Source organism: Psychrobacter sp. CX21 (assembly GCF_057396255.1).
Genome location: NZ_JBXYJG010000003.1, coordinates 57,672 through 115,342, shown reverse-complemented (window position 1 = coordinate 115,342; position 57,671 = coordinate 57,672). Strand labels below are relative to the sequence as shown.

48 protein-coding genes and 2 tRNA genes (1 of these 50 only partly in view) are annotated in these 57,671 nt (G+C 40.1%); 24 read left to right on the top strand and 26 right to left on the bottom strand.

Going from position 1 to position 57,671, the window contains the following annotated elements; all coding sequences use genetic code 11:
- On the top strand, positions 1-306 hold the 3' portion of the coding sequence (locus AC2SLP_RS02965) for a putative RNA methyltransferase (RefSeq protein WP_486535149.1). The gene continues 783 nt to the left of window position 1, outside the view; only the last 306 of its 1,089 coding nucleotides appear in the window; its start codon lies off the left edge, out of view; its stop codon occupies positions 304-306.
- A gap of 230 nt (positions 307-536) precedes the next feature.
- Here the strand turns inward: AC2SLP_RS02965 and AC2SLP_RS02960 are convergent, their stop codons facing one another.
- The 9 genes from AC2SLP_RS02960 to AC2SLP_RS02920 all read right to left on the bottom strand — a co-directional run bounded on the left by AC2SLP_RS02960 (position 537) and on the right by AC2SLP_RS02920 (position 9,186).
- Positions 537-776, bottom strand: a complete 240-nt coding sequence (locus tag AC2SLP_RS02960; RefSeq protein ID WP_486535260.1) for a DUF4844 domain-containing protein — start codon at positions 774-776, stop codon at positions 537-539.
- 309 nt (positions 777-1,085) lie between these two features.
- On the bottom strand, positions 1,086-3,011 hold the full coding sequence (locus tag AC2SLP_RS02955) for a WG repeat-containing protein (RefSeq protein ID WP_486535148.1): 1,926 nt from the start codon (positions 3,009-3,011) through the stop codon (positions 1,086-1,088).
- A 125-nt stretch (positions 3,012-3,136) separates the two neighbouring features.
- Positions 3,137-4,075, bottom strand: a complete 939-nt coding sequence (gene xerD, locus AC2SLP_RS02950) for a site-specific tyrosine recombinase XerD (RefSeq protein ID WP_486535147.1) — start codon at positions 4,073-4,075, stop codon at positions 3,137-3,139.
- A gap of 156 nt (positions 4,076-4,231) precedes the next feature.
- A complete protein-coding gene (locus AC2SLP_RS02945) occupies positions 4,232-4,684 on the bottom strand; it encodes a hypothetical protein (protein ID WP_486535146.1) in 453 nt (150 codons plus the stop codon).
- A 173-nt stretch (positions 4,685-4,857) separates the two neighbouring features.
- A complete protein-coding gene (gene tusA / locus AC2SLP_RS02940) occupies positions 4,858-5,142 on the bottom strand; it encodes a sulfurtransferase TusA (protein ID WP_486535145.1) in 285 nt (94 codons plus the stop codon).
- Between the two features lie 67 nt (positions 5,143-5,209).
- Positions 5,210-5,701, bottom strand: a complete 492-nt coding sequence (locus tag AC2SLP_RS02935) for a hypothetical protein (RefSeq protein ID WP_486535144.1) — start codon at positions 5,699-5,701, stop codon at positions 5,210-5,212.
- Between the two features lie 108 nt (positions 5,702-5,809).
- Complete coding sequence (gene ruvX, locus AC2SLP_RS02930; RefSeq protein ID WP_486535143.1) at positions 5,810-6,301, bottom strand: Holliday junction resolvase RuvX; 492 nt, start codon at positions 6,299-6,301, stop codon at positions 5,810-5,812.
- 82 nt (positions 6,302-6,383) lie between these two features.
- Complete coding sequence (locus tag AC2SLP_RS02925; protein WP_486535142.1) at positions 6,384-6,947, bottom strand: YqgE/AlgH family protein; 564 nt, start codon at positions 6,945-6,947, stop codon at positions 6,384-6,386.
- Between the two features lie 337 nt (positions 6,948-7,284).
- On the bottom strand, positions 7,285-9,186 hold the full coding sequence (locus AC2SLP_RS02920) for a DNA repair protein RecN (RefSeq protein ID WP_486535141.1): 1,902 nt from the start codon (positions 9,184-9,186) through the stop codon (positions 7,285-7,287).
- A gap of 917 nt (positions 9,187-10,103) precedes the next feature.
- Here AC2SLP_RS02920 and AC2SLP_RS02915 point away from each other — a divergent pair.
- Positions 10,104-10,436, top strand: a complete 333-nt coding sequence (locus tag AC2SLP_RS02915) for a pyrimidine/purine nucleoside phosphorylase (RefSeq protein WP_486535140.1) — start codon at positions 10,104-10,106, stop codon at positions 10,434-10,436.
- 275 nt (positions 10,437-10,711) lie between these two features.
- The gene (gene rlmB / locus AC2SLP_RS02910; protein ID WP_486535139.1) at positions 10,712-11,506 is read left to right on the top strand and encodes a 23S rRNA (guanosine(2251)-2'-O)-methyltransferase RlmB; all 795 of its coding nucleotides are present in this window, start codon (positions 10,712-10,714) and stop codon (positions 11,504-11,506) included.
- A gap of 125 nt (positions 11,507-11,631) precedes the next feature.
- Here the strand turns inward: rlmB and coaE are convergent, their stop codons facing one another.
- The 4 genes from coaE to pilB form a co-directional block, all read right to left on the bottom strand.
- A complete protein-coding gene (gene coaE / locus AC2SLP_RS02905; protein WP_486535259.1) occupies positions 11,632-12,282 on the bottom strand; it encodes a dephospho-CoA kinase in 651 nt (216 codons plus the stop codon).
- Between the two features lie 210 nt (positions 12,283-12,492).
- The gene (locus AC2SLP_RS02900) at positions 12,493-13,389 is read right to left on the bottom strand and encodes a prepilin peptidase (protein ID WP_486535138.1); all 897 of its coding nucleotides are present in this window, start codon (positions 13,387-13,389) and stop codon (positions 12,493-12,495) included.
- 127 nt (positions 13,390-13,516) lie between these two features.
- The gene (locus AC2SLP_RS02895) at positions 13,517-14,740 is read right to left on the bottom strand and encodes a type II secretion system F family protein (protein WP_486535137.1); all 1,224 of its coding nucleotides are present in this window, start codon (positions 14,738-14,740) and stop codon (positions 13,517-13,519) included.
- A gap of 63 nt (positions 14,741-14,803) precedes the next feature.
- Positions 14,804-16,516 (bottom strand): type IV-A pilus assembly ATPase PilB, encoded by a 1,713-nt coding sequence (gene pilB, locus AC2SLP_RS02890; RefSeq protein ID WP_486535136.1) that lies wholly within the window; start codon positions 16,514-16,516, stop codon positions 14,804-14,806.
- 623 nt (positions 16,517-17,139) lie between these two features.
- Here pilB and tpiA point away from each other — a divergent pair.
- The 14 genes from tpiA to pnp all read left to right on the top strand — a co-directional run bounded on the left by tpiA (position 17,140) and on the right by pnp (position 30,964).
- Complete coding sequence (tpiA, locus tag AC2SLP_RS02885; protein ID WP_486535135.1) at positions 17,140-18,000, top strand: triose-phosphate isomerase; 861 nt, start codon at positions 17,140-17,142, stop codon at positions 17,998-18,000.
- 62 nt (positions 18,001-18,062) lie between these two features.
- Positions 18,063-18,410: a preprotein translocase subunit SecG gene (gene secG / locus AC2SLP_RS02880; protein ID WP_486535134.1), complete on the top strand. Its 348-nt coding sequence runs from the start codon at positions 18,063-18,065 to the stop codon at positions 18,408-18,410.
- Positions 18,411-18,742: 332 nt separating this feature from the next.
- A tRNA-Leu gene (locus AC2SLP_RS02875) sits at positions 18,743-18,827 on the top strand.
- Between the two features lie 188 nt (positions 18,828-19,015).
- Positions 19,016-19,092, top strand: a tRNA-Met gene (locus AC2SLP_RS02870).
- Between the two features lie 141 nt (positions 19,093-19,233).
- On the top strand, positions 19,234-19,734 hold the full coding sequence (gene rimP, locus AC2SLP_RS02865) for a ribosome maturation factor RimP (RefSeq protein WP_486535133.1): 501 nt from the start codon (positions 19,234-19,236) through the stop codon (positions 19,732-19,734).
- 144 nt (positions 19,735-19,878) lie between these two features.
- Entirely contained in the window at positions 19,879-21,366 is a 1,488-nt protein-coding gene (gene nusA, locus AC2SLP_RS02860; RefSeq protein ID WP_486535132.1) for a transcription termination factor NusA, read from the top strand.
- A 17-nt stretch (positions 21,367-21,383) separates the two neighbouring features.
- Entirely contained in the window at positions 21,384-24,107 is a 2,724-nt protein-coding gene (gene infB / locus AC2SLP_RS02855) for a translation initiation factor IF-2 (protein ID WP_486535131.1), read from the top strand.
- A gap of 494 nt (positions 24,108-24,601) precedes the next feature.
- A complete protein-coding gene (locus AC2SLP_RS02850) occupies positions 24,602-25,012 on the top strand; it encodes a ribosome-binding factor A (RefSeq protein ID WP_486535130.1) in 411 nt (136 codons plus the stop codon).
- A 151-nt stretch (positions 25,013-25,163) separates the two neighbouring features.
- Complete coding sequence (gene truB, locus AC2SLP_RS02845; protein ID WP_486535129.1) at positions 25,164-26,156, top strand: tRNA pseudouridine(55) synthase TruB; 993 nt, start codon at positions 25,164-25,166, stop codon at positions 26,154-26,156.
- A 621-nt stretch (positions 26,157-26,777) separates the two neighbouring features.
- Complete coding sequence (locus AC2SLP_RS02840; protein WP_486535128.1) at positions 26,778-27,308, top strand: type 1 glutamine amidotransferase domain-containing protein; 531 nt, start codon at positions 26,778-26,780, stop codon at positions 27,306-27,308.
- Between the two features lie 63 nt (positions 27,309-27,371).
- Positions 27,372-27,530, top strand: a complete 159-nt coding sequence (locus AC2SLP_RS02835; protein WP_486535127.1) for a hypothetical protein — start codon at positions 27,372-27,374, stop codon at positions 27,528-27,530.
- A gap of 150 nt (positions 27,531-27,680) precedes the next feature.
- Positions 27,681-27,851 carry a hypothetical protein gene (locus AC2SLP_RS02830; RefSeq protein WP_486535126.1) on the top strand — a complete coding sequence of 57 codons (171 nt, stop codon included), beginning with the start codon at positions 27,681-27,683 and terminating at the stop codon, positions 27,849-27,851.
- A gap of 192 nt (positions 27,852-28,043) precedes the next feature.
- Positions 28,044-28,310, top strand: a complete 267-nt coding sequence (gene rpsO / locus AC2SLP_RS02825) for a 30S ribosomal protein S15 (RefSeq protein WP_486535125.1) — start codon at positions 28,044-28,046, stop codon at positions 28,308-28,310.
- Positions 28,311-28,858: 548 nt separating this feature from the next.
- Positions 28,859-30,964, top strand: a complete 2,106-nt coding sequence (gene pnp / locus AC2SLP_RS02820; protein WP_486535124.1) for a polyribonucleotide nucleotidyltransferase — start codon at positions 28,859-28,861, stop codon at positions 30,962-30,964.
- A gap of 836 nt (positions 30,965-31,800) precedes the next feature.
- Here pnp and AC2SLP_RS02815 read toward each other — a convergent pair.
- From AC2SLP_RS02815 to AC2SLP_RS02800, 4 genes are all read right to left on the bottom strand, one after another.
- Entirely contained in the window at positions 31,801-33,174 is a 1,374-nt protein-coding gene (locus AC2SLP_RS02815) for a hypothetical protein (RefSeq protein ID WP_486535123.1), read from the bottom strand.
- The gene (locus AC2SLP_RS02810; protein ID WP_486535122.1) at positions 33,171-34,607 is read right to left on the bottom strand and encodes an McrB family protein; all 1,437 of its coding nucleotides are present in this window, start codon (positions 34,605-34,607) and stop codon (positions 33,171-33,173) included. The genes AC2SLP_RS02815 and AC2SLP_RS02810 overlap by 4 nt, the downstream gene beginning before the upstream one ends.
- A 481-nt stretch (positions 34,608-35,088) precedes the next feature.
- Positions 35,089-35,334: a YheV family putative metal-binding protein gene (locus AC2SLP_RS02805; protein ID WP_486535121.1), complete on the bottom strand. Its 246-nt coding sequence runs from the start codon at positions 35,332-35,334 to the stop codon at positions 35,089-35,091.
- 1 nt (position 35,335) lies between these two features.
- A complete protein-coding gene (locus AC2SLP_RS02800; protein ID WP_486535120.1) occupies positions 35,336-37,543 on the bottom strand; it encodes a M3 family metallopeptidase in 2,208 nt (735 codons plus the stop codon).
- Positions 37,544-38,181: 638 nt separating this feature from the next.
- Here AC2SLP_RS02800 and AC2SLP_RS02795 point away from each other — a divergent pair.
- The 3 genes from AC2SLP_RS02795 (at position 38,182) to AC2SLP_RS02785 (ending at position 41,197) form a co-directional block, all read left to right on the top strand.
- Complete coding sequence (locus tag AC2SLP_RS02795) at positions 38,182-39,294, top strand: AOC03_06830 family ribosome hibernation factor (RefSeq protein WP_486535119.1); 1,113 nt, start codon at positions 38,182-38,184, stop codon at positions 39,292-39,294.
- A 254-nt stretch (positions 39,295-39,548) separates the two neighbouring features.
- Complete coding sequence (locus AC2SLP_RS02790) at positions 39,549-40,364, top strand: glutathione S-transferase N-terminal domain-containing protein (RefSeq protein WP_486535118.1); 816 nt, start codon at positions 39,549-39,551, stop codon at positions 40,362-40,364.
- Between the two features lie 77 nt (positions 40,365-40,441).
- Positions 40,442-41,197: an endonuclease/exonuclease/phosphatase family protein gene (locus AC2SLP_RS02785; RefSeq protein WP_486535117.1), complete on the top strand. Its 756-nt coding sequence runs from the start codon at positions 40,442-40,444 to the stop codon at positions 41,195-41,197.
- A gap of 126 nt (positions 41,198-41,323) precedes the next feature.
- On the opposite strand, the gene AC2SLP_RS02780 is transcribed toward AC2SLP_RS02785, so the two are convergent.
- From AC2SLP_RS02780 to AC2SLP_RS02770, 3 genes are all read right to left on the bottom strand, one after another.
- Complete coding sequence (locus tag AC2SLP_RS02780) at positions 41,324-41,542, bottom strand: dodecin family protein (protein WP_486535116.1); 219 nt, start codon at positions 41,540-41,542, stop codon at positions 41,324-41,326.
- 329 nt (positions 41,543-41,871) lie between these two features.
- Entirely contained in the window at positions 41,872-44,166 is a 2,295-nt protein-coding gene (gene rnr / locus AC2SLP_RS02775) for a ribonuclease R (protein ID WP_486535115.1), read from the bottom strand.
- Positions 44,167-44,700: 534 nt separating this feature from the next.
- The gene (locus AC2SLP_RS02770) at positions 44,701-44,931 is read right to left on the bottom strand and encodes an HP1242/YdcH family protein (protein WP_486535114.1); all 231 of its coding nucleotides are present in this window, start codon (positions 44,929-44,931) and stop codon (positions 44,701-44,703) included.
- Positions 44,932-45,479: 548 nt separating this feature from the next.
- Here AC2SLP_RS02770 and ahpF point away from each other — a divergent pair.
- Complete coding sequence (ahpF, locus tag AC2SLP_RS02765) at positions 45,480-47,054, top strand: alkyl hydroperoxide reductase subunit F (RefSeq protein ID WP_486535113.1); 1,575 nt, start codon at positions 45,480-45,482, stop codon at positions 47,052-47,054.
- Between the two features lie 411 nt (positions 47,055-47,465).
- Here the strand turns inward: ahpF and AC2SLP_RS02760 are convergent, their stop codons facing one another.
- On the bottom strand, positions 47,466-48,257 hold the full coding sequence (locus AC2SLP_RS02760) for a glutathione S-transferase (RefSeq protein ID WP_486535112.1): 792 nt from the start codon (positions 48,255-48,257) through the stop codon (positions 47,466-47,468).
- Positions 48,258-48,443: 186 nt separating this feature from the next.
- Here AC2SLP_RS02760 and AC2SLP_RS02755 point away from each other — a divergent pair, with 186 nt between their 5' ends.
- Complete coding sequence (locus AC2SLP_RS02755) at positions 48,444-49,322, top strand: LysR family transcriptional regulator (RefSeq protein WP_486535111.1); 879 nt, start codon at positions 48,444-48,446, stop codon at positions 49,320-49,322.
- On the opposite strand, the gene AC2SLP_RS02750 is transcribed toward AC2SLP_RS02755, so the two are convergent.
- The 3 genes from AC2SLP_RS02750 to AC2SLP_RS02740 form a co-directional block, all read right to left on the bottom strand.
- A complete protein-coding gene (locus AC2SLP_RS02750) occupies positions 49,319-49,651 on the bottom strand; it encodes a protein tyrosine phosphatase family protein (RefSeq protein ID WP_486535110.1) in 333 nt (110 codons plus the stop codon). The genes AC2SLP_RS02755 and AC2SLP_RS02750 overlap by 4 nt on opposite strands.
- 183 nt (positions 49,652-49,834) lie before the next feature.
- Positions 49,835-50,161, bottom strand: coding sequence for a beta-lactamase hydrolase domain-containing protein (locus AC2SLP_RS02745; protein WP_486535109.1), 327 nt, complete (start codon positions 50,159-50,161; stop codon positions 49,835-49,837).
- Between the two features lie 204 nt (positions 50,162-50,365).
- Entirely contained in the window at positions 50,366-52,123 is a 1,758-nt protein-coding gene (locus AC2SLP_RS02740) for a SulP family inorganic anion transporter (RefSeq protein ID WP_486535108.1), read from the bottom strand.
- A 476-nt stretch (positions 52,124-52,599) separates the two neighbouring features.
- Here AC2SLP_RS02740 and trxC point away from each other — a divergent pair, with 476 nt between their 5' ends.
- Entirely contained in the window at positions 52,600-53,034 is a 435-nt protein-coding gene (gene trxC / locus AC2SLP_RS02735) for a thioredoxin TrxC (RefSeq protein ID WP_486535107.1), read from the top strand.
- 16 nt (positions 53,035-53,050) lie between these two features.
- Here trxC and AC2SLP_RS02730 read toward each other — a convergent pair whose 3' ends face one another.
- Positions 53,051-54,415: an anhydro-N-acetylmuramic acid kinase gene (locus AC2SLP_RS02730; protein ID WP_486535106.1), complete on the bottom strand. Its 1,365-nt coding sequence runs from the start codon at positions 54,413-54,415 to the stop codon at positions 53,051-53,053.
- Positions 54,416-54,707: 292 nt separating this feature from the next.
- Here AC2SLP_RS02730 and tyrS point away from each other — a divergent pair, with 292 nt between their 5' ends.
- Complete coding sequence (tyrS, locus tag AC2SLP_RS02725; RefSeq protein WP_486535105.1) at positions 54,708-55,943, top strand: tyrosine--tRNA ligase; 1,236 nt, start codon at positions 54,708-54,710, stop codon at positions 55,941-55,943.
- A gap of 163 nt (positions 55,944-56,106) precedes the next feature.
- Here the strand turns inward: tyrS and AC2SLP_RS02720 are convergent, their stop codons facing one another.
- Positions 56,107-57,453 (bottom strand): hypothetical protein, encoded by a 1,347-nt coding sequence (locus tag AC2SLP_RS02720; RefSeq protein ID WP_486535104.1) that lies wholly within the window; start codon positions 57,451-57,453, stop codon positions 56,107-56,109.
- Positions 57,454-57,671 lie beyond the last annotated feature (218 nt).

Genomic DNA, 57,671 nt, shown 5'->3' with positions numbered 1-57,671 from the left:
GCCAAGCCCGACGAGGGGCATTTACAAACGGTTCGAGCCGCACTTTTTGATACGGTCCGCCCACATGACTCCGATAAGTTTTTAGATGAGCTAACACCATACTTTACCCTGGTTGATACGCATAAGGTCGATACCAAATTGACCTTAAACGAGCAGCAGTTGGCAGATCTGCTAACCATGACCCCTTATTCGTATCGTGCGCGCGCTGAAAAACGTGAAGCGTTATTACACTCTGCACAGGATCAAGGCTTTGAAACTCAGGCTAGGTTTGTGGTGTATGAGTTGGTGAAAAACGACTCGCAGTAGCTTTCCCCGCTTTTTGCTACTATCTGCAATCCAGCACGAGGCATGAGTACGCTATGCGATGTCTCTTACTTCGTGAGCCACCGCATAGCTTGCTCATGCAGCTCGTTCTGTCATGCAGGATATCCGCTTCAATCGGGGCTAAACCGCACCGCAAGGCAACTTTGTATAACAAGATATGACTTAACTAATAACAAAACTTAAAGCATAACTTTTAAGCTTAAGGTCTAATATTATTTATTAAAAGAGGTAGGATCGAATCCATATAGCCACATATTCAGCTGACCATCTGAGCTCTCTAAGCCTACAATATCCATAATTTGCTCAATATGTTCACATACTCTTTCTCGGTCTTCAGTATCCAAATCAATATAAACATCATCGAACCTTGCAAGCCCTATTCCAATATTTTGCTGATAGGCATTATCAGTTGTATTATCTGAATGAGCAACTGCTTCAAAATCTTTCGCTATTTGGTTTATTTTTAGTTAAGAGTGGACGCATAGACTCATGCGCTATCCCAGGTTAAAAATCATCTTTAGTAGATTTATTTTTTGCAAAAATTCATCAAATTTATACTATTTTCTTCTGGAGCTTGCATAGCATTTACTCTCAGTGTAAAACCAATTAAAAATAACAACAGACCTAATAAAACGATAAGTTTATTCAAATTAAGAGTTCAATATATTTTAATAGTAGTAAGTGCTCGGTGCTGAGGATAGTTATTATCTTTTATGAGAACTGATGTAAGTGCTGGCTGATTAGTATGAAAATATGCCTACTTACGGTCGATATACTGTATCAAATGTGATGGATGAACCCAGTGTTAACGGACGTATAGGATAAGATTGCGGAGTCAATAGTATGTTTTGCTCATAATCAATGACACCATACTTACTACTAAATGTCTCAAAGATGGCATAGTCTTTATCCAGTGTGAGGTTTTTATACTTTGGCGATAAGACGACTTTACCGTTGCTATCCATGACACCAACTAATTCTGTGATCTCTTCGCTATCGAAATTGTTTTCACTATTGATAGTTTCGCTATCTACTTCATCAGCCCTATTTATAATTTTAAGTGAAATTTTGTTGTAGTCATTGAGCTTATAAAGAGTGTTGTCAAATTGTGGTTGGGTGACAATATCGCCTTGCAAGTTAATGACGCCAAGCTTACCGTCTATTGAGAGATATGGGGCAAATCCTGCCTCATTGAATTCGCTAATCGTACCTGGTAATGCAGGATAAATATCATTACCATCCATATTGATAACCCTAAGCTTTCCTTTAGGTTTCTCTAAATGGCTGTATGCCAGACCATATTTATTAAACGCGTAACTGTTATAATTGTTGGTTTTAAGCTGCGGTATATTTGTTGGAGGTATGACCCATTCACTTTTGGTGTTAATGAAGCCGTAATAATCACTGTCTAAAGTATCGCTAACAGCCATTAATCCATGTGTATCAAACTGGGTAGGGGCGACTTCAAATTGCCAGCTGATTTTATCATGTCGTGGAGCATAGAACTTGTCAAGAACGACGATTTCACCCTGTAAGTTCATGGCGCCTACCGTTTTAGTGGTGGTGTTTTGATAAGTGATTAATCCTTGGGCATCAGGTATGGATATTAACTGAATGTTATCTTGCGATGGGATGACCCATTCGCCTTTATCATCTATCAGTCCGTAGTTGCTACTATGGGGGTCTTCACCGCAGGAACTGGCTAGGCTATAGTAACGATTATCGAAGCTAGACTTGACGTATTGTTCAAAATTATAAAACTTTCCAACCACTTCAAAGTCTGAAGGCTTCGGGGGGTTTGTTGTATTGTTCATGCGTAGAAAACTATTACAATGATAATACTCGGCCGCAGAGTCGTTATTTTTGACAACCATAATGAGATCTTTTGGCATAGTTTTCATGATTGATGTAGGCTCATATTGAGGAGGCACGACCCAATTACCATCTGTATCGATAATACCCGTTAATCTAGTTTCACTACTTACAGCAGGTAACCTATCATATTGTAATAAGGAAGGATTAAAATTATGTATTAATTTATAGAACCCTTTGCCCGCTATTGATACTCTTTTTTGTGTGCGTAGATGTAATAGGTCAGAATACTGTGGAATAAGTTCAAGTTCCATAAAGCGTCGATACACTGAATTGTCTTCTACCTCCCCAAGCCTTTGCTTAGCTATGTCTGCAATATCATATAATGAAATGCCTTCTTGTAATGTTAATATATAAGGACCCGTTGATAGACCACTTAAAGACGGCATAAAAATATCTTTTTCAAGTTGATTACCATCCAAATCATAAATATCAGCTGTATACCATTCCTTATCTTTACCACCCATGCCTATAATCTCATAGACAGCATCGGATCCTAAACTATTAGAATAAGGATTGAGCATGACCTTATCATATTGTGCAGGCACAATGATAATGCCATTTGTCGTCATGACACCTTGATAGATGACACTGTCTTTATATTCCGTGCTCTGTCCAGTATCAAATTTATACATAAGTAAGGAAGCGAGTTTTTGTTGCTGTGAGGATAGGGCTTTTATCGTAGTTTGTCCTTTAAGGGAGTGTGTAGTAGGGTGTTCGGCTACTAAATCTATAGGCTGGGTGGCACAGCCTCCCACTAGTAGCACAGTAAACACTAAGCTACTTAAACATATACTGCGACGATTAACATTCATTGAGTGGTTGCACCTGTTTTGATAGGACTTAATTACTCATAATTTGATAAACAATAGATTGCAAAAACAGGTTGTTCACTTTAAATGTTCTGATAAATAGTTTCTAATGTTATCTTTAATCCCAATTACCCTCTCGGATGATGCGCTTCGTGCAGCTGTTGTAGTCTTGCCGTGGCAACATGAGTGTAAATCTGTGTGGTTGATAAATCGCTATGACCGAGTAATAATTGCACGCTACGCAGGTCTGCCCCGTGATTGAGCAGGTGGGTGGCAAAGGCATGACGTAGGGTATGGGGTGACATGTCACTGTCGATGCCTGCTTGTTTGGCGTATTTTTTTAGCATATACCAAAAGTTTTGCCGGGTCATATAGCCGCCTTGGGTGGTCAAAAATACCGCTTGGCAGTTGCCAGATTTAAGATGAGCCACAAGCTCATTACGGCCATGCTGGAGATAATCATCTAACGCTTCACTCGCATATTCGCCAAGTGGTACCAGCCGAGTTTTATTGCCTTTCCCTGTGATTTGTAGCCAGCCTGCATTGAGGTTCACTTGCTCTAATGACAGATTCATCAGCTCGCTGACCCGCAGTCCGCAAGCATATAATACCTCTAGCATGGCTTTATCTCGAAGCCCCATGGCGGTGCTGGTGTCGGGGGCGGATAATAGGTTTTCGACGTCCGATTCAGACATGTCTTTGGGTAGAGCGCGTCCTATCTTTGGGGTTTTGATGCGCTCGCAAGGGTTGTCCTCTCGCCGCTCATTGCCCACCATCCATAGGAAGAATTGACGTAAGCTTGATAGCATGCGCGCTTGGGTTCGCGGTGTTTTCCCTTGTTTATCAAGCACTGACAAACAGTGCAAGACGTCGGTATCTGTCCATAAGGTTAGGGCTTTGGGATGGGTTGTCTCACAAAGCTTTAGGTCACGCACATACGCATTACGGGTACGGGTTGATAGCCCACGCGAGAGCATGGCCTGACGAAACTCAGTGATATAAGCGGCTTCATCATCTACGGCTAATGCTTTGGGCTGTCTAGGTTGTAAGGCGCGTTCACGACTCATTGTTGATACTTATCACCTATTTAAGTGCTAAAAAATTCAATCTAACTTATGCTGTCATATCTTTTATTGATGTTTATATCAAAGCGCTATTTAAGACCTGTTTCAGCATATATTAGCCATAGCTTAAATACTATTTAGTTTAAGCTATACATAAGCTTAATGTGTAATCTTGGGCAAGTGGTACTCTACTCTGAACACAAATAGACTTTGGCCTTTAAGATAGAATGTATAATAATTCGGTATTTTTCTAGGGACTATCACATTGTAATATTTGTCTTGAGAGAGGGTGAAAGCGGTTGATGCTGCTTCAGAATCTTTAAACTTTATCTCAAATACCCCAAAAGGCCTTAAAGCCTCATCGCCATAATACATAAGCCCACCCATATTACATATAGCCGATTCGTTACTCTGATAGAAGCTATCAGCCAAAAAGTCTCTTATCTCTGTATTGTCATAATGTATTTTTCTAAAAGCTTTTTGACTTAAAGAAGGGGTATGATGATCAATTTTGTCTTCAAAATCTTTGATTAGATTTAACTCACAAGCCATAGCCGCTTGAGCAGAGTTATAAAAGAGTAACGTTAACAACAATCCTATGATAGCTTTCATTTATTTCCTTACTGTATAGCACTTAAAATTTTGCCAACTAACCAACTAACCAACTAACTAACCATCTAACCATCTAACCATCTAACCATCTAACCATCTAACCATCTAACCAACCAATCAGCCAATCAGCCAACCAACTCATGACTAAACCGACCCTCAAGTGTTTTAATCCTCTAACTTTGCTTCTTTTGAATGACATAACGATACAAGGTGTCAGTGTGATTAGTGCTGTCGCCGTCGGCATTATCAGCTTTGGTTTCTTCAATCAATGTATGCCCTAAATGACGACAGAAGTTAGGAATGTCACGAGTGGTGGCAGGGTCAGTGGCTAAGACTTCAATAAGCTCGCCGCCTGAAGCCTTACGAATGGTGCGGTGCAATAACATAACAGGTTCAGGGCAGATAAGACCTTGCGTGTCTAAATGATGTTGTATATTTGATGTGTTTGGCTCAGTCATGGTATGTCTCATTATAGGTAATAGGAATGACTAAATAGAAAAAACTATAAGGTAAATTGCATTTTAATTAGCGAGTGGGGGTATTTACGGCGCTTTGAGCAGATATAAAGTTAAAAAAACGCTTAAAGGTGGCTTGAAACCAATAAGCCACGCCAATCCACGCCGCCATTGCCAGCCACAACCAATCCGATAACGAAAAAAGCAGGCAAATAACTAATAATAAGCTTGCGCCGCCCACACTGGTCAGCAGCATTGAGGGCTGACTAAGACGGTAGCGATACACCAAAAATGCTTGGTACAATGTCATCGGTATGGTCAAAGCCACTAATACATAGGGTAAATAGTGAAACAGTAAATATAAATTGCGACTGCCATGAAACATCTCTAAGCTTGCCAATGTACCAAAAACCACAAACGCAAATATGGCTAACACAATTAACAGTATGGAGAATTTATTAAGCTTTTGGGCACCACGTAAGGCCTTTATCGCCAGTGGGGGAAACCCAGCAATACTATTGCTAGACTCAGAAGGTGTATGCGGATTGTTTTCTATACTCATGTTGAGGCGCTTCATTGATTGATGGGTTGATAGTGAATAGGTGCTAAATAAGCGGCCAATAGTTGCTAAATAGATGCTGAATAGGTTCTGAACATCGGACGCTTTACGCTAAAAATGCTGATAGGTTGAAATATCTTGTGCGTATTTAGGGTTAGTGAAATACGTACGTAGCAACAGACAGGCTGATATGTCATCAATCGGATCACGGTCATCTTTAATGAGACCCAGCTCCCACGCCATTTCACGAGCTTCGATAGACGTTAAACGCTCATCAAACAGTTGTACCGGAACTTGCATATGCTGCTCTACAAGACGATGCGCTAAGCGGCGCGCAAACTTATGAGCACGTTTGGCAAGCATTGAGCTACTGCCATCCATATTCAGTGGCAAACCAACCACGACCTTACCGATCTTCCACGTGTCGATGATGCCAAGTAGGTTGTCCCAGTCTGCTGGCTGTCCATTATTCATGGCCAATATTTCAAACGGGCGCGCATCAAGTGTGACCGTATTGCCTAATGCCATGCCCATTTTTTTCACGCCATAATCAAGCCCGAGAAGTACGGTATTCTGAGTCTGCGCATCGTCTGAAATTGTCATTTGCGTATGTACTTTTGCTATCAATTAATTAAAAGAATAGAAATTTATAACATCGTTATGACATTATAAAGAGCTGCAGCGATTAAGCGTGGCCAATATCATCGCTTAAAAAGGGGAAGTTAACCCCTATTTTCTCAGCAGCAACGTGCCAGCGGTCTTCAAAAGGTGTCTCAAATAATAACTCTAAATCGGCAGGGCATACCAACCAATCGCCTTGATTTATCTCTTTTTCCAATTGGTTTTTGTGCCAACTGGCGTGGCCAAGGCATAAGTGATAATGCTCAATACCTTCGCCACTGGCAATTCGCTCTAAGATGTCCTTACTGGTGGTAATCGAGACGTTCTCAGAAATCCCAAATGATGACGCCCAATAGGGTTGTCCTGTATGCAGTACAAAACCAACCTCAGGAAATACAGGCCCGCCATCAAGCGGAAAGTCTTGCATTACCTCATCATTAGTAACGTTGAGTTTTAACTCTTTGAGAAGTTTGCCCACTTTTGTACTTACAATAGGGCGATTAACCACCAGCCCCAATACGCCATATTTGTCATGACGACATATATAAATAAGCGTATTCGCAAAGCGCTCATCAGGCATCTGCGGCGAGGCAATTAAAAAGTGATGGGTCAAATTTGCAGTAGTCATAGATAGTAACGTCTTAATCAAGGGTTTATGCTAGGGCGTGTCTTCAATTGGATTATATGGCTAAAGGTGAGATAGCTTTTTGTCAAACAAGAATAATTTTGCCGATAATATAGATATATTAGCTAGAAATTAGACACAGTTTGGCGAAAATATAGCCATCTTTTAGCCCATGAATCTTAAAGTTCCAAATGAAGACACGCCCTCGCTAATAAATCTATATCCTAATATATGGGGGTAATAACCAAAAAAATAGTATTTACGAGCGTTTGGAACTTTTGATGAGCGTTTACGAACTTTTAGGAGCATCAAAGCTCTACTTTAGCGCTAGTTTGACACGTCAGTTTGTCACATCGGCAAGTAAACTGCGGGCATGCTCTCGGGTAACGTCAGTGATATTGACACCGCCTGACATTCGAGCCAACTCATCAACTTGGGCATCACCCTCCAAGATCTCTATCTGACTGGTCGTTTGACCCTCTTCGGTATCATGATGCTTTTGTACCAAAATATGCTGATGCGCTTGTGCAGCAACCTGCGCTTGGTGCGTAATGGCTAACAACTGACGGTGTGTGCCAAGCTTACGCAGTAGCTCACCCACAACTTGAGCAGTACCGCCACTAATGCCGACATCTACCTCATCAAACACCAACATAGGCTGCGACGCCGCTTCTACAGTATCTGCCGCTTTATGAGACTTATTATCAGACTTGTTATTCGAGCTGACGTTAGCGTCTTTTACAGTGTCTTTTTCATTACTGCCTGGGCTGTCTTGTCTGTCGGTAGCTAAGAGCACCTGCATAACCAGCGCCATACGTGATAATTCGCCGCCAGAGGCAATCTTATACAAAGGCTGCATGGGCATACCCACATTGGCGCTAAACATAAGCTCTATATCATGTATGCCTTGTGCATTATACTGCTCGGCCTTTTTATCTTTGAACACAAACTCGCATCGAGCGTTTGGCAACGCTAATGGAATAAGCTGAGCCACAAGTTTGCTGCTGATAGCAGAGGCGATTTGTTGACGGGCATCACCTAGCTGCTTAGCGATATCGATATACTCATCCCATGCGTCTTTAATTTGTGCTTCGATGATCTCAGAGGTTGGCTGGTTAACCAGCGTTTCTAATTCATCCTGCCATTCGCGAGCTTCTTGTACCAAACTTGTAGCAGGTAGGCCGTGTTTACGCGACAGACGATGGCCCAAACTAATCAACGTGTTGAGCTCTTCTAGACGTTCAGGGTCAGGAAGCTGCTGCTCAGCATAATCAGTCAATAAAGCAGAAGCTTCGCTAATGTGCTGCTGAGCCAAATGCAGAGACTCGCCAGCTTGACTAAATGTGGCGCTAACCTCCGACTGATTGTCGCACAAGCGAATGGCACGTCCTAATAGGTCTATGGCGGCAGGCTCATCCAGTTCATTATCCAATAGTTGAACGGCTTGACTCGCCTCTAACATCAAGGCTTCAAGGTTAGACAGCTCATCATGCTCAGCTTCAATTTGCTCATAGTCAACGGCAAGTAGCGGCTCTATATCCGCCAATTGGCTTTTTAAAAGCTCAATGCGGTCATTGCGGTGCGCTTCTTTTTCAGCAATTTCATTGGCTTGGCGTTTAAGCTTTTGGTAGCTGCGAAACGCCTGTTCAGTCTGTTTGGCTAACGGCTTTAATACGGCAATACTGTCCAGCCAATCTACAACAAACTGTGGCTTTAATAATGCCTGCTGTGCATGCTGGCTGTGGATATTCACAAGCATAGTGCCCAGCTCTTTAAGCTCATTAATACTAACTGGCGAACCATTTAACCATGCTTTTGAGCGGCCATTACTACTCAATTGACGGCGAATCATCACCTCACCATCAAACTCTCTTTCATGGTCTATAAACCAGCGCTGAATGGCTGTCAGCGTATTGTTAAAATGGCTATCTTTATTGTCATTCGTATTCAATGACGCGTCCTGCACTGAGTCTTGTTCGATAGCAGGCTGCTCTATATTATCAGTATTTGAGCGGATATTAGTATCGATATCAAACTCAAATTGAGCATAGATATCCGCATTGTCTTTACCATGTCTGACCATACTGGTATCTGCACGGCCGCCTAAACAAAGGGACAAGGCGTCTAATAGCAAAGATTTACCAGCACCTGTTTCGCCAGTGATGACATTAAAACCACTGTTTAGAGAAAATTCGTGATGATTAATCAGCGCAAAATTTTGCAGTGTGAGCGAAGTGAGCATTAGCAATCTCAAAATATTTACGTTTAATTTAAGAAGTTTAATTTAAGAGCGGTTCAAAAGATAGGTTAAAATTATAAAGGTATCGTATCGTTATGAAGGGCTAAAAGCAAACGCAGCAACGTATGAGTTTATGACTTATCCACATACCTTATAATGAATAAGAGCGACCTTTTTAGCATACTCAATTATATATAGACGTTTGACTTTGTTGTATGGCATTGTCTGTTTATATATAAATGACTAGGGGTAAAGGATCATATAACATACTAGGCTGTAATATAACTAGGTTGTAGGTTATAGGTTTTGCATAAAGGATGCTGTCGCTAGTTACTTAACTAGGTACTTAACTAGTTACTTCACTATATAACAATGTAACGTTATAATTTTTATAGGGAAAGTATAGTATTAGGGGCTGTATAGAATTGATTCATGGAACTGGCAGTGGCTATTTTTTAGTCAATATGCAGGGAAATTTTCGCAGCTTAGTTGTTCTAAGTTAGATAATTTCACAATTTATTGGCAATAAATAGCCCTGCCCTGTAAGGCTGATGCTAAAATTGCCCCAAACGTTGTTGTAAACCTAGCTAAGGTCTAGACATTATCAGCGGTTTACGTCTAGTTTGGAACAATTTTAGCTATCAGCAGTCCTAATTAATCAATTCTATACAACCCCTAATTAATTGATTCCCTGCCTTTATTTATACTGCCGCTAATATGGTGACAAGTTTTATTATTAGTTAACATTTATACTTAAAAAAACGCTAAAAAATTAGCAGCTGTCACAAACTTATAGGTAATATTGTGGTAGGATTGAATAACAAAATCATAGTACCAATATGATTGGCCTTTAGGCTTATTTTTATCTCATTTAGGCCCACGATAAATATTAAGTATAGATTAAAATTAAGGAAGCCCCCATGCCGTCGACTTATGACCAAGTTTCTGTCGTAAAAAACGCCACCATTTCTTATGATGGGCGTTGTAGTAGCCACACTGTACTATTTGAAGATGGTAGTAAAAAGATGCTAGGCGTTATCCTACCGTGTGACGAAAGTGTTTATGAGTATGAATTTGCGACCCACACCTCTGAAAGAATGGAGATTACCAGTGGGGAATGTGAAGTAAAAATTACTGGTGAAGAAGACTTCACCTATTATCGTGCAGGTCAAGCATTTGTCGTGGCAGGGGACAGTAGCTTTACGCTAAAAACAGATCAAATTGTTCAATATATTTGTCATTTAGAAGGCTAGTAGATAACAGGTTACTAGATAAAAGTCCGATCTAGGGTTTAAAGATCTAATGATAGTACCTAAAAATGAATAACCCTATCTACGACCAAATGTTAACGTTAAACAGAGTAATAGCGACGAGTAAAACGATAACATTTAGTATAATGATAACGCCCAACTTCGATGTGGGCGTTATTTTTTTAAGATAGCCACTAGTAAGATAGCCACAAGCAAGCTATCAAATCAACTTAGCAGCGTATTATAGTGACAAATAAAGTCAAAAAATAAGGTGTTTTATGGCAAAGCCAATATATTTTTATGGTATTCACGCAGTTCATGCATTGTTATCTCACCGTCCTACCGATGCCGTAGCATTGTTTGTACAGCAAGGGCGTCATAGTGACTCTCAAAACGAAACCGAGTCAACTTATAATGAGATATTACAACTTGCTGAACAAATGGGCGTGAGCATTCAAGAAGCCAGCCGTGATAAATTAACCACTTTATGTCATAGCCCGCAGCATCAAGGGGTTGTTTTGCACGCACGCCCACTGACAATGGCAGACGAAGGTAACCTTACGTCTTTGACAAAAGCAGATAACGCTTTGTTTTTAGTTTTAGATCAAATTACGGATGCGCACAATTTAGGCGCTTGCTTGCGAACGGCCGCTGCAATGGGTGTTGACGCTGTTATTTGCCCCAAACACCATTCTGCAAGCTTGACCCCAACCGTGGCTAAAGTCTCCGTCGGTGCTATGGAGATCATGCCGGTCATTGCTGTGACGAATTTGGCCCGCAGTATCGAGAGCTTAAAGCAAGCGGGTGTGTTTGTTTATGGCACGGCATTAGATGACACGGCTAAACCACTAGCAAAAGTGGATTTAACAGGAAAGGTGGCTATTATCATGGGCTCAGAAGGCGAGGGGATGCGCCGACTGACAACGGAGCGCTGCGATGAGCTGGTATATATCCCCATGTCAGGTAACAAACACGGTTCGCTACAAAGCCTTAATGTGAGTGTGGCGACAGGAATGGCACTTTATGAAGTCAGTCGTCAGCGCGATGCTCAAAAAGTCGCACTTAATAAATAGCATCACTTAATTCAAATAGCTCTTATTAAATCTTATCAACTAACGCTTAGTCTCAAAAGATCTAGTTTAATAGCTCTTTGTTATAAAAACTCTCTAATTTAAAAGCTGTCTAGTTGAATAGAGTTTTAGGGTTTTATTTTTTTGATATGTTTATAGCTCTCATGTAGCGGCTTTAACTGTTCATATAGTGCAGCTAAGTCGTTTTCATTGGTGACCACATCATCGGCATGTCTAAGGCGCTCTTGGCGAGGCAATTGATTGGACATAATGGCTTTTATCTTCTCAATACTTTGAGTGTCACGGCGGCTGGCACGTTCAAGTTGTGTCTTTTCTGATACATCGACCACCAGTACCCTATCGCATAAGGCGACAAGCCCTGCTTCATAGCTTTCTAATAATAATGGGGCAGACAAGATGACATAGTCAGAAGTAGAGGCAGATAATTGTCTTTTAATCTCTTTACGAATCGCCGGGTGGGTTATGGACTCTAAGGTTAATAAAGCAGAGTCATTTAAAAATACATGCTCACGGACTGCTGATCGATCCATTTCACCAGTCTCATCAACTACCCAGTCTCCTAAGGCTTCAGACAGCTTTTGCAGGGTAGGGCTGCCTTTTTGCATAATATGATGAGCCACAACATCCGCGTCAACCACATCGATACCTTGAGACGCAAACCAATCTGAAACTGCTGTTTTTCCACTACCAATACCACCCGTTAAGCCAATGATAGGTTTATCGATATAAAAGTTTTGAAACTTCTGCGGAGCATCGATCGTGTCAAGATAGTTATCTTGTCTATCACGGCTAGTAGGGTTATTAAAGCTATCACGGCTATTAGAGCTATTTGGATTATTGGAGTTGTTATTGGAGTTGTTATTGGTCATCGAAGCGGGTTGTGACTGTGCAGTAGGATGTGTCATGTTAATACCTTAAAACGGGCTTACTATGAAATGCAGCAATAGTCTGCCTGAACCGAACAGACCCTAGTATTGTCCCAAATACCACTGCATTATTGGTTGGCCATACAGCAAGGCGATGATACCAGCTATTGCGATAAATGGACCAAACGCAAAGGGCCGGCTCTCACCACGTTGTTTCATTAATATGACTCCAATAATAGACCCGAGTAGCGAAGATAGCAATATGATAAAAGGTAACATTGCCGGCCCAAGCCAAGCGCCAAGCGCTGCTAATAGCTTGAAGTCGCCTTCGCCCATGCCTTGTTTTTTGGTGAATAAGTAAAATACTTTAACCACTACCCATAGGCATAGGTAACCTAAGATTAATCCCCAGATAGACTGGGTAGGTGAGACAAACCAGCCTTGGGAATTTATAGCAAGACCCAGCCCCATTAATAAAAAAGTTAACCTGTCAGGCAAAAATTGGGTGTCAAAGTCTATGCCCGCCAGCGCAATTAATATCCATACCAATACAAGGGCTGCAATAGCACTGAGCGTTACCCCAAATGCGATAATCACAGCGATAGATAACAGGGCAGTGACTATTTCAATAAACGGATAGCGCGGGCTAATGTTGTTGTGGCAGCTTGTGCATTTACCCCGTAACAACACCCAACTAATGACAGGAATATTTTCAAACCATTTGATTTTATGTTGACAATATGGGCAATGAGAGGCAGGAGCTGAGAGGGTAATGAGGGTGTCTTGATTGACAATTTGGGCAATAGGCTCTACAAGTGTTTGGGGGATATCATCTTGGCTACTTAGTAATTCTACCGAACCTGCACGCCACTGCTGCATCATGGTGAGGGGGATACGATATATAACAACGTTCAAGAAACTACCAATACACAGCCCTAAAGCACCAAAGAAACAGATAGCAGCGGCCATATTATCTTGAAGTAATTGCCAAAAATGCATAGCATCGCCTTTGAATTCGATAAAAAGCCCATCAGTACAGCACAAACTGATATATAGCTAACTTTTAAAAAACTAAATCTTTGATAGAACTGACCCGTTATATAACCGCGTAATAAGTTTTAAATAATTAGCCAATAACAGAGCCAAGTTGGAAGAAAGGCATATACATCGCCACCAATAAGCTCCCTATTATTATTCCTAAAACAACGATGATAAAGGGTTCTAACAAACTGGTTAAGCTATCTACCGCATTATCAACTTCATTTTCATAATAAGAAGCAACTTTATCTAACATCTCATCTAAACTGCCTGATTCTTCACCAATGCTGACCATTTGTAGCGCCATCGTTGGGAATAAATTAGTACCGCGCATCGCAAAGTGCAACTGCTGACCTGTAGACACATCGTCTTTGACTTCCTGCGTCGCTTCATAAAAGACATGATTATTAGTGGCATTTGCTGTAGCATCTAGGGCATCAATGAGCGGAACACCAGCAGCAAATGTAGTGGATAGGGTTCGTGAGAAACGGGCGACAATGGCCTGATAGGCAATCTTTCCTAAAATAGGTATTTTTAAGGTGATTTTGTCCAAGGTATGACGGAAGTTTTCATTACGGCGTCTGGCTTGTATGAATGCCACAATAGCAACTAAAATAAAAGCCAATAACCAAAACCACCAGTCTTGCACCCATCTCGATAACGATAACACAGCTTGCGTAAATGCTGGAAGTTCAGTATTAGCAGAATTAAATAATTCCTCAAATTTGGGTATAACCCATATTAACAATATCAGAGTTACTACGAAAGCAACCAATATAACCGCGATGGGATAGGTAACCGCTTTTTTGATTTTAGACTTTAACAGCTCTGTTTTTTCTTTGTAGGTTGCCACACGATCCAGCATGGTCTCAAGTGACCCTGAGCGCTCACCTGCTTCAACTAATGAGCAAAATAAGTTATCAAAATACTTGGGATGTTTACGCAAGGCGCCAGAGAAAGTAGTGCCGGATTCAACTTCTGCTTTGATATCTAATATGACTTCTTTCATACTTGGATTATCAACCGACTCAGCAACAATCTCGAACGACTGAACCAAAGGTATCCCAGCTTTCATCATCGTAGCAAGCTGGCGAACAAAGATAGAAATATCAAGCGACTTAATACGTCTTTTTACTTCAAAAATTGGTTTTGGCTTCTTTTTGATACTGGTAATGTTGATGCCTTGCTTACGCAATTGAGCTTTAGCAAGCTCCATATTTCTACTGGTCAGCTCGCCACTAACTTTGTGCCCACGGCTATTGGTACCATTGTAGATAAAGTCTAGCAGCATCTCTGTCGCGGCTTTTGCCATTTGTCATATCCTTTGTTCAACCGCAATTTAGCGTAAAATTAAACAGTTTATAAATGTGTTCGATTATTCAGAAGTAATGCGGTACATTTCTTGAATACTAATGATACCTTCTAATACTTTCATTATGCCAGCCCGTCTTAAGTCTTTGAAGCCATTTTTTAAAGCAGCCGCTTTAATATCGATGGCATTTCCGCCTTGCATAATGATTTGGGAAATACTGTTATCCACTTTCATCACTTCATAAACCCCAACTCGGCCTTTATAGCCTTCTCGGCATTCACTACATCCTACCGGTTCATAAATAGTATATTTAGGGTTATTAAGCTCTGATTCTTTAAACCCCATCTCTATTAAACTCACTTTTGGAATTTTGGAGGGCTGCTTGCAATGAGGGCATAAGCGGCGCGCCAAACGCTGCGCCATAACTAAAGTAATAGACGTGGCAATATTAAAGTAGGGCACACCCATATGATGCAATCGAGTAAGTGTTTCAGCGGCTGAATTGGTATGTAAAGTAGACAGTACCAAATGCCCAGTTTGCGCAGCTTTAATGGCGATATCAGCAGTTTCTAGATCACGAATCTCGCCGACCATGACAATATCTGGATCCTGACGCAGAAATGACTTTAGGGCAGAGGCAAAGGTTAGGCCCACTTTATTGTTCACATTGACTTGATTTATCCCTGGCAAATTAATCTCAACGGGGTCTTCTACCGTCGATATATTGGATTCCACCGTGTTTAAGATACTCAGCCCTGTATATAAAGATACCGTTTTACCTGAGCCTGTAGGTCCTGTTATCAATATCATACCTTGTGGGCGATTTAGAGCATCCAAGAACATCTCTTTTTGCGTAGGATCAAAACCAAGCGCGTCAATACCTATCATCGAAGAAGAGGGGTCTAAGATACGCAGTACTATCTTTTCACCATATAAAGTAGGTAGCGAATTTACGCGAAAGTCTATGGCGCGATTCTTAGATAGCTTAAGCTTGATTCTACCATCTTGGGGCACACGACGCTCAGAGATATCCATCTTCGACATAACTTTTAGACGGGCCGAAATTTTGGCTGCCAATTGTACAGGAGGCGTAGACATCTCATGCATAATACCATCAATACGAAAACGTACCCGATAAAACTTCTCATAAGGCTCAAAATGTAAGTCAGAGGCGCCCATACGAATAGCATCTACCAGCATCTTGTTGACAAACTTAACCACAGGCGCTTCTTCAACAGCTACCGCTACTCTGGTTTCTTCTATATCATCTTGAGTATTAATATCTTCAATATCAACAGCCAGATCGCTTTCACTAAAGCTGCTAAATACATCCATTGAATCAGAATAGACTGAATCAATAATGCGTTGAAGCTTGGCTTCTTCTACCACGACGGTCTGCACTGTAAGACGAGAACTAAACTGAATGGCATCGATAGCGTCAACACGAGCAGGGTCGCTCATCGCTACGTATAGCCGCTGTCCTCTGACAAATATAGGTAAAGCATTGTGGTTTCGAACCAGTTTTTCACTGATAATGTCTTTGGGAATGGTGTCAATATTGATCTGATCAATATCAAATAAAGGATCACCAAACTCATTAGAAATATGCCAAGCTAATCTGTCAGCGCGAACAAGTTTATTGTCATTGATATAGGACACGAGGCTTTTATCTTGCTTTGCTGCTTGTGTCACCGCTTCACTCATTTTATCGACGCTTAATAGTCGTGCGCTGACAAGTCGCCGAGCAATGGCATTATGTAAAAAGGGTTGTGACATACAAGCTTACCTATATTAATTGTTATTTAAAGATAATAGTTATCTAAAGATAATAGTTATTTAAAACGAATAGTTATTTAAAGCCATCACGTCCAAAAGCTTTATATGCAATTCTGCATTTTTTTACTATGTACATTGTAAGATAAAATGCTTACGGTTAGAACAGGCAGTGACAATATAGTCAGCAGAGATTAAAGTCTGTAGAGATTACGGCCATCAGATGTCATAACCTATTAATAACAGAATCGATAATTAAAATAGCCAGCAAGTATTAAAGATTTTAAGATATTCGCCCCAAATATTTAATTAGTTCGGCTCCCTTTGAAGCCCTTGGATTAAAGCATAACTACGGCTGATAGATACCTCTTAATAAAGTCTAAATCTGTTGTTTAAGACTATGATATAATTCAAAGCTACTTATTATTTAAACGACTATGATTTGAGCGGCTTATGATTTAGGCGACTAGTTATTTAGACGACTAGTTATTTAGGCGACTAGTTATTTAGACGACTAATCTAAGCTGTTTATACCAAGATTCTTATATAGGCTGCTTATTAAAGCTAATTAAGCATCATTGGTTTCAATCAGATTACGATACATTTATTTTATTTGAGAGGGTGGTATGACGCCTTGGATTATTGGAAACTGGAAATTAAATCCTAAGTCGCAAAGCGAAGTTGAGGCTTTAATTAGTGGATTGGCAAGCCGAATGGCGACCTTTTCTCAAAGAGGCAAGGCATTAAAGTGTCATGTGATGGTTGCACCCAGTTTTTTACATATCTCCAAAACCCGTGATGATATTGAGCAGCATAAGGCAGCTATAAAATTAGCTAGCCAAGACGTTGCGACCTTTTGTGAGTCAACAGGTGCCTATACAGGAGATGTGTCTGCCGCTCAATTAAGAGATATGGGCGTACAGTGGGCCATAATCGGTCATTCTGAACGCCGTCAGTATCATAAAGAAGATAATAAGATATTACTACAAAAGCTTCAACACTGCGCCGCTCAAGACTTAGGCGCTATTCTTTGTATTGGGGAATCAGAATCCGATTTTGAGTCTGGTAATACTGAGCACGTTATCGCACAGCAGCTTGTTGTCGTTGAGCAATTCTTAAAAGCACTTAATGTTGACGCTAAAAACGACACTAGGAACGAAGTTGATAAGAGTGATTCAAAACCGTCCTCAAGACAGCAGTACATGAGTCAGAAGTTTATTGTGGCATATGAGCCTGTGTGGGCTATAGGCACCGGTAAAGTGCCTAGTGTGGATGATGTCGAAAAAGTACATGATTTCATTCGTAAGCGTTTGGAATCGTTTGGCTCTGATTTGATTGATACCCCTATCATTTATGGCGGCAGTGTAAAACCTGACAATGCAGGCGACTTTGCTAAGCTTAAAAGCGTTAATGGGGTGCTGGTCGGCGGTGCTGCTCTTAACCCAGATAGCTTTATTGAGATTGCTCAATGTTTTAATGGTTTATAATCCATTAGATTTTATATACACCCTAAACTTTCATAAATTTTAAAGTATACGTAAGGCAACACATGTTTAACATTATTCTAGCCATTCATATTATTGTGGCTATTGCTATGATCGGACTTATTCTAATTCAGCATGGCAAGGGCGCAGATGCTGGCGCGTCTTTTGGTGCAGGTTCTGCGGGTACTGTATTTGGTGCAGCAGGTAGTGCAAACTTCTTGACCCGTGCAACGGCTATTTTGGCGGTTATATTTTTTAGTACCAGTTTGACGCTGGCTGTGCATGCACGCAAACAAGCTGAAGGTCAATATCAGTTGGATGTTCCAGCAGCTACCCAAGTTCCTGTCACGCAAACCCCAGCTGCTGAAACGCCGGTATCAGACCCCCAAACGACTGAAACGCCGGCTTCTTAAAGTCGATTAAAATACAAGGTGTGATTATAAGATGCGACTTAGATATCTTATGATATAAATACCTTATATAGTCGGTGTTTAAAAACAAAACATGTATTAAAGAAATATGAATAGTCGATTAAACAAGATATCTTTGGTTTTATTGACAGTCACTCTATTCATCAAACCAACTCTATGTATTAAAATAGGTTGCACCAGTTTCCAAACACGAGTAGAATGTGCAACCTAATTTAGTCATAAGTAGTTAGATTAAATCACGTACTTAAGCCTCCTCAATAAGTTAAGTATCGCGCTGACTACCTATAGATTAGAATAAGCATAGATTCAAATAAGCGATTGTGGTGGAATTGGTAGACACGCCATCTTGAGGGGGTGGTAGCGCAAGCTGTGAGGGTTCAAGTCCCTCCAATCGCACCATCATTTAATCTTGCAAAGTGATGATATGATAGGTTTGTATTTTGGTTTTCTATATCTAAATAGTGTTGAGTATCTAATTCATAAATTTAGATAGACTAGGAATGAATTTAAGACACTAAGCGTTAAATTAATTATTTAAGTGCTTGACAGTCATAAGGTTTATCCCTATAATAGTCAGCCTAGATTGATGCGGGGTGGAGCAGTCTGGTAGCTCGTCGGGCTCATAACCCGAAGGTCGTTGGTTCAAATCCAGCCCCCGCTACCATTTTTTATATCAATCTTATCTTTTATTTTACCCACCATTATTGTTTGTGGGTTTTTTTGTATCTGTTATTTTTAAACTGCTCAATTTTCATATTGTGAATTTATAATAGATACTTTTATCTATGGAATAAATATATCATTTATGAAATTATCAAATAAAGTTACCCAATTAACAGATCTTATAGCATCTGCAGTAGCAGCTTGCGATGTGGCGCTTTGGGGTGTGGAGTTTTTGCCTCAAGGTGGGCGGTCTTTATTGCGTATTTATATCGAAGCTTTACCAGAAGATAAAGCTCAAGATAAGCAAGTAACCATTGAAAACTGTGCAGCAGTTAACCATCAAGTAAGTGGTATTTTAGAAGTACATGACCCAATTGCTGGCGAATATGTATTAGAAGTGTCCTCACCGGGTCTCGATCGTCCCTTCTTTTCTCCTGAACAGATGGCAGATTATGTAGGGCAGACTATAAGTTTGCGTTTAATTCGAGCGATCGGTGAAGGAGACACAAAACGCCGTAAAGCAACGGGTAAACTTGAAAAGCTTGATGACACTCAGCTATCTATAGTCACTGATGATGGTGAGCAGTTTGATATCGCGCTTGATAATATCGATAAAGCTAATTTGATCTATCAGGAAGTATAACAGTTGATTGAATTAGCAAATTTAGATAGTCATATATGTAAACACTGTAATAAATTTAAACATCAAAGCTATTAAGCCTACGATAAAATACAATTAATTAATTTCTGCTGCTTTTATATTTAAGTATGCAAGTATAGGTGTCTAATGAGTCGAGAAATTTTAACAGTCGTTGAAACTGTCAGTAACGAAAAAGGGCTAAACCCTGAAGATATCTTCGAAGCTATCGAAGAGGCGTTAGTGGTTTCAACCAAGAAAAAAGTATATACAGATCAGCCAGAAGTTACCGTACGTGTTGAAATTAATCGTGACACTGGTGATTATGATACGTATCGTTATTGGACGGTTGTGGCAGATGAAGATCATGAGATGCCTGCGTGCCAATTAGCGATAACCGATCTTGATCAAGACGAATGGTCAATCGGTGATGTAAAAGAAGAGCAGATTGAGTCGATTGATTTTGGTCGTATTGCTGCGACACAAGCGAAGCAAGTTATCATTCAAAAAATTCGTGAGGCAGAGCGTGCATTGACCGCTGATGCTTTTGAGCCTAGAATTGGCGAGATGATGTACGGCGAAGTTAAAAAACAAACGCGCGATGGCTATATCATTGATTTAGGAGATAATGCTGAAGGTTATCTATCTCGTGATCAAATGTTGCCACGTGAGCAGCTACGTCCTAAGTCACGGGTTAATGCTATTTTGTACCACGTCAACCGTGATAATCGCGGTGCGCAGTTATTGTTATCTCGTGCTAGCCCAGAGATGCTAACTGCACTGATGAATAAAGAAGTACCTGAGATTAACGAGCAAATTATTGAAATTCGTGATGTGGCGCGTCAGCCGGGTGTCCGGGCTAAGATTTCTGTCAAAACTAATGACCATCGTATCGACCCAGTCGGTGCTTGTATCGGTATGCGCGGTACCCGTATTCAAGCCGTACAATCTGAACTTGATGGTGAGCGTATTGACGTTATCGTATGGTCAGATGACCCTGCACAATATATTATTAGTGCGCTAGAGCCAGCTGATGTTAGCAGTATTATTTTAGATGAAGATGCAAAAACTGCAGATATTATCTTTACTGCAAATGATCAGTTAGCCCGTGCAATTGGTGCTCAAGGCCAAAACGTTCGTTTAGCTTCTGAGCTAACTGGATATAAATTAAATATGATGCTTGAGGAAGAATATCTTGAGCGACAGCAAAACGAAACTAAAGCGTATTTAGATTTGTTTTATAATCGACTTGAAGTTGATGAAGATTTAGCGCAAGCATTAGTGGATGTAGGCTTTACCAGTATTGAAGAGGTTGCTTATGTTCCTGTCGAGACATTCTATGACATCGAAGGACTTGACGACGAATCTATTGAAATGATTCAAGAACGTGCAAAAGACGTCGTGATTGCTGATGAGCTTGTAAAACAGCAAAATATGAAAGAGCCAAGTGATGAATTGCTAGCGATGGAAGGCATGACCACTGATTGGGCTTATAAAATGGCGCAACGTGACATTATCACGGTTGATGACTTAGCCGAACAAGCTGTATTTGATCTTGAAGACATTGAAGGTCTTGATGAAAAGACGGCAGGTGAGCTCATCATGAAAGCACGTGAATCTTGGTTTAATGAAGAATAATTAATAGGTGACTATAAATGGCAGATAAGACCGTCAAAGAATTAGCAGACATGGTAAGCAAAAAAGTCAGTACGCTACAAAAGCAACTGGTTGATGCTGGGCTGCCTGCTCGTGGCGAGGATGACGTGGTCACCGAGCGTGAGCAAGAACAGCTGGTAGCCTACTTAAAGCAATCGCATGGGCAACAGGACAAACGTCGTATCAGTCTAAAATCTAAGACGACAAGTACTGCGCGCGTTACTGGATCTTCTGGTAAATCTAAAAGCGTAAATGTTGAAGTGCGTAAGAAAAAAGTATTTGATAAACCTGATCCAGTAAAAATTGCTGAAGAAGCTAAAAAGCGTGAAGAAGCGGCTAAAGTTGCACAAGAGCGTGCAGCTGAAGAAGCTAAGAAACGTGCGCAGGCTAAAAAGGAAGCTGAAGAACGTCAAGCGGCGACTCTGGCAGCAATGCGTGCAAACTTAGGAGGTGGCTCATCATCGAAAGAATCTAATGATGAAGTCTCTACGGTTGTCGTCAAAAAAGGCAGTAAAGCGGAAGCACAAGCTAAGAAAGATGAAGCGCCTAAGAAGAAGACTGCACCTACTAAGCCTAAAGTTGAAACAAAAGCCGAGCGTAAAGAACGCGAAGCTCGTGAAGCCGAAGAAGAACGCTTGCGTAAGATTGAAGCTGAAACTCGCCGCAAGCAAGCTGAAGAAGCTCAGAAAAAGACGCTTGAGCAAATGCGTAAAATGGCAGGCAAATATAGTGATAAAGAGCCAGTTGCTGAGGTTCGTAAAGATGAGCCTTTGGCTGAAGGTCTGGTTGGAGAAGCACTTGAAGAGTCGTTTGAAAAAGAACGCCGTGAAATCAAGCGCGGTTCTTCTAGTACTGCCACACGTGGCCGCCGCCGTAAAGGTCAAGAAGAGCGTGAAATTCGTAACCGTAAGCATGGCTTAAAATCAAGTCAATCTGCTCAGCATAAATTTGAAAAACCTGTTGAAAAGATTGTACATGATGTTGAGATTCCAGAGCAAATAATGGTTTCTGATCTTGCACAGCGTATGGCGGTTAAAGCGCGTGAAGTGACAAAACTGCTTATGAAAATGGGCGAAATTGTCGGCGCAGATGATGAGATTGATCAAGCAACGGCAAGTTTAATTGTGGAAGAGATGGGTCATAACCCTGTTCCAGTTAGTGATACTAAAGTGGAAGATGACTTACAAGAAGCGGTTGAAGAACGTCGTGGTAATGTTCAGACACGTCCCCCAGTAGTTACTATTATGGGTCACGTTGACCATGGCAAAACATCCTTACTTGATAAGATCCGCGAAACCAAGGTAGCGACTGGCGAAGCCGGTGGTATAACCCAGCATGTTGGTGCTTATCATGTCACAACTGATCGTGGTTTGATTACCTTCTTAGACACGCCAGGGCATGCGGCATTTACCGCCATGCGTTCACGTGGTGCTCAAGCGACTGATATTGTCATTCTAGTTGTGGCTGCTGACGATGGCATGATGCCGCAAACCGAAGAGGCTATCGATCATGCACGAGCATCAGGCACTCCAATTATTGTTGCTATCAACAAAATGGATAAAGATTCTGCCGATCCTGATCGTGTACTTAACGAGTTAACCACCAAAGAAGTGGTTACCGAAGCGTGGGGCGGTGATACGCCAGTGGCTAAAATTTCAGCCAAAACAGGTGAAGGTATTGATGAGCTACTTGAGCTAATTAATCTTCAAGCTGAGCTTATGGAGCTTGAAGCGCCTACAGATGGTGCAGCTCAAGGTGTGGTCATTGAGTCTCGTTTAGAAAAAGGTCGTGGCCCTGTTGCTAGTATCTTAGTTAAGAAGGGTACCTTGAATCAAGGTGATCTTGTTCTAGCCGGTGAGTATTACGGTAAAGTACGCGCCATGATTGATGAAAATGGCGAGCGTGTTAAATCTGCAGGACCTTCTATTCCAGTAGAAATCCTAGGTCTTCCAGATACGCCTGCCGCAGGTAGCGAGTTCTTAGTGGTCTCAGATGAGAAGAAAGCACGAGAAGTTGCTGAGTTTAGAGCCAATCGTGAGCGTGAAGAGCAGCTAGAACGTCAGAATAAAATGCGCTTAGAGAGTATGTTTGAGCAAATGGGACAAGATGACTTGTCTTTCTTAAACATCATTCTTAAAACCGATGTGCGCGGTACGCTTGAAGCCCTACTTGCCGCCTTAAATGAGCTATCTACCGACGAAGTTAAAGTACGTGTGATTAGTTCAGGGGTAGGCCCAATCGCTGAATCTGATATCACATTAGCTGAATCTAGCGAAGCGGTACTATTAGGATTCAACGTACGTGCAGACAGCGCTGCAAAACGTAAAGCTGATGAAGCTGGTATTGATATTCGCTACTACAGCGTAATCTATGGTTTAATCGATGATGTGAAAGCGGCGATGAGCGGTATGCTATCCCCAGAACATCGCGAGAAAATCTTGGGTATTGCTGAGGTACGTGAAGTATTCCGCTCTAGTAAGTTTGGTGCAGCAGCAGGGTGTATGGTTGTTGAAGGTACTATATATCGCAACAAGTCTATTCGTGTACTACGTGATGACAAAGTTGTGTTTACCGGTCAGCTTCAATCATTACGTCGATATAAAGACGACGTGAACGAAGTACGCGCTGGTATGGAATGTGGCTTGGCAGTACGTGGCTACGATGTAGAAGTAGGCGATAAGATTGAAGTCTTTGAGATTCAAGAGATTCAGCGTACTATCTAATATATTTAAATAGGTTATAAAGACCTATCAGGTCATCCTGTTAGGTCTTTTTTTATTATCTTTTTAAACATTATTTTGTTATGCCAAATCTGAGAATTAACATATCGAGAAAAACGAGTGCAAACGCTCAAGTAGTAGGTTAAGCGCGTTTGACATAGATAGGTTGTTTATCAGTAAGCTATTATTTTTACGATTAATGATTAATGATTAATGATTAGTGTTAGTAGTATTGTATAGTTTGCGAGTAGTTGAGGAGTTTGAGGCTATATAGATTTTAGGCTATATAGAATTGTCTCTTACTGGAGTATTCGCTGTACCCATTAAAAGTGGACGACGAATTGCTGATTAAAGCTCGGTTTGCAACGCTTATTATGTTCAACAAGTACCATTTGGCAACCACTATTATTCTTACAACCACTATCATTCTTACACCCCTATTATTTAAACTAACGTTTATATTCAAACTAACGCTTATAGCTTTAAGGAACGAACTCATGAACCAAAGAATGCAAAGATTGGGTGACCAAATTCAGCGAGAACTTGCTGTGCTTATTCGCGATGACGTCAATGATCCACGTCTAACCGGATTTGTGACCATATCTAGTGTTAAAGTCAGTCCAGACTTGGGCTACGCCGATGTTTATGTCACTATCATGGAGCCTGAGCTTAATGATGCGATGAGTAAATATAGCCATGAAGAGAGTCTAAAAGTCTTAAATAAAGCAGCAGGATTCTTGCGTACAGAATTAAGTCATAGTCTAAAAACCCGTACTACGCCACGTCTTAGATTCCATTATGACGAAGTCACCGCTCGCGGTAATTACATGATGGATTTAATCAATAAAGCAGTGATCAAAACTGAACAAACCTCAGCTGAATCGGATGATGACCATCAGCACGATTAAAACGATTAGCCTCATTAAAATAAGAAGCTCGATTAAAGACAAGCAGTACGATTAAAATAAACGTGTTGAACGGTATATGTTAACTGTAAAATACTCTTGGTTTATAAATACTCTTGGTTTATAAATAGTATTGGTTTTTGAGTAGATAAATATGACAAACAGCAACAAAACTCAATTATCTGACAAGATACGAGTATCTGGCGTAGTACTGATAGATAAGCCACAAGGACTAACGTCTCAGCAAGTCGTGTCAAAAGTAAAATATCTACTCAAGTCACCAGAGTATAATAGTAAGAAGGCAGGACACACAGGCACACTCGACCCGATGGCGACAGGGCTTCTTCCTGTTTGCTTAGGTGAAGCTACCAAATTTAGTCATTATCAATTGGATGCTTATAAATCGTATCAAGCGGTGGTTAAACTTGGAGAACAGACAGACACAGGGGACGCCGAAGGGCAGGTGATTGCTAAAAAGACCATACCTGCACTCTCTGTACAGGATCTTGAGAAGGTAGCCCGTCAGTTTACAGGGGATATTAAGCAAATACCGCCGATGTATTCAGCACTAAAAAAGCAAGGTAAAAAACTATACGAATATGCCCGAGCTGGTATCGAAGTCGAACGTGATGCTCGGCCTATTACTATTGATGAGCTGACCTTAGCCTTTGGCGATAGTCAAGATGAACTTGTATTGAACGTTTGCTGCTCAAAGGGTACTTATGTGCGTGTGCTTGGCGAAGATATTGCCACAGCGTTGAATACTCTAGGGCATTTGGTGGCGTTACACCGTACGCAAGTCGATCATTTTAATATTAAGGATGCGATCGCACTGACGCAGTTAGAAGCGTTTGATCACCCGCAAAGACTGGCTCAGCTATTAAGCATTGATGCGTGTATACCAAATGTACCCAAACTTATTGTCTCAGACAGTGAGTGCGCTCGTTTACATATGGGTCAGCGGTTAAATGTCTCACCCGCCATCGATACCACGCTAGCAGCTTATATACAAAATAAATTAAGTGCCAGCCCTTTAGAAACACAAACCGTTGATATTAGGCTCTTTGATACGGCTAATAATTTTTTAGGTCTTGGTCAGCTAGAGCAAAATGGTCGTTTACAGCCTAAAAAAATGATACAACGATAATCTTGTTTGTCGTCATCTTAATCCTATTTACTCATATCCTAACAAGCTGATATTTTAACAAGATAGTAATAAAAAAACGTTCATGCGTGTCTTATATATGCGTATCGTATGTTCATGTTATTACAACTAAAATTTACTATCGCTAAACACAAGTCACATTCTCATACATTCGCTTGCAACTCACCCCTATAGAATTATGCTAATTCTCGCTACTATTAAGACCATAATTAATTAAAAATATATAATCTATATCAAATCAATCTTACTTAGCTCATACACACCAAGTAGGATTATAAATATAAATAAAAAAATAACTGATTATAAATCAAAAATTATAACCATAAGATTTTATAGATAATAATTATAAAAAATAATATAAACGTATCTAACAATAATAAACTCTTAAAGAAATATATTTAATCAGCTATTTAAGTAGCTCTTCAAGTCATTATAATTAATAACTAGAACTAATAACTATAAATACTATTTAAACTGATTATATGGTTGATAAATATCAATTTTTAACATCAGTGATCAGCCTGAAGTAATCAGCGCGATTTGCCTAATATAACTCTAAGCCTACAATATATAGAAAAACATAATTTGTATGGAGACAGACCAATGAGTAAATCAATTGCTTTTTTATTGCATTCATATTTTGAGAAGTCTGAATACGCTCAAGTAAATAAATTGCTTGAAGACAAAGGCTATAAAACGGTTCTAATTACTTCTAGCGATGACAAACAAGTTCAGTCAATGGAAGGCGACGTTGATAAGGCCGATACTTATATCGCTGATTTATTTCTCAAAGATGCAAGTCCAGAGGATTATGATGCCGTGGTCTTACCTGGTGGTACGGTCAATGCTGATACCATTCGCGGTAACGAGCAGGCGCAAAACTTTGTTAAAACGCTAATTAACTCCGGAAAAGTTGTTGCTGCTATTTGTCATGCCCCGTGGTTATTAATTAACGCAGGGTTGGCTAAAGATAGAACGCTAACTGCTTATCAATCTCTCGAAACTGATATTGATAATGCTGGTGGTACATTTGTTGATAAACAAGTACAAAAATCAGATAACATTATTACTTCAAGAAATCCTGATGATATTGAAGCTTTTGCGAATGCAATCGATCAGGCACTAAGCCAATAATTATTAATAATACGAAGTTAGATTTTTAAATCATAACTATTCATAACTATAAGGATTAAAATTATGTCAAACGATAAGAAATATGAACAACAGCAACCAGACGCTGAACTAACTGGTTTGAAAAACCAAGTAGAAGGTAACCTAGGGCACAACAAAGATAAAAGTCCTGAAGAAGCGGCTGAAGGCCTTGCTGAAAATCTTGAAAAAGAACATAAAGAATAAAATATTAAAGAAACTTGTATAAATATTATATTTATACAAGTTTTGTTTTATAAGTATTCAATACATCTATTTTAGATAATTATTTAGAACTACCTGTATTAAAGCTACATGATAAATTGGTTTAACTAATCTAGTACAAGGGATTAATCTATGAGTAATGACAAAGTTGGTAAAGAAGAATTAGAAAAAGTGCAGAACGAACCTATCGATAAGCCTATGGACGAGCAGATTCCTGATAGCCTAGCAGAAGCATCCACTGCGGCATTAGATGATGACGCACTGGGTGGCCATGCGACACAAGATGGTGTTTCAGATAAATAAACCTTGAAGAATTTATCATCATTCCTTTATTCATTAATTTAGCCATATATCTATGAAAAAACTACTCACATAGGAGTAGTTTTTTTGTTATAATAAGAGGCTTACCCAGTCGTTTTTTTAGGTCATCTCTAGTAATGCAGGGATGTCCCCAATGAAACAGACTTTATTTTGTATGCATTGCAGGAGAAAGCTATGTTAACTAATACTGACCGTCAACAGATTGTTGCCCAATACCAACGTGCCCCTGGCGATACAGGTTCACCAGAAGTGCAAGTTGCCCTATTAACGGCACGTATCAATGATTTACAGAATCATTTCAAAGCGCATAAAGGTGATCACCACAGCCGCCGCGGTCTAATCCGTATGGTAAACCAGCGTCGTAAACTTTTAGACTATCTAAAAGGTAAAGACTTATCACGTTATGCCTCACTTATTAGTGAATTAGGCTTGCGTCGTTAATTTTCGATATAACCTCAATACGATATCTATTATGAGTATCGTTGAGGTATTTATCAAAATCAATACGCTCATGCCTTTAAAAAAAACGGTGTGAATTATTCACGCCGTTTTTTTTGTATCTTCTTTTTGTATCTTTTTTCGTAGCTATAGTTTGTTTATGGATCTTGTATCTAAATATTGTATCTGCAGTTAATGTTTAGAGTTTTATAAGCGTTTACAGTTATTAAAGCTAAATATAGTCAGCGAAATACTAAACGGTTACGGTGTTAACCTCGTTCGCCCTACTATAGTGGTACTTGCACTCGGTTGCCTTGTAATCATTTTAGATTTCTTTGACTATATCTAAAAATCCATATCTATAGACTGACTTAAATTGGTCAACTCTGATAAATATCTGTAAAATATACAACGGTCTATGAGGACGACAGGCTTCTAACGTTTACATTAGCAGTTTAAACTTGATAATTTAAACGTTAGAGGCTGTTAAATACCCTCATGAGGCTATAACACCCAATTAAATTAGTAATTAATAAAAATAGGAAAATTAAATGTCGATGTTTAATACAATTTCACGCGAGTTTCAGTATGGCAATGAACAAGTTGTTATCGAAACTGGACGCGTTGCACGTCAAGCAAATTCAATCTTAGTCCATATGGGCGGAGTGTCTGTATTGGTTGCTGCTGTGGTAAAAAGCGATGCCAAAGCCGGTCAAAACTTCTTTCCACTGACTGTAAACTATCAAGAAAAAATGTATGCTGCCGGTAAAATACCAGGTGCCTACGGTAAGCGCGAAGGCCGTCCTACAGAGTTTGAAACATTAACATCACGTCTTATTGACCGTCCAATTCGTCCTCTATTCCCTGAGGGCTATGTGAACGAAGTTCAAATCACCGCAACAGTTGTTTCAAGTGACAAAAAGCACTATGCAGACATCGCAGCCATGATTGGTGCCTCTGCCGCTTTAGCTATATCTGACGCACCATTTAATGGCCCTATCGGCGGTGCACGCGTAGGCTTTATCGATGGCGAATATGTGCTTAACCCATCGATTGAAGCGCTGCAAAAAAGTGATCTTGACCTAATCGTTGCGGGTACCAAATCAGCGGTATTAATGGTTGAATCAGAAGCTGCTGAATTGTCAGAAGACCAAATGCTCGGCGCGGTATTATACGGCCATGAGCAGCAACAAATCGTTATTGATAACATCATTGAACTTGCCAAAGCAGTAGGTACAGAAAAACAAGAATTCGAATCACCACAACTTGATGCTGACCTAAAAGACAAAGTTACCTCGCAGTTTGGCGAGCAAGTTGCTGAGGCGTATTCAATCAGCGATAAGCAAGATCGTTACGAAAAGCTTGATGAGATCAAAGCATCGGCGATAGAGGCGTTAGCGGGTGATCCTGAATCAGAAGAGTTTGCTGATAACGAAGCCAAAATCAAAGACATTTATAACGATCTTAAGTACCGTACCGTTCGTGATGCGATTCTATCTGGCAAACCGCGTATCGATGGCCGTGATCTAGATACTGTACGTGCCCTTGATATACAAGTGGGTGTCTTGCCATATACGCACGGTTCAGCCTTGTTTACTCGCGGCGAAACTCAAGCATTAGTGACCACGACACTGGGTAACACACGTGATGTGAATCTAATTGACTCATTAGCAGGTACGATTCAAGATCACTTTATGCTGCATTATAACTTCCCACACTTCTCAGTGGGTGAGACAGGCCGTGAGGGTGTGCCAAAGCGCCGTGAAATCGGTCATGGCCGTCTGGCTCGCCGCGGTGTACAAGCCATGCTACCTGATAGCGACCGCTTCCCATACGTTATCCGTGTCGTATCAGAAATTACTGAATCTAACGGGTCATCGTCTATGGCGTCAGTATGTGGTGCAAGTCTTGCATTAATGGATGCCGGCGTACCGATGAAAGCACCAGTAGCAGGTATCGCGATGGGTCTTGTGAAAGAAGGTGAGCGTTTTGCCGTCTTATCAGATATCTTAGGTGACGAGGATCACTTAGGTGACATGGACTTTAAAGTAGCGGGTTCAAAAGATGGTATCACCGCCCTTCAAATGGACATAAAAATTGAAGGTATCACTCCAGATATCATGGAAAAAGCGCTAGAGCAAGCCCATGCAGGTCGTATCCATATCTTGAACGCTATGAATGAAGTATTGCCAGCTAGCCGTACTGAAATCAATGCACATGCACCAAACTATGCGGTTATCGAAGTTAAAGCTGACAAAATCCGTGACGTAATTGGTAAAGGCGGCGCAACGATTCGTCAGCTAACCGAAGACACAGGCGCGGTAATCGACATCGATGACAGCGGCACCATTCGTATCTTCGGTGAAAACAAAGCAGCCACCAAAGAAGCCATCCGTCAGATTGAAGCGCTCACAGCAGAAGTCGAAGTTGGTAAAGTGTACAAAGGTACGGTTGCTCGTGTTGTGGACTTCGGTGCATTTGTCACCGTATTACCCGGTACAGATGGATTGGTTCATATCTCTCAAATCGCTGAAGAGCGCGTTGAGAATGTCTCTGACTACCTAAGCGAAGGTCAAGAAATCAACGTATTGGTACAAGACGTTGACAACCGTGGCCGTATTAAACTGACCATGAAAGGCGTTGAGCAAGACGCATAGTCCTACCAAAATATTTGATCAGCGTTGTTAAACTTGCTTAGCCTACGATGCGTAGTACTGTCACAAGTTTGCCTCGCTCATTAGACTTTTGATAAGACTGTCTGACTTATCGATTAACACAAAAAATGCTCCCAAATGGGAGCATTTTTTTTTGTGTTTAAAGTTTATAAGTGGTAGCTGGTCTCGCTTTTCGCTACTATCTTGGCTCACACTAGGTGATGCGCTAAGCTTTACCCCGTTCCTGCTACCGCGATAACGGTTTAAAGCAATCGCATCAACCTATTGCTACTCCAAGTATATCCGCTACAATCGAGGCTAAAAAGCCTTGTTAGGGCATAGTGCATCTAATTTTTTTTTATAAATCCTATTCTTAATCTTAAGTTGGTAGGGTGTCGCCATGCGCACCTATTGCATTGAATAAACTAAATGGTGCGCGGGGCGCACCCTACGGGACTTGTAGACAATTTTAGTAGCTGGCATTTATTCAAATAAGTTTATTTGCTTAAAAGTTTTTTCAAAATTATCTAAAGCAATCGTAGCGTGGGTGTAACCCTGCGAAACCCACGTATTAAAATCCCTAGTATTAGCGCTAACGTTACTGTAGCTGTATTTTCAATGACCTGTAGAGGCTTATCCGAACTCTTAATGAACCTGTTAGACCACTAAAATAACCTAAAATCAATACTAAACTTGAAAACGGTTGGTAAGGTTAGTGTCGAGGTAACGAGACCCAACAAATTATAAATTAAAACCGTTGGGTGTCGTTCCTTCACCCACCCTTAGTGCTAATGTAATTACTTGCACTTAGTATTTTCCCCTGCATATCATAGTCAAATTTATCGGTTTGTTATTCTTTTTTGAATAGCATTTAGCTCATTTATCAGTAGTTTCTTTGTTTCGTTGATGCTATCTTTTTTTAAAGGTACGCCTAAAATTAATATTGTATTTGTCGCTTCGTTTATACCGCTTTTGAATCGGATAGTTTTCAATTCAATTTGGTCGGAAGGGTAACAAAGAAAACCGAATTTAGAGTCAGTCTTACTGAATGAAGAGTAGGCCATTATTTGATGTAAGTCGTGTCTATGATCTTCTTTAAGAAGTTCACTTTGGCCAAACTTATTGTATAAATTCGATTTGTATTTGGCATCTATAAAAACTAAAACATTACCCTTCTGAAAAATTGCGTCTGGCTCGATATGCTTTTGCTCCCAGGAGTAATGCTTTGAAGTCCTAGAATGAAATTTAAAGTTTGAATAAAGTGTTCCGCCTGTTTCTTTTGCAGCCTCTTTAAAAATATGTTGAATAAATTTTTCGAATACATCTGAAAAGTCCACACGCCAAGCTGTGCTATCTACAAGCTTAAAGTTTAAAATTCTATTAGCTTGCTCCTTGCAAGCTTTCACAGAAGGACTATCTGAAAATCGGATTGTAATTTTCTTGGTTACTTTTGGTTTATGATAATATAATCGCTCTTCAAGGAAACTTATTTTGTTTCGCAAGGTGTTCTTAATTCTCTGCGGTGTATTTGCTGAAAATAATTCGCTTTTACAAATATCAAAGACGTATCTAATTTCTGAGTATTCAGTGTGAAACTCGTTCAATACATTTGTTCTTGCTGGAAATTTCAACTTATTTTCTACTTTGAATTCGTTGGTAATGTATTTAGTCCAATTGATTTGACCAGTAGGCTGGATTGTCACTTTTTCAATGTTATCAAACTTTCTCCAACAACTCATTGACAGTTTTTCAAGAGATGTTATAAAATTTACAGCCTCTAAATACAGTGGAGGCCTGAAATTCTTACCTGATGCTAATGGCAAACTGTCAATTACCTCTGGGCTAATTTCATTTCCAAGCAGATTAAGTATTTCAATATAGTCCTCAAATCTATCACGTCCAGTAAACCGAGGCATAACTACAAAATCACCGATCTGCTTTCCTGTGTCAGAAGCCCTCAAAGGAATAGAGCCTATGAAACCTGATGAACGGAATGTTAGTGCCGTGCTTTGGTCTGTACCAATTATGTATGGTTGAACACCCAGGAAGTTAAAATATTCAGAGTTGTATTCAATAAATTTTTGGAGGTATTGCCCGATAATTCTTTTGTCTGCAGACTTGAACCATTTTTTTTGTAAAGCTATTCCAGCCAACTGTCTTGATTGTTCAGTTAGGCAAGGGATTTCACAAAAAACATCTAAATACTTTGTCATTCGAATAGTGATAAATTTATTCTTGTAGAGAAATAATTATTGAATTCTTCTTTCGCATTTCGCAAAAGACCTTCTTGTAAATACTCTTTAATCAAAGGGAATATTTCGTAACGAATACGATTTTCCATTTCGTCTTCAGAGTTAGCGATAAAATATCCTTCTCCAGGCTGGAGGTTTAACTCAGAGCTCGATGCATACCAATTAAAAATTTCCTCAATGACAGCAAAGTCTTCCTTAAAGAAAAACTCTTCTTCATTAATTTTATTTACAGATACATTTCCAATTCTTTTACTTGGTCCAATAATTACTTGAGGTGTTTTGCTATACCAAGCAAATCGTCGTCGTAATGCAAAGTCAACAACTGCTAAACTTCTGTCGGCAGTGTTCATTGTAGCAATCACAGATAAGTTTTCGGGAAGATTCGTTATTTGAAAATTTGGTGCTATCTCAATTTCAACATTCGAAACCTCCATTTTATGTTCAAATAGATAAAAAATTGGTCCCAATACATTTGAGAGATTAGCTCTGTTTATTTCGTCAATTATTAAGATTACTTTTTCATTGATGTGTTCAACGGCATATTTTAATGCCTTTGAGAAGCTGCCTAAGTTTTCTTTGTATCTCAATTCTTCTTTTTCTGTGTCAGGTCTGATTCCGTAAATAAAATCGGAGTAACTTGTCTCTGCGTGGAATTGGGTGAAGAAGGTTTTGGCTCCTAATGTTTTTGCAATATTTTTTGCGATTCTTGTTTTACCAGTACCTGGAGGTCCTTGAAGAACTATGTATTTTCTTTGGTTTAAGAGATTTTTTATTTCTTCTGTCTCATCAATTGTTTCTGTCTTTAAAAATGTCTCTAAAGCTTCTGAAACTGCTTTCCTATGGTCTTTATTGGAAGGCCAGTCTCTAAGTTTCGCATAACCAGCTAAAAAGGCTGAAATAAGTTGCTTTCCTTCTTCGCTTTCTGGATCGTCAACGATTTGACAGGCTGGTAAAACTTTAGTGTAAGTTTTGATTGTGTTTTTAATGTGTTGTAGGTCCTGGCTACCTGTAATCGATTTTGGCAAACTAGTTTCGATGTCTGAAAAATCTGATTTACAAAACCCTCTTTCGTCAGTCAATTTTGAAAACAACCTTCTCAATCCAGGATAAGTAGCAAGTTCATAATCATTTCTAAAACCGCTTGAACCAATCCCAAGACATACTAACCAGGGTTTGTTTTGGTCGTTTGGAAAAATTGTCAAAGAAAAGTCGTGAAAAGGTCCTGACGCCTCTTCCTCTGGATGGATAAACCCAAAATAAGCTCCATTATCTTTAAGTGCTTCTTGTCCGGTGTTGTTTCGTTCAACATAAGGCTTATTGAATTCATTGTCTGTCTTTGCACCGAATTGTTCAGCTTTTTCTTTTATGAATTGTCTAATGTTTTCTATATTCATATTTATACTTCAGAATTAATTTAATGTGCCTAGTAATATCCCCATGAACTAAAATATTACGTTCATCGGACGTACAAGTTATTATGTTAGTTTATTAAGATATTAATAGTTATTGAATGGACAAGCAAGAAACAGCTGGGCTAAAAGTGTAAGCTTAAAGGCGTGGTTAGCTTTTTTCTGAGTATGTAGGGAAGTGTAGTGGCATAATTAATTTAGACACCTTTTAAGAGGGTATACTAACCTAAAAAAGGATAACACCATGACCCAACAATACAGCAAGGTTTTTGTGTGAGGGACGAGCACCGAGTAACGCCATGCAAAGTAGACTAACCATAACTCGCATATTTCTCCCTCTCTAAAATGCTCCGATGTTGAGGCTAGTCTTTTTCTTTTCAATATTTATCTTAGGTAAGAAAGTCGCCCACAAAAAAAGGGCTGAACGCCCTTTTTTGTTCTTATAGCTAAAAACCTACTTCAAAGCCTATTCTAAAAACTTCACCTTACCCGACGTGCCTGTAGACATCGCATCATTGGCTAAGCTGTTTTTCTCGGCAATCTCATCTGGATCAGGACGGCGCTCAACATGACCACACTGAGTGCATTCAATGTATTCGTCCGGTTCAGGCTCAAAGATTTGAACCTGAACCACAGCATCCATTGTCTGACATTTAGGACAAGCCACGCCGGCTAAAAACTGACGTTTGGGGCGATTTGATTGATAACGCATTTTAGGCCACCTCGTCTGCATCGACAAAGCCGCCATGACGTAGTAGGGCGTCAATACTGGCTTCACGGCCTCTGAAGTTTTCAAAGTTAGTTTTAGCCGGTAAGCTACCGCCGACGGCTAAGATATTGTCGCGGAAAGCTTGACCGGTGTCTGCGTTAAACACCCCTTCTTCTTCAAAGCGACTGAACGCATCGGCCGATAGCAACTCTGCCCATTTATAAGAATAATAGCCTGCCGCATACCCGCCAGCAAAGATATGACTAAAGCCATTTGCAAATCGGTTGTAATTAGGCGTATCCATAACGGCAACATCTTCTCGTACTTGATCTAAAGTAGCTAAGATGCCCTGATAATCAAGGGCAGGTGTCTTGGCATGAATGAGTAAGTCAAACAAAGCGAACTCAATTTGACGCAACGTTTGCATACCGCTTTGGAAGTTTTTGGCAGCCAATAAAGCCTCAAGCTTGTCTTTCGGCAGTGGCTCACCACTATCCACATGAGCACTGATTAGGTTAATGCCTTCTGAATCCCAAGCCCAGTTTTCCAAAAACTGACTGGGCAGCTCAACGGCGTCCCATTCAACGCCATTAACCCCTGCCACATCTCCCACGCTAACTTCAGTTAACAAATGATGTAGTCCATGACCAAACTCATGGAATAAGGTCAATACTTCATTATGGGTCAGTAAGCTAGGTTTATCTGCTGTAGGCGGCGTAAAGTTACCGACCATAAAGCATACAGGCAGCTGCGAATAAGCGTCATTCGTGCCAGCGTACTCATAACGAGCTTGGAAACCACTCATCCATGCGCCGCCCCGTTTGCCGCTACGCGCATATAGGTCGAAGTAAAAACCGCCTATAAGGTGCTCTTTACCCGCTTCATTGGTATCAAATAATTGATAAAAACGAACGTCTTCATGCCACAAAGCGACTTTGTCAGACATTTCGACCGCTCGGATACCAAATAGCTTATTAACGATATCGAATAAACCCTCAATCACTTTAGGCAGTGGGAAGTAAGGACGAATCTCTTCTTGAGACAGTTTAAATTTGGCTTGTTTCACCTTTTCGGCCAAATAGGCAGTATCCCAAGGTTGAATCTCATTAATACCTTGAGTGGCAGCTTCTTCTTGAAGTTGTTGTAAGTCGCGTTTGGCAGCAGGTTCAGCCTTTTTGGCCAAATCACGTAAGAAGCGTTCAACTTGAGAGGGGCTATCTGCCATTTTGCGAGATAGCGACACTTCTGCATAATTGTCATAACCTAACAGCTCAGATTTTTGAGCGCGTAAGGCCATGATGTCCGCCATAACTTGACTGTTATCTAATGACTCACCTTTGTTGTTTTGATGCTTATCAAATTCAGAGGCACGCGTAACATAGGCTTTATATAAGGTCTGACGCAGCTCACGATCGTCTGCATGGGTCATGACTGCCAAATAAACTGGAATATCTAATGTCGCCACAAAAAGTGGCTCATCGCTTTGAGCCTGTTCGGAGTCAGGGTTTTTGGTTTTATATTGCTCCCCAGCCGCCTGTAACATAGCCAGACCACTTTGGGTTAAACCAGATAGTTGCTCTTTAGTTAAAGGTAGCGCATAGGCTTGGGTAGCATCTAAAATATTATCTGAGAACTTAGCTGATAAAGTAGAAAGTTTACTTTGAATGTCTGCATACTCACTTTGTTTATCAGCTTCTAAAGCGACGCCTGATAATTCAAAACTTTGTATAGCCAATTCAATGGCACGTTTGCGCGCATCGTCTAAGCTGTCAAATAGCTCTTTATCATGCTTAATGGTTTGATAGCGCTGATAAAGAGGTTTGTTCTGACCCACACGAGTACTAAAAGCAGATAGTAAAGGCAGCATTTCATGGTGTACTTCGCGAATGTCTTCGTTACTCATTACACTATTAATATGGGATAAAACACCCCAACTACGATCTAAGCTTAAGCCAATATGATCAAATTCTATAATGTCATCTAAAGCTTGCTTGGCAGGCTGAGGTTGCACACTAGACTTTTGTGCATGAGGCTTAATTTTGTGAAACTCAGATTTATGAGACTCAGCTTCATGGTCTAGGTTGTCCAAAAAGGCATTACCAGATTTAATTGCGTGTTGTATTTGAGTCTTTAGCTGTTCTGGCGTGACTTTATCAAAGTCGACTAAATTTAACTTTGGGTCTATCTCTGTAGATTGAAAAGTGGTTTGCATATTGGAGTCCATCACATTGAATTTGATTTATTTTAATTTTCGATTTATAAAGTTGTTTTTTATATACGTGTTTTTTATATAAGACTTTGCAGATAGCTTGTTAAAAGCACAACAGTTTCAAAATTATAGTCATACCGATTATAGCCATACATAATAAGTTTAGAAATAAATTAAAAGGGTATCTATAACTATTGTGTCTGTCTCTAATTATTGCAAGTCATGTGAAACAGCTATTGAGAGTAAATTAACCATTAAATACTGTATTTGGTTTCATAAAATAGCTAACGCCTAATCAACGAATTATATTGGTTACATAACCATGACAAGAACCGACATAGTGCCAAAATTGTTTACAATCATTCTATAGCAAGGGCAGACACTCATTGTTAGAGTCGTATTTGAGCTGAGTTAATTAGCTACTCGATTAACTATTTAATCAATTAAATTTTGATCAATTTAATAATGCTATGTAAGAGTATCGCTAATAATAAAATAAAACAGAAAAAAGTTTACTGCATTTTTAATGACTGATTTTTAATCTTAAATTAAACTTATTATATTAATAATTAACGATCAATATTTAATAATAAAGTTAGTGTTTTAATACCTATAAATCAACTATAACAAAGGATTATTCTATGAAAGCGACATTGAAAAGTTTACGTGAAACAACTGCAAATCCAGCAGTTAGTATCTTTGTTAAAACTCATCGTACGTATCCTAATAATGAGCAAGACCATATTGCCCTAAAAAATCAATTAAAAGTTGCTGAAGAGCGCATCACTACTGAATATGATAAGCATGTAGCGAGCACTATTTTAGAAAAGATTCATGCCAAGACGGATGAACTAGATCATAACTATAATTTAGATACCTTAGCTATTTTCGCAAGTGTTGATGATGTGAAAGTGCTGCGTCTTCCTTTTGATGCAAAAGAGCGTGTTATTATTGATGAGCATTTTGCGACTCGTGATTTAGTTCGTGATATGGCAAGCTCAGTTCATTACTATACTGTTGTTCTTGGTCGGGATCAGACACGCTTAATTGAAGCAGCAAACAGCCGTGTGGTTAAAGAGTTTGATGAACACTCTCCTGAACAACAAAATATGGTCAATATTGCATTTCCTATCGAAAACAATAGTCTATATAAGACAGGTGATGGGGGTTCTGATCGCTCTTCTAATAATGAGGACAGTGCGCGTAGAGAATATTTCAACCGCGTTGACAAAAGTGTTCAGGAGCTTTGGGGCGAGCATCAGATGCCTTTAGTATTGGTAGGTGACACACGCAATATTAGTTATTATAAAGAAGTCTGTGACCGTCCTGAGAACATCATTGGTTCAGTATCAAACGTAACTAAGCTTGAAGACGGTAGTGCGCAGCACATTATTGACGGGGTTCAAGAAGCCGTTGAAGCTTATCGTACCTTACTACATGAAGAAGCACTGGGTGAGATTGATAAAGCCCGCGGCGCTGATATGCTGGTAACAGATTTGCAAGAAGTTTACCGTTCTGCCTTCCAAGGTGCTGGTGAGACGCTATATTTACGTAAAGGCTACATGCAACCTGCTAAAATTGACGAGAAAGCTCAGACTCTAACCCTTGCGGATGATCCTGCTGGTGAAGGCGTAACCGATGATGCTTTGAGTGTCATTATTGAGCACGTGATGCATAATGGTGGTAAAGTTGTCTTCATCCCACAAGAAATTATGGGTGAGGATCTACCAGTAGCCTTAGTAACTCGTTATTAAGCGTTATTTGTAAATAACTTTAGTTTCATTCATTAAGGGTTTCATTCAGTAAGGGTCTCGTTCAGTAAGGGTTTTATTTTTAAGATTATAATTAAGCCGTGTTATTTAGCTTTTAATTAGCCTGTTGTTGAATGACCCTTAAGCGCTGATAGTGATGGTTTTATAATCATTAAACTATCAGCGCTTTTTAATAAGTTAATGGTCAGAACGGTTAGGTACACCATAATAAATAAAATTTATATAGAGGGCTCAACATGCTTATACCAAATAATAAAATAGGCCACAGTATAAAGAGCTCCCAAGCGCTGCTATCTACATTTATGCGCGTGGGTTTGGGAATGATGGGTACCGCTCATCCTCTACAACCTGAGAAACCGTTGATACTTTATGAATTTGAAGCCTGCCCTTTTTGCAGGCGAGTACGTGAAGTAATGACCCATCTTAATCTTGATTATGAAAGCCGTCCTAGTCCTCATGGCGGGCATGTGTATCGAGATGAGCTAAAAGCTAAGACGGGGAAGACGCAAGTGCCCTATCTGATAGATGAAAATACGGGTGAGGGACTTTTAGAATCTCAAGAGATTATTGATTATTTGTTTGCGCACTATAGTAAAGAGGGACGCACACCGAGAAAATTTGAACCAAGTAAGTTAGTAGGGGGTGCAGGTGTATTAAACTCTGCTGCAAGTATGGTATCGATGCTGCGTGGGATGAAAGCTTATCAAGCGCAGAATAATAGAGCACGAGGAAAGCCTGAACAGCTCTTAGAATTATATGGCTTTGAAGCGAGTCCTTTTTGCCGATTGGTACGAGAACAATTAAGCGCGCTTGAAATTAGCTATATCAACCATAACGTGGCCCGCGAGCAGCTACAAGATATTGGTAGCTCCAGTACACGTTTGGGTATGGGGGAGTACAAGCCCGTCAAAGGCGGTAAGCGGGAACGCATTATGCAAGAAGTAATGAATGGTAAAATCCAAGTACCGTATCTCATCGACCCAAACACCAATACAAAAATGTTTGAATCAAAAGGGATTATAACTTACCTTCATAACACTTATTCAAAATGAGCATTCCTAAAACGATTTATGCATAAATAGTCATTAACCACATAGGGATAAGACCTAATAATTGGATTTATATTTTTATGAAAAGTATTACCATCACCAGCTATAACATTCATAAAGGTATGTCGCCTTTGAACCGTCAAGTGGTTACTCAAAAGATTGGTGCGGCATTGCGTGAGCACAACCCTGATATCCTTTGTTTACAAGAAGTACAGGGTCAGAATTTAAAGCGTATGGTTAAGTACAACGAATATCCAAATCAGTCGCAGCATGAGTGGTTCGGCGAGTTTTTAGATTGCCAGCAAAGCTACGGTAAAAACTCTGAATATAATCATGGGCACCACGGTAACGCTGTGCTTAGTCGTCATCCGCTTGATCCGAAGCATAATGTGAATATAACGGTCAATAAGCTTGAGCAGCGCGGTGTCTTACATTGTGAGGTACACCCAGAGGGATGGGAGCAGCCCGTAATTGTTCTATGTGCCCATCTGAACTTGCTTGAAATTGATAGACAGAAACAATACAAAGCCATTGCGGACTACGTGAATGACAGCGATTTAATTAATGATGACATGCCGCTTATCTTAGCGGGTGACTTTAATGATTGGAAAAAGAACTCGTGTGAACAACTTGCGGTTGAACTAAATATGACAGAAGTATTCATGCACCTACATCATAAATTGTTACCTACCTTTCCTGCCCGTATGCCGATCCTTAGCTTAGATCGTATTTACGTTCGTAACTTAAAGGTGAAACGCGCTTGGGTGCATAAGGGTAAGCCATGGTCTGAATTGTCCGATCATTTGCCCATCAGCGCAGAGTTAACGCTAGCTTAGAAAAAGAGAATAAAAAATACCGCTATCTTAGATAGCGGTATCTTCTCTTCACTTTTCACAACCTTATAAAATAATTGAGTCTAAAATAGAAAAGCGATTATAAAATAAAAAAACTAAATTAGGCGATTAACCCATATCTTCACTGCCATCGATCACAAAGCTTACAATCATGATCACATGGTATGAGCTGATATTTCCGTCAGATACACCGACTTTCTGTTCTTTAACCCAAGCGCCTTGAACATTATTTACTGTCTTTGAAACTTGAGCGATACCTTTTTGAATGGCATCTTCAAAGCTTTTGGTTGAGGTACTGCTGACTTCAATATTCTTAGCAACTGTCATTATATAATTCCTTTTATGTGGTTAACTTTCTTATTAATAAAACAGCGTTTAGTCAAATACTATTTATTTAAACGCCGAATGTCATGTAGGAGACTTAAGCATCATCTGTTATCTTACTCATTATAAGACTTAATATAACGTTAATCTCATATCTGAGCTCAATGTTATGACTCACATCACTGTCATTGATTGGTACTGATAACAATAAGTAGCAATTTGTCTACCTAAGTATCATTCTAACATTATTACAATGAACATCATAATAGGTATAAAGTTGAGATTAAGTTATAGGTCTGTAAGTCAAACTTAACTATACTCAACAATACTTATTAGCTTTTAGGTTTGGCTTTATTCCTGCTTCGTCCGCTACGTCGACGTGCAGGTTTTTTATCAGCAGCCGACTGCGCAGAATTAGTCTTGGCTTTGCCATCCTTTTTAGATTGATTCATGGCACTGGCTTTAAGCTTAGCCACCAAATCAAAGTCAATCTGCAATAAGTCCATATTTACCCCAGCGACTTTGATTCGTACCATGTCACCAAGTCCAAAGAGGTTGCCTTTATCTTTACCGATAAGCTGCTGCTGCTTTTCATCATAAACGAAGTAATCATCACCAACGTTTGAGATATGCACCAAACCATCAATAAATAGCTCGGTTAAATTCACAAACAAACCAAAGCTGGTAACGGCCGTCACCACACCATCAAACTCTTCGCCCACATGATCTTTCATATAGTGACACTTAAGCCAGCTTTCGACAAAGCGTGAGGCTTTTTCTGCGCGGCGTTCTGTTTCAGAAGTTTGTTGTCCTGCTTCTTCTAGCGTAAAGTCCATAACTGGCTGCTTTTTACCAGTTACTTTTGATTTAATAGCACGGTGCAGCATCAAGTCAGGATAACGACGAATGGGCGAGGTAAAGTGCGAATACTCATCGTAGGCCAGTCCAAAGTGTCCAATATTATCAGGCGAGTAGTTCGCCTGCATCATGGAGCGAAGTAGCATACTGTGAATACTAACGGCATCTGGACGCTCTTTGGTGGCTTCTATAAAGCGTTTGAAGTCAGCCTGAGTTGGGTTCTCTTCTGGGAAGCTTATACCGAAGTTTTTGGCGTATTCATGTACCATACGCGACTTTTCAGCATCCGGCTTATCATGGTTGCGATATAGAACAGGCAACTCATGCTTCAGCGCAAAGTTTGCCGCGCAAGTGTTGGCAAGTAACATTAACTCTTCAATAAGTTTGTGCGAGTCGCCACGGGTACGAGGTACAATCGCATCAATACCACCTTCTTCATTAAACTTAATATACGTTTCAGGGGTTTCAAACTCCATAGCATTGCGCTGTTCGCGTTTTTTAACCAATGCTTTATACAACTGGTGCATGTTATCGATGGACTTTTTAACGTCTTTATTGCCCGTAAGCGATTCAGGAACGTTGTCCATATCGCCATCAAAATAACTATTCACTTGATTGTAAGTCAAACGCGCTTTGGAGTGCATGACAGAGGGGTAGAATTCATAACCTGTGATGTTACCAGCACGAGACAGTTTAATATCTGCCACCATACACAAACGGTCAACGTCTGGGTTTAATGAGCACAGTCCATTTGATAAAACCTCAGGCAACATCGGCACCACATGATGCGGGAAATATACCGAAGTACCCCGCTCAAAAGCTTCATGATCTAAAGCAGAGTTTGGCGTCACATAATGACTGACATCTGCAATAGCCACAACCACTCTAAAGTTGCCTCCTGAGCGTTTTTCAGCATATACGGCGTCATCAAAATCGCGTGAATCTTCACCATCAATCGTTACCATCGGTAATTGACGAATGTCGGTACGACCTTTGATTTCTTTTTCAGTAGGCTCACTATAGCTATTGGCCTGCTTTAAAGCGCTTTTACTAAATTCATGCGGGATATCGTAGTTCAGTAATGTGGTTTCGATGATCACTTCACGGTCGTTGTCATCGTCCATCACCTCGACAATTTTACCTGTCGCAAATTCGTGCTGGTTTGGCCAATCGATGATATCAACTTTGACTGGCATACCAGGCTTCGCTGACACACCGTCTACATTTTCGGCCGTTACCGTAATCGGTTGATGATTATTGGGGCTGGCAAGACTAACCGTATAGCCTTCTTCATCGTGCTCAAGTGTACCAATAAACTGGGTTTGTTGACGCTCGGTCACGTCCACAATACGGCCTTCCATACGCCCGCGATTGTCGGTTGAGGTAGCAATTGCATCGACCGTATCGCCGTTAAATACCCAGCGCATTTGCTTTTCGTGCAAAAACAAATCTGGCATGTCATTCAACACAACAAAACCAAAGCCCTTAGCGTGCGCTGATACATCGCCGCTAACGACATCATCTTTGGTTACAGCGCGATACTTATTAGGCCTACCTTCACGATTAATCTGACCATCACGGGTCATCGCTTTTAGTCGATTGCCTAAAGCATCAAACTGATCTTCATTGTCGATATCAAAAGTTTCAGCGAGCTGTTTGTGTGTAAGCTCTCCCTTTTCCCCAAGCGTTTGCATAATAAGCAACCGGCTAGGAATCGGGTTATCATAGTTTTGAGCTTCTTGTTTAGCGTTTGGATCATTCCAGGACATAGCGTACCGTTTAAGTTATTTATATTTTATGTGTAAGCGTAAAGGGAGTCGCATCCCTAGACTAAGTAGATTAGATTATTTTGTGATAATCAAAATTAGATATTTGAATAATTATTCTATAGAGAAGACGTTAAAAGTATGTGAAAGACCAAATAAAAAATCTGATGTCAGGTTATTAAGGCTATATTAACACAAAAAATAGGGTAATAAGTATGCTCACCTATCATGCTACACGTTAACAAACGTAAGCGAAAAGTAAATGAAATGATAGGTTTTTAGATTATGAGCAAATTATTCTGCATGGGCGAAGCTCTAAAAGTATAACGTAATGAGTTGGCCCATAGGTTTAACAGACCCTAATACCCCGCTTACAAACAGTCTTCTAATCTTATAAGACTATATAGGCGTTTGTATGGTATTCAAGGCTTAACGCCTGATTTAAATAAAAAAGCCCAATTCTTAAGAACTGAGCTTTAGATGTATTTCAAACTTTTGGTATTAAGCGCTCAAATAAAAAGACGCTCAAACGTCATATTATTTATTTTCATGGCTTTTTTCATCTAAATAACGACCAATCTCATCTTTAAGAGACAGTTTACGACGTTTCATTTCATCAATTTCGTTTTCGCGGCTTGTTGACTTTACAACATCATTTTCAAGCTTATTGATTTCTGTATCTAAATCATTATGCTCTTTAAACATTTTTTGGAAATGCGTATCAGATTGCTTAAGCTCAGTAATTAAATCACGATGTTCATGAAACATAGACGAATCCTTATTATTAATTTCTTAATGAATACAGATGTCGATACTCTATGGCTAAGCCATAACAGCATGCATCCACAGGTTAAATACAACACTATAATTCTTATGAATCTGCTATAAATTGTACCCAAAATCAACACTAAAAACCATCTTAAAAAGTAAATGCTGCATACATAACAATACGGCGTGACAACCTAGCACGTAAAACAATCAGTATTAAAGAGTCTATACGATCTATTCAATAAGCACTCATTGTTTTGAAATATAAAACATTAAACATTGTAAGTTTAGTTTTATAAATCATAGAATTTGAGTTTACCTGTTTGAGCTTTTGACTAATAAGCATGATAATAGTGGCATAGCAAAGATAGCTGCATTAAAGCTGTCCGATAAAATAGACATACCTTCTTTAGTGATTCATATTGAGTTTAAACAAGACTTGTGGTTATCAGACCATTAAAATAATGAATAACGCTCTGATACTTCATGCTTTATTTTAACAAATGACTAGATTGTGAATTAAGAACTAAAAAAATTAGGAGCCACAAATGTTAGACCAAAGTTTATTAGATGCTGTGAAAAGCTATAGTGAAAACATGACCCGTCCGATTAGTTTTGTTATTGGACAAGGTGAGCATGAGAAAAAAGCGGAACTGGTTGATTTTTTGAGCAAAATCGCAGGGACGACTGACAAAATTAATTTTGATGAAAATAATACGGATGACACCTTACCTAGTCCAATTAGCTTTAAAATAACCACCGAAGATGAAGACAGCGCTGTAGAAACAGGTATCGTATTTAGCGGTATTCCAGGCGGTCATGAGTTTACGTCTTTAATATTGGCTATTCTTCAAGCGGGCGGTCATACCTTAAAGCTTGATGAAAGTATCCAAAGCATGGTGAAGCGTATTGCACACCCGCTCAAATTCCAAACGTATGTGTCGCTATCTTGTCATAACTGTCCAGAAGTGGTACAGGCATTAAACCAGTTTGCGCTATTAAACGATGGTATTAGTAATGAGATGATTGATGGTGGCTTGTTCCAAGAGCAAGTAGAAGCCAACAATATTCAAGGTGTTCCTGCTGTCTTCTTAAACGGCAAACCATTCTTAAATGGTAAAGTTGATACCGCACGTATTATTGACAAACTACAACAAGAATACCCAGACCTACTGTCTGCTGCAGACGATGCTGAACAGTTAGAGCGTCAAGATGTCACCGTGATTGGTGGTGGCCCAGCAGGGGTAGCCTCAGCGATTTATAGTGCACGTAAGGGTCTTAAAGTGACTATCGTCGCAGATCGAATTGGCGGTCAAGTTAAAGACACTCAAAGTATTGAGAACTTGATTTCAGTACCCCTAACCACAGGTAGTGAGCTGTCGGCTAACTTTGAAAAACATCTTGCTGAGTATGAGATAACTATCAAAGAGCATGTGAGTGTCAAAGAGCTGAGTGAAACGCAAGATGAAAACTATAACATTCACTTAAACACCGGCGAGCAGTTTGAAACCCGCAGTATCATTATCGCGACAGGTGCCCAGTGGCGTAAGCTTGGCGTACCAGGTGAAGAAGAAAACATTGGTAGTGGCGTAGCCTACTGCCCACACTGTGATGGCCCATTCTTTAAAGGTAAAGACATTGCCGTCGTCGGTGGGGGTAACTCAGGTATCGAAGCGGCGCTAGACTTAGCAGGTATCGTGAAAAACGTTACCGTATTTGAATTCGCAGATGACTTAAAGGCGGATCAGGTACTGATTAATAAAGCTAAAGAGACGAGTAATATTAGCATTATTACCTCGGCTGCCACTCAAGAGATTAAAGCGGCTGATGGTAAAGTCAAATCAATAGTCTATCAAGACCGCAGCTCTGGTGAAACCAAAGAGCAGGATTTATCGGCGGTATTCGTACAGATAGGTTTGGTGCCAAACTCAGACTTTATCAAAGGGTTTGTGGATGTAAACCGCTTTGGCGAGATTGAAATTGACGAAGCGTGTAAGACGGATCGCAGAGGTATCTTCGCAGCCGGTGACGTGACGACCGTGCCATTTAAGCAAATCAACATTGCGATGGGCGAGGGGTCAAAAGCGGCGCTATCTGCTTATGAATACCTAGTAATGCAATAAGCTTTTGATAACAACTTAGATGAATCTAAAACCACCTTAGCTTTAACGAGCTTGGGTGGTTTTTTTGTAGCTTGTCTCGCCATCCACTTGTATCTGCCTTGTCAATGGCGTGCAGACTATCGTGGCCAGAGGCATTACTGTTGCCTCGATACTGCCTCTAGCCACAGTCTGCAACGCCATTGTCGTCAGCAGGATACCGCTCCTGTCAAGGCTAAACCGCACCTGTGAGGCGAGGTTAGCTGTAAGTATTAGTGCTTAACTACTAGGTCATCCGGATTTGCCTATAGTCTGTGATAGGTGTATTGAGCACACTAGATTAAGCTATATAAAAAGGGTTATTTAGAGTTTTTAGCTATGCAATAAACTCGATAACGTTGTAAGTCTCCCTTATATAGAGTCAAAAAATTATATTTAACCTCCCAAAACTCCCTCAAAACTTAATATCTCACCTGCCTCATCTTTCTCAATAACACGAATCTCTTGCAAAGCATCCTCTATCCAGCTCTGTATATGCGGATTATTGAGCATAACCTTCATATATTGTTTGGTCGTCGCTCGCAAGTTTATCCCAGAGTTATCCATGTAGGTTTTTAGGCGCAACACGACAGGGGCATAAAACGCATCGGCAATAGTAAATCTACCAAACAAATAGCTACCCTCAGATTCAGATAAAGCGTTATGCTGTAAGCATTGTTGAAAAATATCTTCGATACGCTCTAAGTCTGCCAGACATGCTTCACTAGGCTTAACTTTTACTGTAGCTCGAATATTCATCGGCATCTCATTACGTACCCCCATAAAGCCAGAATGCATTTCGCTGACGATACTTTGGCAAAAAGCGCGTTGTTTTTGTTGTGTACTGTCTTTGAGATTCAAATCAGCTTTATCCATATCCGCCCTATTCAGCCCTGACCAAATATCTAAATCAGTCAAATAATCATTAGCGAACAAGCCTATAGCGAGACTGTCAGTAATGGCAATCTGGCTACTAATATCTTGATGGCTAGCGTCATCTTTATTTATTACCAATATAGGCACTTTACGAGTGGCCGAGTATTTATCAAGTACAGGTTTATTTGAATCATCGAATAATTGGATAAGCTGTTCGTCAAACTGGATATCAAACCCTTTTAGTAGTAGCCAACCACGTAATGACCAGGAGGAATAGTTTTTGTTGCCAATGATAAGTAAGGGATTACTCATAGTGAAACGCTCTTTTAGTCAGTTTGAATGTAGGGACAGTATGTCTATTTTATTTAACACTTAACAAACGCAAAATTCTGATATGACCTATAAGTAAAATTAAGGGGCGTAAGCCATTTAACCTATTTAAGTGTGCTAAAGTTGATAGATCAAGCGTTAATAAACCGAAAATTAAGAAGAGCTAATATGGATATAGAAGCCATACGGTGTTTTATAGCGGTGGTTGAGACAGGTAGCTATACAAAGGCGGCAATGCAAGTGCATCGTAGCCAAAGTGCGGTGAGTCAAAAAATGAATAAACTGTCAGAGCAGATGGGCAAAACATTATTTACTCAATCTGGGCGATGGTTAGAACTGACCGAAGATGGTAAGTTTTTTCTTAGTTATGCAAGGCATATTATTAGCCTTTATGATGATGCCATGCGCCAAATGCGAGAAAGCAAAAATGTAATACGTCCGCTACGGTTGGGATGTCCTGATGACTATGTTGAAAACATTTTGCCAAGCGTATTAGCACTTATCCAGCAAGTTATGCCAGATATGCCTGTCATTGTCAGTTGTCATAACTCTTTAAGATTACGAGAACTGATTGCCGCGAATGAATTAGATATAGCGATTGTATCAAGAGGTTCTGCTAAGGAAGCAGGACATTTTATAGATGAAGCTCAAGGTGTGTGGGCGTTTAACGGCAATCGTGAAAGTTTGAATACTATATATAAGGAAAAAAAGTGTGTACCTTTAGTGTTGTTTGATGAAAGTTGTCATTTTCATCATGCGGCGGTACAAGGATTGAGTCAAATAAATATTGCGAGCCAAATTGTTTGTAGCACCAATAGCGTTGGCACGATAAAAAGCTTGGTGATGGTTGGTCAAGGGATTACCGTCGTTGCCAAATGTAGCATTGGAGATATGGTCTTGCTCAATAAAGAGAATAACCCATTACCGTTTAGTCTACCCAAAATGCCCAGTGTAGTTATTGAAATGGTCACCGCAGCAAACGCCCATCCAAACTTTGGACGGGCGCAGCTAAAAGAAGTCTGTGATAGATATATCAAACACGTTTAGTCGTCAAGCTTGTCCATTTTTCTAGCCGCTTCATACAAGCCATTGGATCGATTACCCGTACGACAAAACATTAAGATAGGCTGTTCTGCTTCATTGAAATAATCGGCAAAGTCTTCAACATGCTGAATGTTAAGCTCGCTACCCGCAAATGTAATTTCTTTATAAGCCAGTCCTGCTTTTTTGGCTGCCGCTTCTATATCAGCACTGGTTGGCTGGTCTGGGGCTTCACCATCTGGGCGGTTATTAATAATGGTTTTAAAACCTTGGTCGGCAATTTCTTGAACTTGTTCTGGTGTTATTTGTCCTGCAAAACTAACTTGATGTGCCATATGTTTAGTCCTTTTAATCGTTTGATAATGGAGAGTAGGTAAATTTTTTGATTTAAGGTTTTGAGCTAAAAGGTTTTTCTGAATGTTCTAGCTCGATGTCTTTAGCTCGATGTCTTTAGCTTAATGTTTCTGGCTTTATAATTCTAATTCAGTGTTTCTAATTCAGTACTTCTCATTCAGTACTTATAGCAAACCTTGCATGATTGCGCTTTGATATAGCAATTTCGCCCGAGCACCTGATCCGCAAAATAACATAATAGGTTTCGGCATTTTATGATATTGCTCAGCAAAGCGCGTAATAGTGGCGCAGCTTAACCGCTCTTCGTCATAAGGGATATAGCAGTAAGCTAAATTGGCTTGCGAGGCGGCAGAATTCAAGGTGTCGCTTGCAGGCTGGTTGTGTACCTCGTTATCAGGACGGACGTTTATGATAGAGCGATAGCCTAGATCAAATAGTTTACGACACTGGACAGGATATATTTGTTTGTAGATGGTTAAAGAGTCGGTCATATTTTTAGCATTATTATTAAAGTATTGAGTTATTATTTAAATAAGGGAAGATTAACTTAAAATTTGTGGCGTCATTAAAGCATAGGAACAGTGAGTAGTCAGTAGTCATTAATTATATGCACCTAAACTATGCTCGCACTTGTCACCATAAATAGCAATCTCATTGTTTTTATTGAATTATACTGCTAATAGCAGGCTTTTATTCTATTCGCCTTCTTTTTGTTGAATGGTTGGGATAATGTCGTTTTTAGGGTCATCATCGGTTAACAAAGTGACTGCTTGTACTGTGCTCAAAAATACGCGTCCGGACAACTCTTGGATGATAGGGGTGTGCTTAATAACATCCATGATAGGCCCTTTGATCACAGCGTAATGTAAGCGTCTGTCTTTCTCAATTAGCTCTCTATTTAGCGTAATGAGCATCTCTTGAGCGGTTAGATCAATATGGTTGACAGCGGACATAATCAGCACCAAATCGCGTGCTTTTGGATAAGCATTCAACGCATTTTGAATTTGGGTATGTACCGAGTCGCTGTTACCAAAGAATAAGCTCTCATCCACACGCAGTATTAACAAATTATCATAAGTAATGACGTCGTGACGATTAATATTACGAAAATGCTCAGTACCAAGCAATCGGCCAACCACAGCAATATGTGGCTGGCTAGATTGCCATATAAGACCAGCAAATGACACAATGATCCCGACCACCAAACCTGTGTTTAAGCCAAATAATAGTACCCCAGCAAAGGTTGCGACGTAGCTTAGGGCGTCTAATTTATCAGTTTGGTAAGCGGCTTTAATGGTTTTTAAATCAATGAGGCTAATGATGGAAGCCATAATCATAGCCCCTAAAAGGGCATAAGGTAGAGGCGCTATGATTTTGCTTAATATGAGTAAGGTTGCCACCATGACGGCGACAGTGATGATGCTTGCTAATGGGGTTCTAGCACCAGAGTCGACATTGATGGCGGTACGCGAAAACCCACCAGCCACAGGAAAGCTTTGAGTCAGGCCGCCAGCCATATTTGCCAGTCCCAGACCTCTAAGCTCTTGATTAGCGTCAAACGACTCTCCGCGTAGACGCGCATAAGTACTTGCTACAGAACTACTTGATACAAACGCAATAAGCGCCATCAACCCAGCAGTCGGAAGCAATGAGATAACTTGTGATAACGAACTTGCGTCTGGCAATACGATATGCGGTAGGCCGCTTGGAATATCCCCGATAATGTGAATACCATAGCTACCCCAATCACCGATATGGCTGGCAATAATGGCCACAATGACGACCAATAGAGGGAACAAACGGCTCATCCATTTGGCTTTTGAATCTGAGAGCCACGAGCCCCACAGTTTATGACTGGCATATCGATTGAGTATGAATAATACCAATGCGGTCAAACCGAGTATCAATGTAGGTCCGTGCAGCTGATGCCACTGCTGGGTTAATGAGGTTAATGAGTTGGGTAGGGTAGTACTAACGATTGGAATATTTGTTATATACTTAATCTGACTCAAAAAGATAAGAACAGCTGCACCACTTACAAACCCGGCTGAGACGCCGCGGCTGATAAACTGCATAATCCAGCCAAGCTTTAAACGTCCTGCTACCCATAGCAAGATACCGATCATGCCAGCCAGTAAGCTTGCTAATAAAGCATATTGAGCACTTCCTGGTTCAGCATATCCATGTAGACCACTGGCTGTCATAATGGCCGTGATAGCCACAGCACCGACTGCTTGCACATTACTTGAGCCAATCCAAGCGTAAGCCAATACAGGTACAATTGATGCATACAGCCCGTATTCAGGAGGTAGGCCTGCCAGTACGGCGTAGCCCAAACTTTGGGGGATAACCAATACGCCCACCACCAGCCCTGCAATAATATCAGTCGACAAATGGGCAGATGAATATTGTGTGAGCCATGTCGGCAATAGGCGGGAGGGTATGCGAGACATAAGTTCTCAGACCTTCAAAAGCGTCAAATAGCGACAAATAAACGGTTGATTGATAAACTGTTTATTCCTAAGCAGTTAATTGATGAACAGTTAATTGCTGAACAGTTAAGCGATGAACAGATAATAAAAAAAGTAATAGATAATTGACCATTATTTTGTCAGATTAATTTGTATAAACACCTCTATTCTAACAGCATTTGTGGGTCAAATAAGTTATTGGCTTGCAACACATCTTAAGTCATATAAATTAAGCATTCTAGATAAATAAAAAAGATACTACGCTCATAACTTAACCGTTGAGGGCTTGATAATTTATTGCCCCGCTGTCATAAAAGTATTATATAGTCGAACCACTCTTAAAGTGTTACAGCGTTTAACTCGCTTAACCTACGCTAGTAGTACTTGCATACGCTTGACTTGTACCACTGTTAAGATTGATTGACTAAAGTTAACTGTGAATAAACAAGGATATATCTATGACAACTTCCTCATCATATCTTGTGTGCCCAAATTGTGCTGCCACCAACCGTATTCCTAATGAGCGTCTGAATGAGATGCCTCAGTGCGGCAAATGTAAACACACTTTATTGACCTCAGCTCCCGTCGTTTTAACAAGTCAAACCGCATCAAAAACCATTCAAAAGAACGATGTACTTACTATTGTTGATTTCTGGGCAAGTTGGTGTCAGCCTTGCCATATGATGGCGCCTGAGTTTGAGAAAGCGGCAAAACAGCTGCCCAATGTGGTGTTTACTAAGCTACAGACAGATCAATTTGAACAGGCTGCGGCGCCGTACAATATACGCAGCTTGCCTACCCTAGTAGCGTTTAAAGGTGGTAAAGAGATTGGCCGACAGTCTGGTGCTTTGCCAAGTCATCAAATAGTGCAGTGGGTACAGTCTTTAGGCTAGTCTTAAAGAGTTTGGTTTAAGCAAAACAAACCTGCCCCAATACCACAGCTTTATTGGCACCAGTAACCGCAGGCAAGTTACCTGTTTCACCCATAATGGTTTGGCGAGCCAGCCACGCAAATGCCACGGCTTCTACCCAAGTCGGCGCTATCCCAAACTCTTGACTGGTGCTGACTTTCCATTGGGGCAGTAGCTGAGCAATATTTTGCATTAACGTCTTATTATAAGCGCCACCTCCGCAAACTATGATATTGCCCGATTTCAATTGTAATCGCTTTTGTTCCGCAATAATCGCTTCGCAAAGAGTTTCAGCGGTAAGCTGGGTTAAGGTCGCCTGTACAGAGGCGGTATCAACAGGCTGCTGAGTGTTTACATTAGCCACGTTCGACTGTTTAAGACTAAACTGTTCAAGTTGTTCGGTCAGCCAAGGTAGGTTGAAGTCTTCTCGGCCTGTACTCTTAGGAGTGCTAAGGCTAAAATAAGGATGAGCTTTTAGCTGTGCGAGTAGATCTTTATTGACAGTGCCAGACTGTGCCCATCTGCCTGACTCGTCATATAGTATTTCAGAATCAGGGTGATGGCTTTGATACCAAGCATCGAGCAAAATATTGGCAGGTCCAGTGTCGTAGCCAGTAACCTTATCTTTATGCTTTGCTGGTAAGACGCTTATATTGGCTATACCGCCAAGGTTAACCACTATAAGGTCGTCATGACTATCATTATCTCTGTTACTATTACTGTCATTGTCACTGGCATTTTTAGAAGCAGCAAACTGAGCCAAATGAAAAGCAGGGGCTAGAGGTGCGCCTTGGCCACCCACCGCCATGTCTCTACGACGAAAGTCAGACACGACACTAATGCCAGTACGTTCAGCAATAATATTTGGGTCTACCAGTTGTAAGCTAAAGCCTAAATTCGGACGATGGCGAACCGTTTGACCATGGCAGCCAATGGCCAAGATTGACTCTGCTGAGAACCCTGAGCTTTTGAGTAACTCATCGACCATGGTACTAGCAAATTCAGCATAGGCCTTACTAGCCCATCCAAACCATTCAAGCTCACTTTGAGGCTTAAGATGTGCAATAGTGCTGATATTTAATTGATCAAGCTGCTGCGTTCCATTAGGCTGACAAAGCGCTAATAAGACGCTACGCAGGTCATCGGGAAAGTCTTTGGAGTGAGTGGCGACGATTTTTTCACAGTCATTATCATCAAACTGGCTTATGACAGCATCCATACCGTCCAAACTCGTACCAGACATCATCCCAATATAATAACCCGTATCAAAGCTTTCAAACAGCGTCTGATTTAACACCTCACTAAAGTCATCTGTCATAATTGCAGGGTTCGAATCATCATCGTGCTCGGAGATATTTGGCATGAAAAGACCTAGTTGAAATATTGAATAAAGGTTAAATAAACAAGAAATCAAATTATATACAAGAAGACATACCAGTCTAAGGCGTGCCCCTAATCAGAGAACGATTAAACGGTTAGGATGTTACCCTCACTAAGCTTTGACTTCTTTGACTATAAGTAGCGATTCTAGCGGTATTATACTAAAGTGACTGATAGATTAAACTGACTATAGTATACTTTGTCCATCTTAACATCATTCGTCATAACATCTTATCCACTCAAGTTATCAATTCAAGACCCGTAAAGAGGAAATCATGAGTACAGCGTTATCAGAGCAAGCAGCCAAAGCCTTATCAATAGACGAGCAACTGGCCATCATTCAGCGTGGGACGCACGAGATACTATCAGAAGAAGATTTGATTGCTAAGTTAAAGCAAGGCCGTCCACTCAAAATCAAAGCAGGGTTTGACCCCACCGCACCAGATTTGCATTTGGGACATACGGTATTGATCAACAAGCTAAAGCATTTTCAAGATTTAGGCCATGAGATCTATTTTTTGATTGGCGACTATACTGCCAAAATTGGTGATCCCTCTGGTAAGAATGCAACGCGTCCGCCATTGACTGATGAGCAGGTCATGACCAATGCCAAAACCTACGCCGAGCAAGTATTTAAAATCTTAGACAAAGACAAAACTCATGTGGTGTTCAACTCGCAGTGGTTTAATGACATGAGCGCAGGCGAGATGATTCAGTTGGCAAGCCAGTTGACCGTCTCTCGTATGCTTGAGCGTGATGACTTTGCAAAGCGCTATGCGGCGCAAACCCCGATTGCGATTCATGAGTTTTTGTATCCATTAGTGCAAGGGTATGATTCTATAGCGCTCGAAGCGGACGTAGAAATGGGTGGTACTGACCAAACCTTCAACCTATTAATGGGTCGCACCTTGCAAGGCCGTTATGGTCATGAGGCGCAAGTGTGTATTACCGTACCCATTTTAGAGGGATTAGATGGCGTCAATAAAATGTCTAAGTCGTTAGGTAACTATGTGGCTATCGATGATGCACCGGGTACTATGTATCAAAAGCTGCTCTCCATGCCAGATACGCTTATCCGCCGCTATTATGAGTTTTTGAGCTTTAAGCCGATGGATGAAGTCGATGCGCTAATGAAAGAGATGGAAGCGGGACGTAATCCACAAGAAATAAAACGCATTCTAGCCGAAGAGTTAATTGAGCGTTTCCATGACAAAGAGGCGGCCCAAAACGCGCATAAGTCTGCCGGTAACGTCTTAGCGGATGGTGAGCTGCCTGTCGATCTACCCGAAGTAACGCTTGAGCTTCCTGATGGTCAAGATGCATTATTCATCACCCAAATTCTAAACCAAGCTGAACTTGCCAAGAACAACGCCGCTGCCAAAGACATGCTAAAACGCAACGCGGTAAAAGTAGATGGTGAGGAGATTAATGCTGGCTTTAGTTTAACTTCTGGCCAAACGGTAGTGATTCAAGCGGGCAAAAAGGCGTTTGCTAGGGTGACGGTTGCTTAAACAATGGGTATTTAGAAAAATTTACTACCAATCATCAGTTATTACCGCTTCAGCCAATCCTGAAGGAAAGCGATTGATTTTTGGTTTTGCTTTCATTTACTGAGAACAAAAAAAGTAGTAGAGTTCAAGCTCTACTACTTTTTACATAGAATTAAAATGTGGTTTATTTATTAAGAGTTGCTTTCATTTCTGCAAAGCTAAACTGCATTTCCATTCCTTTGTATGATGCAGCACTTTTACCTACACTTTGTGGGTCATAAGAGTTGTCTTTAATAGTACTTATTAACATCTCACAGTTACCTACTAACTTTTGGTCTATGAACTCTCTTATATTAGGAACTTTCCAATACACCTTGTCGCCGTCAATACCAATAAGAGTATGTAAGGAGACTACTATAGGAACTATGAATCCATCAGGATATTTATATGAACTGTCGTATCTATAAAACTTCGTTTTTGATGGTTTCTCTTTAGTTTCTTTAACCTTCGAAATTCTACCAAAACCAGGAGAGATATTGTTATAGGCAGTAGGAAACTTTTCATAGATTAAATCGTAAAGGTAAGGGATATCATTCATCAAAGAAAACGCACTTGCTATTAAAGGCGGTAGCTCTAAGTTGTCAACATCATCCTCGTTTAACTTTAACTGCTCGATAATCTTTGAGAAAGTTGCTACACAGCTACCTTTACTGCTGTAGATATTAATAGGATTTATGTTGCCAATATCAGTATTGTCTAGCTTTCCAGCACGTTGAAGAGCTATAAAAGGTATAAGTGATAATGCTACAATGTCGTCACGTCTAATGTATTTATCTGCTTCTCCGTCTTTCCACTCAATATAATTCCTAATTTCAGGGTCTATATACTGTTTAAGTATGTCATAATAACCACGGTGATTTGCTTTTGCACCGCTTGCAAGTGAATTATTGTTATTACGGGCATCTGATATCTCAAAAACTTTGTCAGCAAAAGCGTCTTCGAAACCATTTTTAGGATAGACTATTTCTACTGGGATTTGGAACTTTTGAGTTGCTACAAAGTCTTCTATCTTATCTTTATATTTCTGCCAAACATCCGCAAAGTGAACCCATTTACTGATCTTTCTAATATCTTTTGGGACTGGTACATCGTTTTGATTGAAGTACTCTTCAAGCATAAATATACCAATAGCCAAAACGTTATGTCCGCCATCTAACAAACCATCAGTAACTGAATGACTATCAAAATTTAATTTATACCTGCCTCTTTGAAGGATCTCAAAATCTTCACATGCTATTAAAAGACCTTTAGTTTTAAACACCATGTATTCTGGTGAATTCTTAAGAGTATCATATATGGATCTTACAATATTATTTTTAGTTGCACTTCGAGGATTAGCTGTAAGATCGAGATGATCAAGAAGTTTTGCCATATTCACAGCATCAATAGTACTCAGAGTTTTATTGATATCATTGAAGGTGAAGTCAGCGCTATTGACGGTCTTTAAGATTAAAGAATCATGATTTTTCATGGAGTTGCCTCTTTATAATTAATAAATTATAAGAAGCTGAATAGAAAGTGGAAATCGCACTTGGAGACACAATCTAAAGAAATAGATTGTTATTATAATTCTGCGTTTTATACTTATGTACTATCCAGTACTTCTCAACCTCCTTTTCAGGAAGTAAATATATTTAAGCACGAAATTTAATAATTTTCAACAATATTTTAACATTTATTAAAAGGAGG

Bases quoted from the DNA above. Each gene is read 5' to 3' on its own strand.
- rlmB (WP_486535139.1), top strand. From the start codon at position 10,712: ATGGCAAAGCCAATATATTTTTATGGTATTCACGCAGTTCATGCATTG.
- tusA (WP_486535145.1), bottom strand. From the start codon at position 5,142: ATGACTGAGCCAAACACATCAAATATACAACATCATTTAGACACGCAA.
- AC2SLP_RS02755 (WP_486535111.1), top strand. From the start codon at position 48,444: ATGGATATAGAAGCCATACGGTGTTTTATAGCGGTGGTTGAGACAGGT.
- xerD (WP_486535147.1), bottom strand. From the start codon at position 4,075: ATGAGTCGTGAACGCGCCTTACAACCTAGACAGCCCAAAGCATTAGCC.
- AC2SLP_RS02720 (WP_486535104.1), bottom strand. From the start codon at position 57,453: ATGAAAAATCATGATTCTTTAATCTTAAAGACCGTCAATAGCGCTGAC.
- nusA (WP_486535132.1), top strand. From the start codon at position 19,879: ATGAGTCGAGAAATTTTAACAGTCGTTGAAACTGTCAGTAACGAAAAA.
- AC2SLP_RS02945 (WP_486535146.1), bottom strand. From the start codon at position 4,684: ATGAAAGCTATCATAGGATTGTTGTTAACGTTACTCTTTTATAACTCT.
- secG (WP_486535134.1), top strand. From the start codon at position 18,063: ATGTTTAACATTATTCTAGCCATTCATATTATTGTGGCTATTGCTATG.
- AC2SLP_RS02785 (WP_486535117.1), top strand. From the start codon at position 40,442: ATGAAAAGTATTACCATCACCAGCTATAACATTCATAAAGGTATGTCG.
- AC2SLP_RS02770 (WP_486535114.1), bottom strand. From the start codon at position 44,931: ATGTTTCATGAACATCGTGATTTAATTACTGAGCTTAAGCAATCTGAT.
- AC2SLP_RS02830 (WP_486535126.1), top strand. From the start codon at position 27,681: ATGAGTAATGACAAAGTTGGTAAAGAAGAATTAGAAAAAGTGCAGAAC.
- infB (WP_486535131.1), top strand. From the start codon at position 21,384: ATGGCAGATAAGACCGTCAAAGAATTAGCAGACATGGTAAGCAAAAAA.
- AC2SLP_RS02840 (WP_486535128.1), top strand. From the start codon at position 26,778: ATGAGTAAATCAATTGCTTTTTTATTGCATTCATATTTTGAGAAGTCT.
- AC2SLP_RS02805 (WP_486535121.1), bottom strand. From the start codon at position 35,334: ATGCGTTATCAATCAAATCGCCCCAAACGTCAGTTTTTAGCCGGCGTG.
- tyrS (WP_486535105.1), top strand. From the start codon at position 54,708: ATGAGTACAGCGTTATCAGAGCAAGCAGCCAAAGCCTTATCAATAGAC.
- tpiA (WP_486535135.1), top strand. From the start codon at position 17,140: ATGACGCCTTGGATTATTGGAAACTGGAAATTAAATCCTAAGTCGCAA.
- trxC (WP_486535107.1), top strand. From the start codon at position 52,600: ATGACAACTTCCTCATCATATCTTGTGTGCCCAAATTGTGCTGCCACC.
- AC2SLP_RS02925 (WP_486535142.1), bottom strand. From the start codon at position 6,947: ATGACTACTGCAAATTTGACCCATCACTTTTTAATTGCCTCGCCGCAG.
- pnp (WP_486535124.1), top strand. From the start codon at position 28,859: ATGTCGATGTTTAATACAATTTCACGCGAGTTTCAGTATGGCAATGAA.
- AC2SLP_RS02835 (WP_486535127.1), top strand. From the start codon at position 27,372: ATGTCAAACGATAAGAAATATGAACAACAGCAACCAGACGCTGAACTA.
- ruvX (WP_486535143.1), bottom strand. From the start codon at position 6,301: ATGACAATTTCAGACGATGCGCAGACTCAGAATACCGTACTTCTCGGG.
- truB (WP_486535129.1), top strand. From the start codon at position 25,164: ATGACAAACAGCAACAAAACTCAATTATCTGACAAGATACGAGTATCT.
- AC2SLP_RS02815 (WP_486535123.1), bottom strand. From the start codon at position 33,174: ATGACAAAGTATTTAGATGTTTTTTGTGAAATCCCTTGCCTAACTGAA.
- AC2SLP_RS02920 (WP_486535141.1), bottom strand. From the start codon at position 9,186: ATGCTCACTTCGCTCACACTGCAAAATTTTGCGCTGATTAATCATCAC.
- AC2SLP_RS02750 (WP_486535110.1), bottom strand. From the start codon at position 49,651: ATGGCACATCAAGTTAGTTTTGCAGGACAAATAACACCAGAACAAGTT.
- AC2SLP_RS02895 (WP_486535137.1), bottom strand. From the start codon at position 14,740: ATGGCAAAAGCCGCGACAGAGATGCTGCTAGACTTTATCTACAATGGT.
- AC2SLP_RS02760 (WP_486535112.1), bottom strand. From the start codon at position 48,257: ATGAGTAATCCCTTACTTATCATTGGCAACAAAAACTATTCCTCCTGG.
- AC2SLP_RS02900 (WP_486535138.1), bottom strand. From the start codon at position 13,389: ATGCATTTTTGGCAATTACTTCAAGATAATATGGCCGCTGCTATCTGT.
- AC2SLP_RS02745 (WP_486535109.1), bottom strand. From the start codon at position 50,161: ATGACCGACTCTTTAACCATCTACAAACAAATATATCCTGTCCAGTGT.
- rpsO (WP_486535125.1), top strand. From the start codon at position 28,044: ATGTTAACTAATACTGACCGTCAACAGATTGTTGCCCAATACCAACGT.
- rnr (WP_486535115.1), bottom strand. From the start codon at position 44,166: ATGTCCTGGAATGATCCAAACGCTAAACAAGAAGCTCAAAACTATGAT.
- AC2SLP_RS02955 (WP_486535148.1), bottom strand. From the start codon at position 3,011: ATGAATGTTAATCGTCGCAGTATATGTTTAAGTAGCTTAGTGTTTACT.
- AC2SLP_RS02740 (WP_486535108.1), bottom strand. From the start codon at position 52,123: ATGTCTCGCATACCCTCCCGCCTATTGCCGACATGGCTCACACAATAT.
- AC2SLP_RS02795 (WP_486535119.1), top strand. From the start codon at position 38,182: ATGAAAGCGACATTGAAAAGTTTACGTGAAACAACTGCAAATCCAGCA.
- rimP (WP_486535133.1), top strand. From the start codon at position 19,234: ATGAAATTATCAAATAAAGTTACCCAATTAACAGATCTTATAGCATCT.
- AC2SLP_RS02850 (WP_486535130.1), top strand. From the start codon at position 24,602: ATGAACCAAAGAATGCAAAGATTGGGTGACCAAATTCAGCGAGAACTT.
- pilB (WP_486535136.1), bottom strand. From the start codon at position 16,516: ATGTCACAACCCTTTTTACATAATGCCATTGCTCGGCGACTTGTCAGC.
- AC2SLP_RS02790 (WP_486535118.1), top strand. From the start codon at position 39,549: ATGCTTATACCAAATAATAAAATAGGCCACAGTATAAAGAGCTCCCAA.
- AC2SLP_RS02730 (WP_486535106.1), bottom strand. From the start codon at position 54,415: ATGCCAAATATCTCCGAGCACGATGATGATTCGAACCCTGCAATTATG.
- AC2SLP_RS02915 (WP_486535140.1), top strand. From the start codon at position 10,104: ATGCCGTCGACTTATGACCAAGTTTCTGTCGTAAAAAACGCCACCATT.
- AC2SLP_RS02935 (WP_486535144.1), bottom strand. From the start codon at position 5,701: ATGAGTATAGAAAACAATCCGCATACACCTTCTGAGTCTAGCAATAGT.
- AC2SLP_RS02800 (WP_486535120.1), bottom strand. From the start codon at position 37,543: ATGCAAACCACTTTTCAATCTACAGAGATAGACCCAAAGTTAAATTTA.
- AC2SLP_RS02780 (WP_486535116.1), bottom strand. From the start codon at position 41,542: ATGACAGTTGCTAAGAATATTGAAGTCAGCAGTACCTCAACCAAAAGC.
- AC2SLP_RS02810 (WP_486535122.1), bottom strand. From the start codon at position 34,607: ATGAATATAGAAAACATTAGACAATTCATAAAAGAAAAAGCTGAACAA.
- ahpF (WP_486535113.1), top strand. From the start codon at position 45,480: ATGTTAGACCAAAGTTTATTAGATGCTGTGAAAAGCTATAGTGAAAAC.